52 protein-coding genes, 2 tRNA genes and 2 pseudogenes (1 of these 56 running past the window's edge) are annotated in these 57,671 nt (G+C 43.5%); 34 read left to right on the top strand and 22 right to left on the bottom strand.

Features of this window, described 5'->3' with window-relative positions; genetic code table 11:
• Window positions 1-81: 81 nt before the first annotated feature.
• Window positions 82-1,155: a fibronectin type III domain-containing protein gene (locus JWG44_RS20960; RefSeq protein ID WP_205276990.1), complete on the top strand. Its 1,074-nt coding sequence runs from the start codon at window positions 82-84 to the stop codon at window positions 1,153-1,155.
• Window positions 1,156-1,215: 60 nt separating this feature from the next.
• On the opposite strand, the gene JWG44_RS20955 is transcribed toward JWG44_RS20960, so the two are convergent.
• The 3 genes from JWG44_RS20955 to JWG44_RS20945 form a co-directional block, all read right to left on the bottom strand.
• Window positions 1,216-3,090 (bottom strand): putative Ig domain-containing protein, encoded by a 1,875-nt coding sequence (locus tag JWG44_RS20955; RefSeq protein ID WP_205276989.1) that lies wholly within the window; start codon window positions 3,088-3,090, stop codon window positions 1,216-1,218.
• Entirely contained in the window at window positions 3,074-4,720 is a 1,647-nt protein-coding gene (locus tag JWG44_RS20950) for an FG-GAP repeat protein (RefSeq protein WP_205276988.1), read from the bottom strand. Before JWG44_RS20950 ends, JWG44_RS20955 begins: the two co-directional genes overlap by 17 nt.
• A gap of 941 nt (window positions 4,721-5,661) precedes the next feature.
• Window positions 5,662-7,671, bottom strand: a complete 2,010-nt coding sequence (locus tag JWG44_RS20945) for a 1-acyl-sn-glycerol-3-phosphate acyltransferase (protein WP_205276987.1) — start codon at window positions 7,669-7,671, stop codon at window positions 5,662-5,664.
• Window positions 7,672-8,031: 360 nt separating this feature from the next.
• Between JWG44_RS20945 and JWG44_RS20940 the strand changes: the two genes are divergently transcribed.
• The 4 genes from JWG44_RS20940 to JWG44_RS20925 all read left to right on the top strand — a co-directional run bounded on the left by JWG44_RS20940 (window position 8,032) and on the right by JWG44_RS20925 (window position 10,621).
• The gene (locus JWG44_RS20940) at window positions 8,032-9,066 is read left to right on the top strand and encodes an ATP phosphoribosyltransferase regulatory subunit (RefSeq protein ID WP_205276986.1); all 1,035 of its coding nucleotides are present in this window, start codon (window positions 8,032-8,034) and stop codon (window positions 9,064-9,066) included.
• Window positions 9,067-9,103: 37 nt separating this feature from the next.
• The gene (locus JWG44_RS20935) at window positions 9,104-10,381 is read left to right on the top strand and encodes an adenylosuccinate synthase (RefSeq protein ID WP_205276985.1); all 1,278 of its coding nucleotides are present in this window, start codon (window positions 9,104-9,106) and stop codon (window positions 10,379-10,381) included.
• Window positions 10,382-10,456: 75 nt separating this feature from the next.
• Window positions 10,457-10,529 (top strand) — tRNA-Lys (locus tag JWG44_RS20930).
• Between the two features lie 17 nt (window positions 10,530-10,546).
• Window positions 10,547-10,621: transfer RNA gene (locus JWG44_RS20925), tRNA-Glu, on the top strand.
• Between the two features lie 267 nt (window positions 10,622-10,888).
• Here JWG44_RS20925 and JWG44_RS20920 read toward each other — a convergent pair.
• A complete protein-coding gene (locus JWG44_RS20920; protein ID WP_205276984.1) occupies window positions 10,889-11,749 on the bottom strand; it encodes an isocitrate lyase/PEP mutase family protein in 861 nt (286 codons plus the stop codon).
• Between the two features lie 535 nt (window positions 11,750-12,284).
• Between JWG44_RS20920 and JWG44_RS20915 the strand changes: the two genes are divergently transcribed.
• Window positions 12,285-12,677, top strand: a complete 393-nt coding sequence (locus JWG44_RS20915; RefSeq protein ID WP_205276983.1) for a hypothetical protein — start codon at window positions 12,285-12,287, stop codon at window positions 12,675-12,677.
• Between the two features lie 100 nt (window positions 12,678-12,777).
• On the opposite strand, the gene JWG44_RS20910 is transcribed toward JWG44_RS20915, so the two are convergent.
• The 3 genes from JWG44_RS20910 to JWG44_RS20900 all read right to left on the bottom strand — a co-directional run bounded on the left by JWG44_RS20910 (window position 12,778) and on the right by JWG44_RS20900 (window position 15,289).
• Window positions 12,778-13,716, bottom strand: a complete 939-nt coding sequence (locus tag JWG44_RS20910; RefSeq protein WP_205276982.1) for a TIGR02757 family protein — start codon at window positions 13,714-13,716, stop codon at window positions 12,778-12,780.
• Window positions 13,713-14,609, bottom strand: a complete 897-nt coding sequence (locus JWG44_RS20905) for a hydroxymethylglutaryl-CoA lyase (RefSeq protein ID WP_205276981.1) — start codon at window positions 14,607-14,609, stop codon at window positions 13,713-13,715. The genes JWG44_RS20910 and JWG44_RS20905 overlap by 4 nt, the downstream gene beginning before the upstream one ends.
• A 143-nt stretch (window positions 14,610-14,752) precedes the next feature.
• The gene (locus JWG44_RS20900) at window positions 14,753-15,289 is read right to left on the bottom strand and encodes a DUF1564 domain-containing protein (RefSeq protein ID WP_205276980.1); all 537 of its coding nucleotides are present in this window, start codon (window positions 15,287-15,289) and stop codon (window positions 14,753-14,755) included.
• Window positions 15,290-15,438: 149 nt separating this feature from the next.
• On the opposite strand from JWG44_RS20900, the gene JWG44_RS20895 reads away from it, so the two are divergent.
• On the top strand, window positions 15,439-16,203 hold the full coding sequence (locus JWG44_RS20895) for an ABC transporter ATP-binding protein (RefSeq protein WP_205276979.1): 765 nt from the start codon (window positions 15,439-15,441) through the stop codon (window positions 16,201-16,203).
• Here JWG44_RS20895 and JWG44_RS20890 read toward each other — a convergent pair.
• Window positions 16,204-16,858, bottom strand: a pseudogene (locus JWG44_RS20890) (hypothetical protein).
• A 33-nt stretch (window positions 16,859-16,891) separates the two neighbouring features.
• Window positions 16,892-17,884 (bottom strand): annotated as a pseudogene (locus JWG44_RS20885) (hypothetical protein); the annotation flags it as partial.
• A gap of 100 nt (window positions 17,885-17,984) precedes the next feature.
• On the opposite strand from JWG44_RS20885, the gene JWG44_RS20880 reads away from it, so the two are divergent.
• From JWG44_RS20880 to JWG44_RS20840, 9 genes are all read left to right on the top strand, one after another.
• On the top strand, window positions 17,985-18,632 hold the full coding sequence (locus JWG44_RS20880) for an ABC transporter ATP-binding protein (protein WP_205276978.1): 648 nt from the start codon (window positions 17,985-17,987) through the stop codon (window positions 18,630-18,632).
• Window positions 18,604-19,275 carry a heme exporter protein CcmB gene (locus JWG44_RS20875; protein WP_205276977.1) on the top strand — a complete coding sequence of 224 codons (672 nt, stop codon included), beginning with the start codon at window positions 18,604-18,606 and terminating at the stop codon, window positions 19,273-19,275. The genes JWG44_RS20880 and JWG44_RS20875 overlap by 29 nt, the downstream gene beginning before the upstream one ends.
• A 47-nt stretch (window positions 19,276-19,322) precedes the next feature.
• Entirely contained in the window at window positions 19,323-20,015 is a 693-nt protein-coding gene (ccsA, locus tag JWG44_RS20870; RefSeq protein ID WP_205276976.1) for a cytochrome c biogenesis protein CcsA, read from the top strand.
• A 7-nt stretch (window positions 20,016-20,022) separates the two neighbouring features.
• Entirely contained in the window at window positions 20,023-21,156 is a 1,134-nt protein-coding gene (locus JWG44_RS20865; protein WP_205276975.1) for a PP2C family protein-serine/threonine phosphatase, read from the top strand.
• Window positions 21,153-22,019, top strand: coding sequence for a phosphoribosylaminoimidazolesuccinocarboxamide synthase (locus JWG44_RS20860; RefSeq protein ID WP_205276974.1), 867 nt, complete (start codon window positions 21,153-21,155; stop codon window positions 22,017-22,019). Before JWG44_RS20865 ends, JWG44_RS20860 begins: the two co-directional genes overlap by 4 nt.
• On the top strand, window positions 21,995-22,243 hold the full coding sequence (gene purS / locus JWG44_RS20855; protein WP_004425658.1) for a phosphoribosylformylglycinamidine synthase subunit PurS: 249 nt from the start codon (window positions 21,995-21,997) through the stop codon (window positions 22,241-22,243). The genes JWG44_RS20860 and purS overlap by 25 nt, the downstream gene beginning before the upstream one ends.
• Entirely contained in the window at window positions 22,240-22,899 is a 660-nt protein-coding gene (purQ, locus tag JWG44_RS20850; protein WP_205276973.1) for a phosphoribosylformylglycinamidine synthase subunit PurQ, read from the top strand. The genes purS and purQ overlap by 4 nt, the downstream gene beginning before the upstream one ends.
• A gap of 431 nt (window positions 22,900-23,330) precedes the next feature.
• The gene (locus JWG44_RS20845; protein ID WP_205276972.1) at window positions 23,331-24,686 is read left to right on the top strand and encodes an ion transporter; all 1,356 of its coding nucleotides are present in this window, start codon (window positions 23,331-23,333) and stop codon (window positions 24,684-24,686) included.
• A 118-nt stretch (window positions 24,687-24,804) separates the two neighbouring features.
• Window positions 24,805-26,184, top strand: a complete 1,380-nt coding sequence (locus JWG44_RS20840) for a cyclic nucleotide-binding domain-containing protein (protein ID WP_205276971.1) — start codon at window positions 24,805-24,807, stop codon at window positions 26,182-26,184.
• Window positions 26,185-26,370: 186 nt separating this feature from the next.
• Here JWG44_RS20840 and JWG44_RS20835 read toward each other — a convergent pair whose 3' ends face one another.
• Window positions 26,371-27,333 carry a hypothetical protein gene (locus JWG44_RS20835; protein WP_205276970.1) on the bottom strand — a complete coding sequence of 321 codons (963 nt, stop codon included), beginning with the start codon at window positions 27,331-27,333 and terminating at the stop codon, window positions 26,371-26,373.
• A gap of 153 nt (window positions 27,334-27,486) precedes the next feature.
• Between JWG44_RS20835 and JWG44_RS20830 the strand changes: the two genes are divergently transcribed.
• The 9 genes from JWG44_RS20830 to JWG44_RS20790 all read left to right on the top strand — a co-directional run bounded on the left by JWG44_RS20830 (window position 27,487) and on the right by JWG44_RS20790 (window position 36,580).
• A complete protein-coding gene (locus JWG44_RS20830; RefSeq protein WP_205276969.1) occupies window positions 27,487-28,731 on the top strand; it encodes an EAL domain-containing protein in 1,245 nt (414 codons plus the stop codon).
• Between the two features lie 926 nt (window positions 28,732-29,657).
• A complete protein-coding gene (sufC, locus tag JWG44_RS20825; RefSeq protein ID WP_205276968.1) occupies window positions 29,658-30,425 on the top strand; it encodes a Fe-S cluster assembly ATPase SufC in 768 nt (255 codons plus the stop codon).
• Between the two features lie 6 nt (window positions 30,426-30,431).
• Window positions 30,432-31,628, top strand: coding sequence for a Fe-S cluster assembly protein SufD (sufD, locus tag JWG44_RS20820; RefSeq protein ID WP_205276967.1), 1,197 nt, complete (start codon window positions 30,432-30,434; stop codon window positions 31,626-31,628).
• Window positions 31,625-31,936 (top strand): non-heme iron oxygenase ferredoxin subunit, encoded by a 312-nt coding sequence (locus tag JWG44_RS20815; protein WP_205276966.1) that lies wholly within the window; start codon window positions 31,625-31,627, stop codon window positions 31,934-31,936. Before sufD ends, JWG44_RS20815 begins: the two co-directional genes overlap by 4 nt.
• A gap of 5 nt (window positions 31,937-31,941) precedes the next feature.
• Window positions 31,942-33,183: a cysteine desulfurase gene (locus tag JWG44_RS20810; protein ID WP_205276965.1), complete on the top strand. Its 1,242-nt coding sequence runs from the start codon at window positions 31,942-31,944 to the stop codon at window positions 33,181-33,183.
• Window positions 33,167-33,601: a Fe-S cluster assembly sulfur transfer protein SufU gene (gene sufU, locus JWG44_RS20805; RefSeq protein WP_205276964.1), complete on the top strand. Its 435-nt coding sequence runs from the start codon at window positions 33,167-33,169 to the stop codon at window positions 33,599-33,601. Before JWG44_RS20810 ends, sufU begins: the two co-directional genes overlap by 17 nt.
• A gap of 347 nt (window positions 33,602-33,948) precedes the next feature.
• Entirely contained in the window at window positions 33,949-34,272 is a 324-nt protein-coding gene (locus JWG44_RS20800; protein WP_205276963.1) for a metal-sulfur cluster assembly factor, read from the top strand.
• 157 nt (window positions 34,273-34,429) lie between these two features.
• Complete coding sequence (locus JWG44_RS22580; RefSeq protein WP_205276962.1) at window positions 34,430-35,323, top strand: DKNYY domain-containing protein; 894 nt, start codon at window positions 34,430-34,432, stop codon at window positions 35,321-35,323.
• 204 nt (window positions 35,324-35,527) lie between these two features.
• Window positions 35,528-36,580 carry a BPSS1187 family protein gene (locus tag JWG44_RS20790; protein WP_205276961.1) on the top strand — a complete coding sequence of 351 codons (1,053 nt, stop codon included), beginning with the start codon at window positions 35,528-35,530 and terminating at the stop codon, window positions 36,578-36,580.
• A 57-nt stretch (window positions 36,581-36,637) separates the two neighbouring features.
• Here the strand turns inward: JWG44_RS20790 and JWG44_RS20785 are convergent, their stop codons facing one another.
• The 3 genes from JWG44_RS20785 to JWG44_RS20775 form a co-directional block, all read right to left on the bottom strand.
• A complete protein-coding gene (locus JWG44_RS20785; protein WP_205276960.1) occupies window positions 36,638-37,447 on the bottom strand; it encodes a hypothetical protein in 810 nt (269 codons plus the stop codon).
• Between the two features lie 523 nt (window positions 37,448-37,970).
• Window positions 37,971-38,477 (bottom strand): hypothetical protein, encoded by a 507-nt coding sequence (locus JWG44_RS20780; protein WP_205276959.1) that lies wholly within the window; start codon window positions 38,475-38,477, stop codon window positions 37,971-37,973.
• The gene (locus JWG44_RS20775) at window positions 38,467-38,934 is read right to left on the bottom strand and encodes a RidA family protein (protein WP_205276958.1); all 468 of its coding nucleotides are present in this window, start codon (window positions 38,932-38,934) and stop codon (window positions 38,467-38,469) included. Before JWG44_RS20775 ends, JWG44_RS20780 begins: the two co-directional genes overlap by 11 nt.
• Window positions 38,935-39,058: 124 nt before the next feature.
• Between JWG44_RS20775 and JWG44_RS20770 the strand changes: the two genes are divergently transcribed.
• From JWG44_RS20770 to JWG44_RS20750, 5 genes are read left to right on the top strand one after another with little or no spacing between them, the layout of a single operon-like run.
• A complete protein-coding gene (locus JWG44_RS20770; RefSeq protein WP_205276957.1) occupies window positions 39,059-39,862 on the top strand; it encodes a class I SAM-dependent methyltransferase in 804 nt (267 codons plus the stop codon).
• Complete coding sequence (locus JWG44_RS20765) at window positions 39,859-41,499, top strand: DEAD/DEAH box helicase (RefSeq protein ID WP_205276956.1); 1,641 nt, start codon at window positions 39,859-39,861, stop codon at window positions 41,497-41,499. Before JWG44_RS20770 ends, JWG44_RS20765 begins: the two co-directional genes overlap by 4 nt.
• Window positions 41,466-42,557 (top strand): N-acetylmuramoyl-L-alanine amidase family protein, encoded by a 1,092-nt coding sequence (locus JWG44_RS20760; RefSeq protein WP_205276955.1) that lies wholly within the window; start codon window positions 41,466-41,468, stop codon window positions 42,555-42,557. The genes JWG44_RS20765 and JWG44_RS20760 overlap by 34 nt, the downstream gene beginning before the upstream one ends.
• Window positions 42,538-43,326, top strand: a complete 789-nt coding sequence (locus JWG44_RS20755; RefSeq protein WP_205276954.1) for an LIC_10740 family protein — start codon at window positions 42,538-42,540, stop codon at window positions 43,324-43,326. Before JWG44_RS20760 ends, JWG44_RS20755 begins: the two co-directional genes overlap by 20 nt.
• Before the next feature lie 43 nt (window positions 43,327-43,369).
• Complete coding sequence (locus tag JWG44_RS20750; RefSeq protein WP_205276953.1) at window positions 43,370-44,698, top strand: hypothetical protein; 1,329 nt, start codon at window positions 43,370-43,372, stop codon at window positions 44,696-44,698.
• A 160-nt stretch (window positions 44,699-44,858) separates the two neighbouring features.
• Here JWG44_RS20750 and JWG44_RS20745 read toward each other — a convergent pair whose 3' ends face one another.
• The 3 genes from JWG44_RS20745 to JWG44_RS20735 form a co-directional block, all read right to left on the bottom strand.
• The gene (locus JWG44_RS20745) at window positions 44,859-45,746 is read right to left on the bottom strand and encodes a DUF2167 domain-containing protein (RefSeq protein ID WP_205276952.1); all 888 of its coding nucleotides are present in this window, start codon (window positions 45,744-45,746) and stop codon (window positions 44,859-44,861) included.
• Window positions 45,747-45,810: 64 nt separating this feature from the next.
• Window positions 45,811-46,974 carry a hypothetical protein gene (locus JWG44_RS20740; RefSeq protein ID WP_205276951.1) on the bottom strand — a complete coding sequence of 388 codons (1,164 nt, stop codon included), beginning with the start codon at window positions 46,972-46,974 and terminating at the stop codon, window positions 45,811-45,813.
• Window positions 46,975-47,275: 301 nt separating this feature from the next.
• Window positions 47,276-48,124, bottom strand: coding sequence for a tetratricopeptide repeat protein (locus tag JWG44_RS20735; protein ID WP_205276950.1), 849 nt, complete (start codon window positions 48,122-48,124; stop codon window positions 47,276-47,278).
• A 114-nt stretch (window positions 48,125-48,238) separates the two neighbouring features.
• Between JWG44_RS20735 and JWG44_RS20730 the strand changes: the two genes are divergently transcribed.
• Window positions 48,239-48,418, top strand: a complete 180-nt coding sequence (locus JWG44_RS20730) for a hypothetical protein (RefSeq protein ID WP_100784945.1) — start codon at window positions 48,239-48,241, stop codon at window positions 48,416-48,418.
• Here the strand turns inward: JWG44_RS20730 and JWG44_RS20725 are convergent, their stop codons facing one another.
• A complete protein-coding gene (locus JWG44_RS20725) occupies window positions 48,419-49,246 on the bottom strand; it encodes a crotonase/enoyl-CoA hydratase family protein (RefSeq protein ID WP_205276949.1) in 828 nt (275 codons plus the stop codon).
• A gap of 113 nt (window positions 49,247-49,359) precedes the next feature.
• Between JWG44_RS20725 and JWG44_RS20720 the strand changes: the two genes are divergently transcribed.
• The gene (locus JWG44_RS20720) at window positions 49,360-49,587 is read left to right on the top strand and encodes an LIC12628 family protein (RefSeq protein ID WP_205277083.1); all 228 of its coding nucleotides are present in this window, start codon (window positions 49,360-49,362) and stop codon (window positions 49,585-49,587) included.
• A gap of 97 nt (window positions 49,588-49,684) precedes the next feature.
• On the opposite strand, the gene JWG44_RS20715 is transcribed toward JWG44_RS20720, so the two are convergent.
• Window positions 49,685-51,064, bottom strand: a complete 1,380-nt coding sequence (locus tag JWG44_RS20715; protein WP_205276948.1) for a histidine kinase dimerization/phosphoacceptor domain -containing protein — start codon at window positions 51,062-51,064, stop codon at window positions 49,685-49,687.
• Between the two features lie 553 nt (window positions 51,065-51,617).
• Here JWG44_RS20715 and JWG44_RS20710 point away from each other — a divergent pair.
• Together JWG44_RS20710 and JWG44_RS20705 are read left to right on the top strand one after the other, a co-directional pair.
• Window positions 51,618-52,070, top strand: a complete 453-nt coding sequence (locus JWG44_RS20710; protein ID WP_205276947.1) for a MarR family winged helix-turn-helix transcriptional regulator — start codon at window positions 51,618-51,620, stop codon at window positions 52,068-52,070.
• 34 nt (window positions 52,071-52,104) lie between these two features.
• A complete protein-coding gene (locus JWG44_RS20705; protein WP_205276946.1) occupies window positions 52,105-52,764 on the top strand; it encodes a hypothetical protein in 660 nt (219 codons plus the stop codon).
• Window positions 52,765-52,892: 128 nt separating this feature from the next.
• On the opposite strand, the gene JWG44_RS20700 is transcribed toward JWG44_RS20705, so the two are convergent.
• The 4 genes from JWG44_RS20700 to JWG44_RS20685 form a co-directional block, all read right to left on the bottom strand.
• Window positions 52,893-53,960: an alpha/beta hydrolase gene (locus JWG44_RS20700; RefSeq protein WP_205277081.1), complete on the bottom strand. Its 1,068-nt coding sequence runs from the start codon at window positions 53,958-53,960 to the stop codon at window positions 52,893-52,895.
• Between the two features lie 415 nt (window positions 53,961-54,375).
• Window positions 54,376-55,494, bottom strand: coding sequence for a M23 family metallopeptidase (locus JWG44_RS20695; RefSeq protein WP_205276945.1), 1,119 nt, complete (start codon window positions 55,492-55,494; stop codon window positions 54,376-54,378).
• 53 nt (window positions 55,495-55,547) lie between these two features.
• The gene (locus tag JWG44_RS20690) at window positions 55,548-55,958 is read right to left on the bottom strand and encodes a bactofilin family protein (RefSeq protein WP_100784954.1); all 411 of its coding nucleotides are present in this window, start codon (window positions 55,956-55,958) and stop codon (window positions 55,548-55,550) included.
• 70 nt (window positions 55,959-56,028) lie between these two features.
• Window positions 56,029-57,671: the 3' portion of a penicillin-binding protein 1A gene (locus tag JWG44_RS20685; protein ID WP_205276944.1), read on the bottom strand. It continues 847 nt past the right edge of the window; the window shows 1,643 of its 2,490 coding nt (coding positions 848-2,490); the start codon falls outside the window, past its right edge — the gene reads right to left on this strand; the stop codon is at window positions 56,029-56,031.

The following is a 57,671-nucleotide window of genomic DNA, read 5'->3' as shown; positions in this document are numbered from 1 at the left end:
GATTCGTCTTCAAAATTGTTTAAAATATTCTTCCATAGAAATTCTTTTCTCCTGAAATCTTCCTTGGGGATTCCTCTTTTTTTGCTCCAATTTTCGTGTATGGAAGCGGAGAAATTTAGTTTTGATTCCAGCAATCCTGCAGGACTTCTTTTGCAAGTCGCCGTTCCCAATGTTTTATCGGGGAGTGGTGGAAAGGTAGGCAATGTAAACCCTGACTTAACTTTTAGTGCGGCGGCCGATATTCATTCCGTTAAATTGAGCTGGGCCGCAAACACAGACGGATCTCGTTATAAAATTTATTCTTCTCCAACTTCGTCAGTAACGACAAATTCTCCAGAGATCACCGGAGGTGGCTCCACGGAGAATAGTTATTCCCATTCGGGTTTGAATGGCGGAGAAACCCGTTATTACCTTTTAGAGAAAATTCAAAACGACGGCACAAAGTCTTATTCGGAAATCGTTCAAACTAAGACGTATTACTTGCCTTCCGACGTTTCAAATTTGGTACTTTGGCTCGATGCGGAGTCAGGAATCGCCAAGGACGGCGCCAATAAAATAATGACTTGGACCGACCAGGCAAATGGGAATGTGTTCACAAGATACTACGCGAATCAGGAACCGTATTGGTTGCCGAATTACAAAAACCAAAGACCGTTCGTACAGATGAGTAACGCGGAAGGAAGATTTTTTTCCGGTTCGGGGGTGCCGATCTCCGGAAGCGAATACACGATTTTCTTTGTCTTGGAACAAAACGCAACTTCCTTTGCGAGCGAAGGGATTCTTCACTTATCCGGACCGGGTGTTACTCTGATATTGAAGTATTACGGTTCTCAACTCAACGTCAATAGCGGGGGCGGAGATTTTAGAAGCGATTCCTATGCGACCAATACGGCTCATATTTTAACGATGCAATTCAGCGCTTCGGGTACTTCGATGTATGTCAACGGAGTCTTACATAAGTCCACCACCAATGTCTATCCCGTTGTGGGAAATAATCTTTCTTACTTAGGCGTTTACGCGGGAGGCTCGGGTTTAGATGCGAAAGTCGCCGAAACTCTTATTTACGATCAGGGTGTGAGTTTGGGCGATCGAACGAAGGCGGAATGTTATCTCGGTTTTAAATACGGTATAACCGTATCCCATGTTTGTAATTGATTTTCTTTTTTTGGAAAACTCTTCTTCGTAGATTTTTTATAAAACGAATCCTTCGAGTTTTTATCGATTGAATACGTAGACGGCTCCGGAGTTCGGTTTACCTTCATTCCAATTTTCTAATGTCCCTTGCGCAATCGTGTTTTGTCCGCTATCTTCCTGGGGGGCTCCGGCAATCACCGTGTCTCCCGAGATTCCGACGCTCATTCCGAACCAATCGCCCGATTGTACATTTTTCGCTTTGATATACGATTCTTGTGTCCAAGTTGTTCCGGTTCTTTTATACACGTATGTCGCTCCTGATTCCGCTAAGGTGTTATCAGTGCTTGCGGTTGTTCCATTTACGATTCTATTTTCGTTTCCGTTTTCCCAATAGGTTCCTATAGCGACAGTTTCTCCCGAAAGTGCGACGGAATATCCGAACAAAATCACGGAAACTGGATTGGACGGAATGATGGAGCCTTGTTGAACCCAGCTAACTCCGGTTCTTAAGAATACGTAAACGATTCCTTCGGCGGCTCCGGGCGCTCCTGCGACAATCGTATTTCCTTCCAGCGCAACGCTATAACCGAGTTGATATCCTGTCGGAGCGCTGTCGGCTTTTAAGTAGGATTCTTGTGCCCAATTGGTCCCGGTTCGATTATAGACGTAGACCGCTCCCGCCGACCAGGCTGTGTTGTCGGCGCTGGAAGTATTTCCGTTTGTTATTGTAATTTGATTGCTGGCTTCTCCGATCGCGCCGACGGCGATGGTATCTCCGTTCACTGCCACGCCGAATCCGAACGAGTCTCCGGCTTCTGCGTTAGACGCCTTTAAGTAGGCCTCCTCCGCCCAGTTGGTTCCGGTTCTTTTATAGACATAGACCGCACCTGCGCCCACTGCGGAATTGTCCGCACTCGCCACAGCTCCGTTTGTTATCGTAATTTGATTGCTCGCTTCTCCGATCGCGCCGACGACGATCGTATCTCCGTTGATTGCCACACTGTAGCCGAATGAATCCCCAGCTTCCGCGTTAGACGCCTTTAGATATGCCTCTTCCGTCCAAGTTGTTCCGGTTCTATGATACACATAGGCTGCACCGGCGCCTCCGGCGGTATTGTCCGCACTTGCCGGCGCTCCGTTTGTTACCGAGGTTTGATTGCTACTTTCGAAATATGCTCCGACTACGATCGTATCTCCCGATATCGCCACGCTGTATCCAAACCAATCGCCCGTTTCCGCGTTAGACGCCTTTAGATAGGCTTCCTGTTCCCAAATGCCGTTTGTTCTTTTGTAAACATATACCGCTCCGGAGCTGTCCGCGCTATTATCGGAGCTTGACGTCGCTCCGTTTGTGATCGTAGTCTGGTTACTGCATTCAAGATAGGCGCCCACCACCATTGTATCTCCGTCAATAGCGACCGCATTTCCGTAATAATCCGCGATGTCCGAGTTTGAGGCTTTTGTAAACGCTGCGTTTCCCCATTGAGATACTGTGGGGGTTAAACTTAAGACGGTAGTTGTTTCGTTGCCGAAGTTGCTGGCGGTAATCGTGAATTCGGAGACACTCAGGACTTCAAGGGGAGTTCCCGAGATAAAACCAGTTTTTGGATTGATCGTGATACCTCGAGGAAGAGAAGGAGAAACTGAGTAATTTGTCGGGGTTCCCTGAATGCTCGGGCGTAACGTCGGGATCGGTACGAGCTTAGCGTATTGATAGGAAGGTATCGAATATTTGAGATTGGTAATCGGGGGATCCGTTGTGATAAAAAAGTTGAGTAGAAATTGCTGTTCTTCGCCGCCCTTGAGACAATTAAAAAAAGAAAAAATACAGAAGAATATTATAAATATAGAATGCAATTTTCTGTCGTTATAATTTTTCGAAGAGGTTTCCTTTTCCCATCGACTGAAATTTCGATTTCGGACAAGCGCGGTCTGAAAGCTATTTTTGAAACACATACGCGGCTCCTGCTCTAAACGCGGAATCATCGGCGCTTGCTGCGCTACCGTTAGTAATCGTGTTTTGATTACTACATTCTTGAGTTGCCCCGACTACTATCTTATTTGAGTGAACGCCCACACTCCAACCGAACAAGTCGGAACTTCCCGGGTTTGGGGCCTTTAGATACGATTCCGCGCTCCAACCCGCAGATTTACTAAAAACATATACGGATCCAGATTGAGGCATTTGTTCGTTCCAATGACTTAAACTTCCGTTTGTGATCGTGGATTGATTGGAGGATTCGTTGATTGCTCCCACAGCGATTAGATTCCCGTTGATTGAAACGCTGGAACCGAATTGATCTCCGCCCTGTACATTTTTAGCTTTTAAGAATGCGCTCTGAACCCAAGTTGTTCCCGTTCGTTCGAAGACATAGGCCGCCCCCGCGCTACCGACGGAATTATCGGAGCTTGCAACGGATCCGTTCGATACTTCGTTTTGGTTGCTGTCTTCGAACGGTGCGCCGATCGCAATTGTATCGCCGGAGATTGATATTTTTTTCCCGAATTGATCGTTACTATCCAAATTGGAAGCCTTGAGAAAGGCTTCCTGATTCCATAAGGCTCCGACTCTTCTGAATACATAAGCAGCTCCGGAGTTGAACTTGGTATTGTCCGCGCTCGCAGTGGTTCCGTTTATCAATCCGGAAAGGCTACCTTCTTGGGGAGCTCCTACTACGACAGTATCTCCCGAGATGGCGACGGTGGAGCCGAAGTAATCGTTGTTATCCGGATTCGGGGTTTTGAGATACGCTTCCTGCGTCCAGATAACACCCGTTCGTCGAAAAATGTATGCAGCGCCTGAATCGGTTCTAGAATTATTCGCACTCGCAGTCGTTCCGTTTGTGATAAAATTCTCATTGCTGTCCTCCCAATGAGCGCCCACTACGATGAGATCTCCGTCGATGGCTACGCCGGAGCCGAATTGATCGCCCGCGCCAAAGTTAGGCGCCTTTAGAAGAGCTTCTTGAGCCCACGTTGAAGTATTGCTGTCGAAAACAAAAACGTAAGCGGACCCAGAACCGCCGTTTCCGGTCGCTCCTACCACGATCGTATTTCCTGAAATCGCCACACTCCAGCCGAATCGATCGTTTGTGTTTGTGTTGGAAGCCTTTAGATACGCTTCCAACGTCCAGTTCCCGGAAGTTTTACGGTAAACATAAGCCGCACCCGAGTCCATTGCGGATGTATTCATACTTGCCGGGCTTGCGATCCCGCCGTTTGTGATTCCTATTTGATCGCTACTTTCTCGGTAGGCACCAATCACCATCGTATCTCCCGAAATCGCAAGGCTATGCCCGAAGAGAGCTCCTCCAAATCCTACGTTATTCGCCTTTATGTATGCTTCGTTTTGCCAACCCGCAATCGTAACGGGAGACGATGGATCCGCGAAATCCACTCCCCCCGTGGTTGTATCGGATGGTCCCGGTCCCTGGCCGGTAAGAAGCAATAAATCGAAATTGTTTTTGGGTTCGTATTGGCAATGGGAGAATAGAACCAAAAGATACAAAGAGCAGATCCAACGGAAAAGTTGAGTATGAAAACTCTTTCTTTGGATAGATTTTTTTTTGTTCTCTTGGTATTTCATAAAATTTGCCAATCAGAAATTCTCTTTGGCGCAAAGTCCGTGATAATCTACCTCAAAAGATAAAATACGTCCCCGCTTGTTATAAATTAGAAATCTTTAATTATTAATCGCGCCGCATGGAGATTGCGAGTGCTAACCTTCGCGTTTTTAGAGTAAAGTAAACCGTCACGGGATAGAGAGATCGTTTCGGTTCTATCGTACGGAAGTTGGTTCGGTTTGAGATGTTTTTCGGAATTGTAAAGAAAGACTTCCTCGATTTGTATTGGGAGTTCCTACTTTAGTTCGGTTCACTGAATTTCTTTTTTACAAAAGCCATTCAAAGCCGATTCTTGAGAAAAAACCGAGGGTTTTCAGAAATCATACCCTCTGATAACATTTTTCCGAACACTTTGAGAAGAATCCGAAGTTCTTGACCGGATCCTGGATCGGATTTTTTTCCAACATTCTTCGGAATCAAATTCGGAAAGTAACAGCGGTTTAGAAAAGCACATTCATCGACTCGATCCACGGTTTCAGTATCGTTTCTATGGATCCCTCCCTCTCAATGTAGGAACTCCTTTTAAAAAAAGGGTTTGAATCGACATAATTCTTTAGGGATTGGTCGAAAAACGTGGATCGTTTTTCAATTCTTTTGAATCAAGATAAGAAAGTGAAAGAGTAGAATCGGTATTTCCGAAAGGCAAAAGGTCTGACGGTTATGTTAGATCCTTCGAGATTCTTCTTAAAAATTTATCAGCGGCGGAATATTCAGAGATTATATTGCTTTCGAATCGGAAGATTAAATCCGAATCGGATAGGAGTTTGAGCCTTTGGAAAAAAATAGACCCAAGATCGTTTCGAGATAGCAAGTCGTTCTCAAGCGACCCGGTTTTATTCTTTTGATCGAGAGCCGATCAAAAGCCAAAGCCCCGTTAAGCCGGAACTTTGGTCTTTTGGGATTCTTAAACTCTCGCGAGTCTTCCTTCCATCATCTCAATGATTTCACTCATGTTCTTTTTGTTGATCACGATTTCATAAGCTGCGGCGAGGACCGGAGTTTCGGACGTGATCTTCATCAGATTCGGCATCACCTTGAGTCCGTAAAAACCGTTCGACATTCTTTCGGAAGGAGATCCGTAGGCGATATCGTATCCGGTCTTTCTGTCCTTTGCATCGGTTCCAAAACAAGAGAGCATAAAGTCGGTCAATCCGGAGAGGCCCTGGAACGTTTCCGGTTGTCCTCCCATTTTCGTTCCGATCTCGGTCATCTCCGAGAAAAAACGATTGGAAAGATGGAAGAGAGAGTTGTCTACGTTACCGCCTAGGGTCTGCGTAAAATATCCTTCCACGATTCCCATCGCAAGAGCGTAGATCGTTTTTAGAGCTCCGCCTAACTGAACTCCTTTGATATCCGTCGGAATTTTTGCAGGTCTTGGAAAGATATAACCGGTCGTGAAAAGTTTTTGCACTCTCGGAATCAGAGACGCGTTAGACGCTGCGATCTCAAACCCGGAGATTTTTCTTTCCATGATCTGATCCGGATAACAAGCGCCGGCGATAACACCCAAACGATCGTCTTCCAATCCGAAGGCGGTCTGAACCTCGTCCAAGATCAGACCCGTGCTCGTAAAACCTTTGATTACGTTGAAGAAAGGAGCCTTGTTTTTGCTGAGAAAAGGTTGGATCTCCGGATAGACGTTGATCAGTTCCCAAGGATTGGTTCCTTGGATAAAAAGGGTCGCGGTTCTAAGAACTTCCGGATCGGAAGTGAAGATCAAATTCGGAGGAAGTTTATAGAGAGGATAGTATTTTAATTCTCTTCTTTCCGTGTTACATTGTTCCGTATACGTTTGATCCGGATGATAGAGATAAACCAGAACGTCTTTGTTGGCGAGTAAGGTTGCCACAGCGATGGACATACTGCTCGCCCCGATGACGACGATCTTCTCTTCCGGTTCTTTCGGAATTTTGATGAGAATGTTTTTACCCGAAACGTCCCCTTTGTAGAGGTTTCTATAAGTCCCGTGCTGGTGTTTGTTTAAGTTCGAACCGACGAGAAGCGCGAGGTTGTCGATGAGAAATTGTTTTTTATCCCCGTGTTCCGGAAACTGAAGTTGTTCCACGTCTTTCGGAAACGTCTCCATGTGTTTTCTGGAAAGCTCTCCAACTAACACAGGTTTACCGATAACGATTTTTCCGTTTACCTGATTGAACAACAAACTTGTGGTTGGAAGAATCTTATCGGTTTTTTCCAAGGAGATCGGAATGATGACCTTGTTTGCAACGTAGTGATAGACGGTTTCGACAAAAGGCATCAGTCTTCCGTCTCTCGAACGAGTTCCTTCCGGGAAGATGGCGACGATTTTTCCGTCCGACTGAAGTTTTTGAGAATGTCGGAAAGCTCTCATGTTGATCTTAGTCATCACGTCCGAAAGACTCGGGTTGTCAGCCATGTCTCTTTTCGAACAAACCAAAAGAGTTCCGAACATATAAAGACCGAGGCGGGTAAAGTCCGGTTCGTAAGCGAGTCTTCCCGCGATAAAGACCAATTGTTCCGCGATCGATTTCCCTTCGGGAGAACAGTTATAGAGCTGATGAAAGATTGCGGGCGCGTCTAAGTGAGAAAGGTGATTCGAAATCAGTGTGATCGGATATTTTCCGAGAAGGGGTTTGACCAATTTGAGATTGTCCACACCTTCCACCGTAAATTGTTTCATGATCGGAGAAAGAAATTCCATCATAAATTCCCGGGATCTCTGTTCGGGAGAAGTGTAGACGCCGACGCTTTCGAGAAGATTCGGTTCTTTGAATACGTCCATTACCGGAGGCATGGGAGTTACGGAGGATAAGTATAAAAACTTCTGGAGAATCTTCTTGGCTTCTTCTTCCGTCATTCCGGAACGTTTGAACAAGTGAATGTTTTCGAAAAATTCTTTCTGCCATTTCCCAACGCTGGATTCTTTCTCAGCCATCAATCTTACTCCTGGTCTTTCGATAAAAATTCTTTTTCATCCGGTGGAAGCCGGGTTGTTCGCATTCCGATATGATCTTTGAAAGAGAATCGGGGTTTAAAGTCGTTTTCGGTTTACTCCGAACGGAAAGAAATTTCCGAGTCGGAATCGGATTCTTGCGAATCCCGGGCTATAACCGAGAAAGGCCTTTTAGAAGGACTTGCCCAAATCGTCGATATAAATCGGAAGATGGAGAGAATCCGCTGAATCGGATGATAATCATCTGTTTGGAATGGGAATTGTCATTCTATTTTTTTAAAAAGGTTTGAAATCTGACGTCTGGGTTTTGAACTGTATTTTGGAACTGAAGTCTTCCAAAACATGAATCAAAAACTCCCAGAACCCAGCCAGAAAAAATGGATCCCGGACGGGTTTCACTTCCTTGGTCCCGAAGACAGCAAAGACAGACGTATCTTACTCGAAACGGTCTCGGGAGTTCTTAAAAAAAAAGGATATTCCGAAGTATTCTTACCCGCATTTGATTACAGCTCGACCTTTTTGCAGACGGTTTCCACACCCGATTCTTCTTCCCTCTTTCGAATCCGAGATCTTTCCGGAAATGAAATCTCGCCAAGCATCGATTTAACGGTGCAAGCCGTAAAGGGGATGGCCGGTTTTTCGCATCAAAAGGAGAATCAGAATATCTTCTATGTGGGAAGAATTTTTAGGGAAACCGTGAAAGGGAGCGTGTCGCGAAAAGAAGTTTTGCAGATCGGAGCCGAATCCATCGGAGCTTCCGGAAAGGAAAACACACTTCGGATTTTGGAAGAATTGGATGAGATCATCTCTCTTCTTCCCTTGGAGAACGAACTCACCCTCGTACTCGGAAACGTAAATCTGTTTCATTCCATCGTTCAGGAGTATTCTCTTTCCCAGAGCGAGATCGAAATTCTATCCAAATTGTTATATCAGAAAAACGTAAACGAGATCGAAAGAATTTTCGGAGAAAAGAAGAATCACTCGAATCTCATTCGTTTGTTAAACGCACTCGTCCTCAATTTCAATCTGGATTCTTTGAAGAATTCTTTAAATCTGGATTCTCTTTCCGAAAATCTCAAAAAAAGTCTCGGGATCGTTTTGGAAGAAACTTCTTGGCTTTTGAAAGCCTGGGATTCTAAAAAAAGAAAGATCGATCTTTGTATCGATTTTTCGCTTTTAAGAGATTTGAATTATTATACCGGTTTTGTTTTTCAAGGTTATCTCCAAGGTTCTCCCGATCCGGTTCTTACCGGAGGAGCTTATGATCATCTCTATGAAATGTTTTCCGGAGTTCAGAAAAACGCAAGCGGCTACGCACTCGTAGTAAACACGTTAGAGGCGTCCTTGAAATCCCCTCTCTCCGATCTTCGATCATGAAACGTAATTTTACCAAGCAGCAATTTGAGGAAAAACTATGCCCGCATCGTTAGTAGTAGGAACCCAATGGGGTGATGAAGGAAAAGCGAAAGTTATCGACTTTCTCTCTAAGGACACGGACATCATCGTTCGTTATCAGGGCGGGGCGAACGCCGGTCATACCGTCGTTGTTCACGGAAAAAAATACGTCTTTCATTTGGTTCCTTCCGGGGTGATCTACGACCAGACGATCTGTGTGATCGGTAACGGAGTCGTTTTGGATCCTCTTTTCTTTATTGAAGAATGTGATCGTCTTCAGAAGGAAGGTTTTCCTGTTTATGACAAACTTTTGTTAAGCGACGCCTGCCATCTTTTGTTTCCGTATCATTCTCAGATCGATTCCGCAAGAGAGACCACTCTCAGCCAGGAACACAAGATCGGGACCACAAAAAAAGGAATCGGAGTCTGTTATGCGGATAAGATGATGAGGACCGGTTTGAGAGTGGGGGATCTTTTGGACGATTCCTATCAATCGCGTCTCAAACACCTCGTGGAAGAAAAAAACCGGGAGTTGGAGAAACTCTACGGAATGCCCCCCGTTTCCTACAACGAGATCAACGAAGGTCTGAAATTCTTCCTTTCCAAGGTTAAGAAGAATATTATAAATACTGCATACTATCTGGACAACGAACTGAAAAAGGGAAAAAGAATCCTTTTGGAAGGCGCACAAGGAACCGGTTTGGATGTGGATTTTGGAACGTATCCTTATGTTACGAGCTCCAATCCTACGACCGGAGGGGCTCTGATCGGAACCGGAATTTCTTTCCAACATCTCAAGCACGTGATCGGGATCACAAAGGCTTATACGACGAGAGTGGGGGAAGGTCCGTTCCCAACGGAATTGTTGGGAGAACCCGGAGAAGCGCTTCGTCAGAAGGGCGGAGAATTCGGAGCTACTACGGGACGTCCGAGACGTTGCGGTTGGTTTGACGCGGAGATGTTGAAACATTCGGTTCGGATCAACGGAATCACTTCGATTGCTTTGACTAAGATCGACATTCTTTCCGATTATGATTCGATTCCGGTTGCGGTCGGTTATAAACTCAACGGAAAAACTCTGGATTGTTTTCCATCACAATGTCTGGAAAAAGTGGAAGTCGTCTATGAAGAGTTCCCCGGTTGGAAGACCGACATTTCCGGAATCAGTGAATTCCAAAAACTTCCTGAAAAGTGTAAGGATTATATTTCCACTCTGGAAAAATTGATCGGGGTGAAGATCAATCTTGTATCAACGGGTCCGGATCGTAAGGACACGATTCACGGAGATTCTTTTTAAGGAATCGGAGTATTTTTTCAGCGTTTTTGATTGACCCAAGACACTCGAAAAATACCGTGTATTTCGTAACGCTTCGAGTCGTTAGCTCAGCTGGTAGAGCAATTCCCTTTTAAGGAATGGGTCCGGGGTTCGAATCCCCGACGACTCAAAAGAACGTTCTGATAAGCCGCCATCGTCTAGTGGTTAGGACACAAGATTTTCATTCTTGGAACAGGGGTTCAATTCCCCTTGGCGGTACCACTCTTTTTCGGTTCTAACCTGTTTTTCTCAATCACTCACGAGATACATTCCATTTTTTGAATATCCTGCAAAGCCGATTTGGTATGTGAATCCTCCCCGTTCTTTCATTCCGATAGTAGGCTCCTCTTTTATTCGATAGAAACCGGGGGGAGATACGAACCAACTTTAAGAGGGTTTTATAAGAATTATAGGATACTGGAAGAAAGTGCAATCGTTTGGCAAGTCTTACGTCCGTTTCTCTCATTGATTCTGCGGTGAGAATCGACACTAAATAATACTTTTGTTTCCTTTATTTTCACGAAGTGCATGATCGGTTCTGAAAAATTCATTGAGATTTTTAAATGGGATATTCGATTTCAACGTTTCGAATGATCCGGTTTTCAGGATTGTTTCCGAAACTTCCATAAAAGTGCTCCATGCCGCACGAACTAAGGCTGAACCTAAGGAGATTCTCCTGACTCCCATTGAGGCTAAATCTTCAACGGAAAGTCCTGTATAGGAACCCATCAACACATTTACGGGTACGTTATCCGCAACATCTAAGATGGATTGGATTTCTTCTCTTGTACTGATTCCGGGGGCGTATAAGACGTCGGCTCCCGCGTCCTTATACGCAGCCAATCTTCTTTGTGCGTCTTTGAGTGCGTTCGGAACGGATAATAATACACTTTCTGCACGTGCAGTTAAGAGAACATTTCTACCCGAACTTTCTATCGCTTTTTTTGCAATTCGAATTCTTGAAACAGCGGTTTCTAAATCGAACAAAGGTTCCTTGGGATTTCCGGTCGCGTCTTCTATGGACATTCCCGCAACACCCGTCTGCGCGCAGAGTCTTACATTCTCCTCTAAGGACTTAAGATCAGAAGCATAGCCTGATTCAAAATCCGCACTGACCGGAATGTCGGTCGCTTCGACTATCTCCGTAATATGAGCGAGCATTTGATCTCGAGCAATGGCCCAGTCAGTGTCAGGTAGTCCTTTAGAAAACGCGAGGCCGGCAGAAGTGGTTGCGAGAGCTCGAAAACCAAGTGACTGGAGGTAGCGCGCAGTTCCGACGTCCCAAGGATTTGGGATCACAAAACAACCGGCTTGATGGAGCTTTTTAAAATCTTTCCGCGAATTTTGCATCTATTTTCGTAGATTTGCTTTCACAATCCGATTGGATGTGAACACCCTGGTAGTATTTATAATTTTAAGATAATGTCTTTGCGAAATGAATTCACGTTTATATAGGGATTCTTCAATCTCCAAAGATTCAAGTAAAATTTTGAATTCGATCGTTTCCGGGATGAAACGCTTTCTCATAAATAGAAGTAAGATATTTTCCTGAATGGATCTATAATTTTAGCTTCGCATAACAATGTCATTATGGATGATCTTATCTTTTCAGTTTAGAGCTTGTTCCAAAACTTTAAAAGAAATCGCCTTTAACATTCGTTAAGTTTGTAATAAAAACGCGGGTGTTCCCACAGATTACTTTCCCTAAGCAGCTTATGAACTTCCTAACAAACTTATTATTGTTAAATTTTTATTGGAGTTCCTACATTTCTTAGTTTTGGGATAAGCCATTATATAACATGAGCTAATTTTCCTGGAGATTCAATTTGACATTTTCTTTTGTGGATTCGACTTATCAGAATATTTTTCAAATGAGAGGAATTCTATGAATTCAGGAAGAATGTTTTTTAGGTTCTTGGTTATCTTTACGATTATAACCTCAACTCAATTCTTTTGCTCCACATACTATCAGTTTCAAGGGAAGGATACTGTAACGATAGAGGAAGCAAAATTAGAAATTGACACGGCTGCTTTTTTCGCAGTCCTGGCGGTTCCGAATTCGCTAATGCGTCCGAGTTCGATTCTTACCTTGCCTTCGCTTACGATTGCGGCAGGTTTACCTGCGCCCAAAGTTGATGATGTAATTTCCTCTTCCTTGTATGATGAGGCAGAAGTTAAAAGGTGCGCCGCTTCTATTTCTTCTTCGATTATCCTGTCCGAGAGTTTAGATTCCGGGTTTATTGCGGCGAGCGCTTGTAAATTAAAAAAGCTTCGATGATTCTAAGCTTTTCAGGCTATAATTTTTTTTCCCTTTATAAAACACAATTTGTGGGAACTCCTTTTTAAAAGGGATTTTGCAAGAACCGACTTTCGGATTCTTACTTACTAATTGATTTTTTGAGAGAATTTTTGCCATAAACCGAGCAAATCGTTTTGATCTGGCAGGTCTCACAGAGTTCAATCACGTACTTTGATTTGCATTGTCTTAGGATCCCTAATCGACTCAGGGCAAAATCTCCGCGGACCGGGTCTTCCGGAAAAATTTTTCGAAAAAAGGCCGTGATTTCTTCCGCCTTCCTCCAGTCGGCTGTTTTTCTCGAACTGATTTTCAGAACACTTGCGATTCTTTGAATATGAATATCGAGGGGAAATATGAGCTCTTTTTCCGATATGCTATTGTAAATTCCTAAATCCGGGAATCTCTTTCTAACCATCCAACGAAGATACATGGAATACCTCTTGAGGGAGGAAGTATTGAGTCCTTGTCCGATAAGAAATTTGTATCCGTAGGAACTCATATTTTTTGGGCTTATCTTTTGTGAGATCGCTCTAAATCGCATTTGGAAGGAAAGAATTCTTTGACGAAGGCTTCCTCCTTTTTGTAGGATCTCCTGCTCTTTGACATTGAGTTCGAATTCTCCATCTTGTGGCATGGAAAAGAGGGATTCCAAACTTTTGCATGGGTCGGCTTTGAGATGTTCTTGGAGGGTTTGGAGAAAGAGAAGCGTGTCTTTTGGTTTCTGGAAACGATAGGGTTTGAGTTCTTTTCGGATCAGAGAGAGGTCTTGCTTTAGGAGGAAGTCGTGAGGGGAGTTCCCACAAATTGAGAAGAGGTTCCTAAGGTGGTTCTTGATTGCGGTGACGTTTCCATAAGAAAAAAGGGCAGAAATCAATCCGGAAACCTCCTGATCTCCGGAGTTTGTATAAGAATGTGGGAACTCTATCGGATCACTGGAAAGAAATTCAGGAGATTCGTATTTCTTGAATATTTTTTCTAATGTCTTTTTAAGTTTTTCTTCAGAGACGTTAAGATTCAAGCTTCTCTTTTTTTCTTCGCCGCTATGTAGGTTCTAGATTGAAGATCCCTAGAAATCGCTTTTTCCATAAAAGCGGAGGCTTCCCAGAGAAGACTTGGATTAATCCCTGTGGGAACTCCTGACTTTTCGAGAAAGTAGACCAGATCTTCGGTTGCTAAATTTCCGGCCGCACCTTTCGCATAAGGACATCCCCCGAGTCCTCCTGAAGAAGAATCGAAAGATCGGATTCCCATAGAAAACGCTTTCTCCACATTCGCAATTGCCATTCCGTAAGTATCGTGAAAATGCCCCGCCAAATAATGGGAGGGGATTTCTTTTAAAAGCACCTCAAGCAATCTTTCTACCTCTGTGGGAACTCCTGTGCCTATTGTTTCCCCAAGAGAAATTTCATAGGCTCCGAGTTCGAAGAGGATTTTAGATACTTCTAATACTTTTTTTGGATCTACTTGTCCTTCGTAAGGGCAATCAATTACTGTCGAGACATATCCTCGAACTTTGATTCCATCCTTTCTTGCCTCTTCAAAAATTTCTTTAAATCCGTTGATAGATTCGGTTATCGTGCGATTGATATTTTTTTTAGTAAAGGATTCCGAAGCTGCAGTAAAGACAGCTACCTCTTTATAACCTGCAATCATTGCTGCTTCATATCCCTTTAAGTTTGGAGTGAGGGCAGAATAATGTATTTTATCTTTGAAGTCTAAGAGAGAGGAGAGTTCGGTGGCATCTGCTAACTGAGGGATGGATTCCTTTTTTACGAAAGAGGTGACCTCAATGTTTTTTAGACCTGCTTTAATTAGAAGTTGAATATATTCGAATTTATCCGATGTGGAAACCGGAATTTTCTCATTTTGCAACCCGTCTCTTGGACCTACTTCTGTGATTTTTACTTCCATTCTCCTCTAAACTTTTCTTTTTCATTTGGATTGGGCAAGTACTAATAGAATTATTTTTTATTCTAAAAAATAATTAGGAGTTCTTACAATTTATTCTCAGCCAGTCTAAAAAGCACAAAATTTCGAATTCTCACGGGTCAAATTCAAGTTGGCGGCTTCTTTTTTGATCGATAAGAATCGATAAAAATTTTTGCTGGTTCTACTTGAAGGGATCGAATGAGTCTATTGGTTTCGAAGTGAATATCCCACTTAAACTGGTAGATTCCTTTTGAGGTGGGAACTCCCTGGTAAACCTTTTCAAAGAGAGATTCTCCTACTCCTATTTCGTCAAGCCAGAGAAGATAATTTACTAGAAAGCACCTTGAGACTCCGTGCGTTGCAGCGAGGACGCTTAGAAGATTCCAATCCGAATTCTTCATTCTGAGATTCAATTTTTTAAGAGGTCCCTGATCTCGATTGTAAAGAATCTTTCCGGCTTTGGAATGAAGTCGTTTTGAGGAGACTAAGTATTTTTGATACTTTCGAATGAGAGGGGCGAGTTTCTTCGGAAATTCCTTCCTCTCTTCTTTTGACATGGAGAGAATTCGAGCTTCTGGAATGAGGAGAGTCACGATTTCAGATTTCCTGTCTTCGAAAACGGATCGGATTTGCCTTTCTGAGTTTAAGATGAATATTCCCATACTTTTTTACGGTTCTTGAAATCGATTCGAAAAAGGGGAAAAGTAAGATTTTGGTTAAAAAAATTGTGAAGAATTAAGAAAAAAAACGCTGGGAGTTCCTACTTTTTAGAATTCTTGTCCTTGTTATATGACTCGCATATTTTGGAAAAATGTCGGATTCTGAGAAAGCCATAGAAATTAGGGGACTCAATTTACAATTTGAAGAAAGAATCATATTGGATTCTATTTCTATTGAAGTGGCCCCGGGGAAAATCCTTGGAATTCTGGGGCGTTCTGGTTCCGGAAAGACTTCCCTTTTTCGTTCTCTTTTGGGAGTTCCCACATTTAAGAATGTAGAGCTGCGAGGTTCTATTTTTTTCTTTGGGAAATCCCGAGGCGAGATCCCAATTCATCTTCTCCAGCCCGTTTTTCAAGATTCAGTCAGCAGTTTTAATCCTTCCTGGTCTTTAGAAAGAGCTCTTAAGGAACCTCTTCGTATTCTCGGTGGAGAAGTTGCGAAGCGAGGAGAAGAATCCTTTTATGAGTTCCTACATTCTTTCCAACTTTCGGGAAAAGATCTCAATCGAAATGTTCTCTCCTTCTCCGGAGGGGAACTTCAGAGGGCATCGATCCTTCGAGCGCTTCTCACGGAGCCGAAGGTTCTTTTCTTGGACGAGGCGCTCGGTGCCTTGGATCCGATTCTTCTGAATGAGGTCCTACTTTTTCTTAAGAAAATCACTCGAGAAAAAAAACTAACGATTCTTCTCATAACTCATAACCTAAGGACGGCGAGAAAATTCTGCGATCAAATAGGAATTTTGGAAAAAGGAAAACTTTTGGATTTTGGGAAAACGGAGGAGGTTTTTACGAATTATAAGAGCGCTTTTACGGGGGAACTCATTCGTGCGACCGATCTGAGCTCCCTCCGCGTTTGATCAGATATCGATCTGATAGAGATTCTTTCTATCTTTCTTGTCTTTATACAAAGCGATCATGATATCGATCCGGTAAATCGAAGATCTTAGGCTGGACTCTAAGAGCCTCAGAGCCTTGATCTGATTTTCCAGAGAGATATCTCCCACTTTCGTATTCTCTATTTTGTCGAATCTTTCGAGTTTGACCTGAGATGCCAATACGTCCGGAGGAGAGAAAATCAGTCTCTTGTTTTCAAAAGCAAATTCATACTGAATTCTTTTTTTCTCAGAGGCGAGTTCAACTTCCTTGATTTTGCCGCCCTCAAATTTGAAACGAACGTACTTGAGCAAGTTGCTCTCATATCCTTCGTCAAAAGTAAAAGGGATGTCTTCCGTGACGATTGTTTGCACCTTTTCGAGTTCCGGTCTCAGAATTACGAGAAGAGAATGTTTCTTCTCTAAATCCGTGAGTCTCTCATTGATCGTGGTTTCCAGATCTCTTACGATTTTCTGAAGGGATTTAGTGTAGGAACTCCCATGTTCAGAAAATACGTCGGAACGACTCAGGTCGTCCTGCCCTTTCTCTTTGGACTGCGCGAACGCAGAAACGTTAAGGAGGAAAAGCAGGATTGTGAGCCAGGTGATTTTTTTCATAAATTCCTCCAAGGTTCAAGATAACAGAAGAAAATTGAAAAAAGCAAACCCTTTTTCAGTCGTTTTTGTTTTCCTCTTCCAGGGACTTGATCTCGGCAAAACGTTTCGCAAGGTCTCTTCTCCTTTCTATAACCTTGTAGGAGAATTCGGAAAAGAAAGGATCGTTCGGATATTTGAGAAGTTGTTCGTATTGGTCTGCGGCGGTGACATAATCGCCGACCTTACTCGCGGTTTCCGCGAAGAAAAAGTGAAACTTCTTATTGTATTGTTTTTTTTGTCCTAGGTCGTCGACGAGTTCCGTATTCTTAAAAATTCTATAAGCGTAGAGGTCCTTGGAAGATAAGAGTTCGATTCTTGCTTTTCCCATTCTTGCGTCGGGACTTTGTTCGTCGATTCGGGAGGCTTCCTTAATATAGAGAAGGGCCCTGTTTTTGAGATCGGTTCGTATGTAGTGATCCGCTAAAAGAAGAAGCGCCTCCGTATGAAAGGGATTTAGGGAGACGGCTTTTCTCCAGAGAATCGTCGCGTTGATCGGTTCCCTCGTGGTTTCATACAACGTTCCTAAATGAATGTAGGTCCTGTAATATTCCGGAATTTCGGAACTTGCATATTCGAACTGAATGATCGCCTTCTGGTATTTTTTTTCCAAGTGGAAGGCTCTTCCCAAATTGTATCGAAAAGGAAAGAATTTCGGATCAAAGCGGATTCCTTCTTCCAACATGGAGATTGCCTTCGTCCGTTCTTCCGTTTTCCCTTTTTCTAAAAGAAGAACCGCCTCGTTGTTGAAACGTCCGGAATTGAGAATTTCCTTTCCCTCAAAGATAAAACTTCCCTTGGAAGGAGGCGGATCTCCCTTCCAATTTCTTCCCGCGCTGAGAATGAAATCCTGTTCCGATCTTAAAAAAGAACCGTCGTTGTAGTATTCCGGGGAAAGAATTTCGTTTTCTCCCCAGAGAAGTCCGGAATAGTATTGCCCTCCGATATTCAGTTGTCCCTGAACGGGGGCATTGAAGAAGAGAAAGAAAAAAAGGAAGGGAATGAGAATCCGGAGCTTTCTTAAGAAAGTAGGAACTCCTCCGTGGAGAACGGAAAAAACGCATTGTAAATTCTGTTTCTGAGGAGAGTCTGACATCATAAGAGGAATCGGTTTGCCATCTCAAGAACACGCGCTTCTCGTCTGCAAAGATCTATCTTATTCTATCGGAAAAAAACAGATTCTCAAACAGATCTCCTTCTCTCTTTTCCGGGGAGAATTGATTCTTCTCCGAGGCGACAACGGCGCCGGAAAAACAACCCTTCTTCGAAGTATTCTCAACCATCTCCATCATAAAGAATCCTTTTCTTTTTCGGATTCGAATTCTAAAAAGCCGCAGATCTCCTACTTGGGTCACGAACTCGGGCTTTATACTTCTCTAAGTTTGGAGGAGAATCTTCGTTATTTTCTCTCGATTGCAGGAATGGAGTTTGCCGGGGAAAAGGTGGAGTTCCTACTTCGGTCTTTCAAACTCTGGACGCGGAGAGAGGATCCGATCTTTACATTCTCCAGAGGAATGAAACAAAAGGCCGCTCTGATTCGCGCGCTCCTCACGGGCGGAGATTTGATTCTTCTGGATGAACCTTTTACGGCCCTCGATCGAACGGGTTTGGAAATTGCAGTTCGTCTCTTGGAAGAATATTCTAAAAATTCTGCGGTCCTCATGGTGACTCACGATCCTGGAATTCCTTTTTCCCAAAAGACTACAACCTGGAACCTCAAGGAGGGAAAAATTGAAACTTCTGCTTTCTCTTCTTTATAAGGAGTTCCTACTTTTAGGAAAGGCTCTCAACGGAATCCTCTCCGTCGTAGTTTTGATTACGTCGATCGTATTCATCTTTAATTATGCCCTCGAACAGACGGGAAAACTGGACCGACAAACCTTGATCGGAATCAAATGGTCGGTCCTCTTTCTCACTTCTTATGTTTTTATCGGTCAGTCGGCTTGGGAAGAGAGGGAAAGTGGGGGAGGGAGAATCAGCTCTCTCTTTCTTCCGATCTGGATGCGATTTCTTTCAAAATCTCTCGCGGTCTTTTTCGGCCTTTCGATCGCGGCATTCTACTTAATGATTTTATTATCCGTTTTTTTTCAGGCCTTCCCTTTGGGAATCCGGGATCTGACCGTGAATTTGATTTTTCTCCTTCCCGGAGTTCTTTGTATTTCCTTTCTCGGAGTTTCCCTGAGTCATATCAGTGATTCTTCCCGATTAAAGGAGATCCTACTTCCGCTCCTCATGATTCCTTTTACGATTCCGATTCTTCTCTTTGGAATGGAAGCCGAAAGAAAACTCGAAAGACTTCCCGTTTTTGATCCGATCCCGGGACTCGCCATCTTACTTTCGTTCTGCGCTTTTTATGCGGGAATCGGAATTCTACTTTTAGAACTTTCGGGCGACGAACCCTGAAGAATCTTCTTGATTCTGCCGGCATTCTCTCGAATACTCTCTTTCGTATGAAGATCCGAATTGCACATCCCGTTTTCGACTGGATTTTATCAGCAATCTTTCTTGTCGGTTTTCCGACGGCTGTTTTGATTTCTCTCAATTATCCGAACGTGATTCTCCAGCAAGGAATCGCTCATAGAATTTTTTACTTTCACGTTCCGGTCGCGTGGGTAGCCCTCTATGGTCCGATCTTCTCCCTCTTTTTCGCCGTCCTTTATCTTTTGAAGAAGGAACCAAAGTGGGATCTCCTATCGCTCACTGCCAATCAGATCTCACTCCTCTTTGCGACGGGGGTCATTTTCTCCGGAAGAATCTGGGCCTACAGCGCTTGGGGAGTTGCTTGGGACAAAACCGACGCAAGACTTCAATCCTTCACCGTACTCTTTATCAGTTTGATCGCCTATTTTGTCTTTAGAATCCTCATCACGGATTCTTCTAAGAAAAAAATATTTTCTTCTTTCTTGAGTATCCTCTGCGCGGTCAATGCGGTCATCACTTGGGGAGCGATCCGTTGGATGGACAATCCCGGAAATCATCCCGAATCCGTTCTTGGAAAAGGGGGAATGGATTCCGACATTCGTCAGAGTTTTTGGTTGGGAGTTCTCGCGTATCACATTCTCTTTTTAGTCTTATTCCGTTTTGCATATCGTCTTGCAAAGATCGGCGATCTCCGCGAAAACCTCCCGGAAAGAGAAGAGTAAAAAAACATTGTCCTCAGCTCCGGATTACAGTCAACATACGGTTCTAGCGGTCGATGATTCCGAAATCAATCTAAAGCTAATCGTACATACTCTCAAACCTCTCGGTTTTCAAATTTTTACCGCTGAATCCGCAGCCGAAGCGAGAAATATTCTTATAACGAATCGAATCGATATTCTTCTCTTGGATGTGAGCATGCCCGGCCAGGACGGATTCTCCTTTTGTAGAGAATTGAGAGAGATCGAAAGATTCAAACTTCTCCCTATTCTTTTTATCACCGCGATCAGCAGAGAATTGGGTTTTGACGAAGCGATCTCTCACGGAGGGGACGACTTTATTCACAAACCCTTTCAACCCCGGGAATTGATCGCAAAGATCCGCGCCTTTATAAGAATCAAAATTCTCCAAGACGAACTTTTCGAACAAAAGAGAAACTATGAAAGAGAATTGATCATGGCCCGCAAGGTTCAACAGGAACTCCTTCCCGAAAAGGATCTTATCTGGAACGGAGTGAGTTTGAGCACGATCTTTCAACCTCTCATGCAGATCGGCGGAGATTACACGGACGCCTGGATCGAAAACAATTCTCTTCATATTTTTATCGCGGATTGTTCCGGGCACGGTCCTTCCGCGGCGCTCCTCGCGGCGATGTTGAAGATGCAAGTCTCTAGTCTTTCTCCGGATCAAAATTTGAGGGAGAAGGTGAAGACACTTCGTCACAATTTGGAAAAAATTCTTCCCGAAGAATTTTCGATCACTTTTTTTTACGGGATTCTTCACAAAGATCTTATATTCGAATATTCGAATGGAGGTCATCCCGCTCCCATGCTCTATCAAAACGGAAAGGTCACTACTCTTCCCGGAATGGGACCTCTGATTATTCCGATCGAACTCAACGTAAGCGAAGAATTCAAAACGATTCAATTTGAGAAGGGCGCTTACCTTCTTCTCTACACGGACGGCGCGACCGAAATCGCCGATAAAAGTATGAACATTCTCGGAGAAGAACGTCTTAAAAAAATCTTTGAAGAAGAAGTTGTAAAGAGCGGAGACATTCTCGGTTCTATGATGGATTCCATTCTTGCACATTCCGAAAGACGCACAAATGACGACGATATCGCTATGATGGTTTTGAAATTATGAATTTACCGAATCCTTCTTATAAGGGAAAAGTCCGAGACATCTACGACCTCGGTGACAAATTAATCCTGAGTTCTTCCGATCGAATTTCCGCATTCGACGTAGTTTTTCCCCAACCCGTTCCGGACAAAGGAAAGGTTCTCAATCGGATCTCCACTTCCTGGTTTGAATATTTTAAAGACATTCCCAATCATATCCTCGAAACCGATGTGAAGAATTTTCCTCCTCCGTTTCAAAATCATCCTGATTTGGAAGGAAGGTCTGTTCTCGTAAAAAAATGCAAACGAATCGACTACGAATGTGTGGTTCGCGGTTATATTTCCGGTTCGGGTTGGAAAGAATATAAGGACGCGGGAACTCTTGCTGGAATTGCTCTTCCAAAAGGTTTGAAAGAATCTCAGAAATTACCCGAACCCGTTTTTACTCCTGCGGTGAAAAACGACGAAGGTCACGACGAGAACATCTCGGAGAAAGAGATGGAAAATCGAATCGGAAAAGAACTCTTCGGAATTCTCAGAGAAAAATCGATTTCCATTTTCTTGCGCGCCTCTGAAGTGGTAGATAGGGCGGGAATCATTCTCTGTGATACCAAGTTTGAGTTTGGGATCTTGGACGGACAGGTCATCCTGATCGACGAGCTTCTCACTCCGGATTCTTCCCGGTATTGGTCTGCGGAAACCTATTCTTTAGGAATTTCTCCACCGAGTTTGGACAAGCAGATCCTCCGGAATTATCTCGAAACTACGAACTGGAACAAGATGCCTCCGGCTCCCGATCTCCCGGAAAAACTCATTTCCGAGTTGAGAGAAAAATACCAGAAGATAGAGGATCTCATACTTTCATGTACATCGCAAAAATCCAGGTAGTCCTCAAAGAATCCGTTCTGGACCCGCAAGGGAGCACGGTGAAAAAAGTTCTCTCCGAAGTCGGAGAAAAATCGGTTCAAGACGTGAGAGTCGGGAAATACATCGAACTCAAGATCGACGCTCCGAACGAAGAAGCCGCGAGAAAAGACGTAGAAAGACTCTGCGACAAAATTCTTGTAAATCACGTAATCGAAACATATTCCGCTAATATTCAAAAAATATGAAAGTTGCCGTTATCACGTTTCCCGGTTCCAATTGCGACGCCGATATTTATAGAGTTCTAAGAGATCAGTATAAGGCTGAAGTCGATCGTATTTGGCACAGAGATCAGTTGGAAAAAAAATATGAACTCGTGATTCTTCCGGGCGGTTTTTCCTATGGAGATTATCTTCGTTCCGGTGCGATGGCCGGTTTTTCTCCAGTGATGAAATCCGTAAAAGAACACGTTGATAAGGGCGGAAAACTTTTCGGAATCTGCAACGGTTTTCAGATTCTTACCGAAGCTGAGTTTTTACCGGGCGCTCTTACAAGAAACAAAACTCTGAAATACATCTGTAAAACCGTGACCTTGAAAAAAGGTTCCGCCGGTAATCCGGTGACTTCTTCTCTGGATCCTCAGAAAGAATTGAGAATTCCGATCGCACACGCGGACGGTTGCTACTTTGCAACCTCCGATGTCCTCAAACAACTCGAAGACGAGGGGAGAGTTCTCTTTCGTTATTTTGGGGAGAATCCAAACGGTTCTCTGGATGCGATTGCGGGAATTACCTCGAAGAATTTCAAGATCGCGGGAATGATGCCTCATCCGGAAAGAGCGATGAACTCCGTTACGGGAGAAGAAGACGGAAAGGTCGTCTTGGATCTGATTCTCGGAGCCTGAGGATCTTTAGAATTGGGAGTTCCTACTTTTGTGGGGGGTTCCAAGGAATTGAAACGTGAAAAACGCGTTTCCCCCGCGAAGAAAAAGAGGGAGATCCTACTTTCATTGGATTCACAAATCGATTTTTAACTTCTTTCTCGGCCTTTCCCAGAGGAAGCTCGTTGGACATAAGTCCTTCTCGAAACCAAAATGTGGGAACTCCCAGTTTTTCTCTCTAAGAATTCACCCGCAGGCTTCAAAAGTAGGAACTCCCAGTTTTCAACCCCAAAAAACATTGATAAATGTTAACTTTGAGAACCGGAGGGACGAATTATAAATTATTTCATTCTCAAGTCTATTCCCTAGGATAGGGAAACGCCCGACTTTCCCCCGGAAAGAAAACGAATTCCGAGGAGAAAAAAAAATAAAAAAAAGGAGCGGAGAAAAACCGGATGAGCATGTTTCATGTGGACAACAAACGCAGAATCTTCTGGGACATCTTGATCTTTGTCTGCATTCTATACGCATCCGTCGAGTCTCCTCTTAGAGTAGTCCTCTCATACAAACAAGGATTTGTCGTAACCGCTCTCTATCTCTTTGTGGATCTCCTCTTCTTTGGAGACATTCTTTTGAACATCTTTTCGCCCGAAGACGTTCAGGGAAAATGGATTCACATACAAAAAAAGACGATTCTAAAGTATTTCAAAACTTGGTTTGCCTTTGATTTCCTTGCCGCTTTTCCATTTGAGATCGTTGTGGAAGGGATTTTCGAAGTGGATCTTACCACACATCCTTTTTTATATCTTCTTTTTGGAATCACTCGTATTCTAAAAATCGTCCGTATCCCGGGAATTCTCTATAGACTGAATCTTGCATTCAAACCGGCGCCCGGAATTCTAAGATTGGTGCTCCTTCTTTTTTGGATCAGCGTAGTCGCGCATTGGTGCGCAATTGGATGGTTGTATATTGACGATCTGGATTCCGTCGAAACCGGTATCGATCAATATGTGAAAGCTCTCTACTGGACCATCACAACCCTAACAACGGTAGGATATGGGGATATCGTTCCAACGACAACGCATCAAAGGATATATACGATCTTTGTAATGCTTACGGGAGCTCTTTTTTACGCGACCGTGATCGGTAACGTCGCAAGTATCCTCGCCAATCTGGATCTCGTCCGAGCGACAAAACTTCAGAGAATGGCTCAAGTAGATTCGTTCTTAAGAGCGAGAAAACTTCCCTTTTGGCTTCGGAGAAAAATTCGAGATTATTATATGTATATCATAGAAAGGGGATGGGGGGAAAACGAAAAAGAATTGTTAAGCGACCTTCCGATATCCCTTCAAAGGGATGTAAGAATACATCTTCACAGAGAATTTTTGGAAAAGGTGCCTTTTCTAAAAGGGGCAGATTCTTCGCTTGTAACAAGTCTCATCTTCTCATTAAAACATCACGTTTTTCTTCCGGGAGATATCATCTTTCATAGGGGAGATATCGGTCATAATCTTTATGTCCTCAGTGAAGGTCATGTCGACGTCTTGTCTCCGGACGATTCCAAAGTGATCGTAACGCTCGGAGACGGCCAATTTTTTGGAGAATTAGCCTTGGTCACCGCAGAACCGCGTTCCGCGACGATCCGTTGTACTTCTATCTGCGAGATCTATACTCTCAGCAAAGAGGATTTTTTGGAAGCTCTGAGTTTATATCCGGGATTTCGAGACGCGATGCAGGAAAGTCTTCGGAAACTCAACGTCAAAATGGATCTCAGTAGAACGTTTCAGAAAAACAAAGATTCCCATTCTTAAATAAATTCTTTTTAAAAAAACCTTTTTGAGCTACTATAACGCTCTCCAAAGACGTCGGATTCGGAAAGAAAAAATTTCGGTCTTTCTTCTTTGGTTCTCTCAAATGGAGAAAAAAGAAATGAGCATGTTCCGCGTCGATAGTAGAATCAGAATTTTTTGGGATCTTTTGATCTTTATATGTATTCTTTACGCATCCGTCGAGTCTCCTCTTAGAGTTGTTCTCTCTTACGAGCAAGGACTAACAGTAAACGGTCTCTACATTGTAGTCGATCTTTTGTATTTTGGAGATATTCTTTTCAACATCTTTTCTCCGGAATACGTAAAAGGCGAATGGATCTATGTGAGACGCGAAACCATCGTCAAGTATTTCAAAACTTGGTTCATCTTTGATTTTGTAGCCGCGTTTCCATTCGAAATCGCGGCGCAGAGGATTTTTGGAATCGATTTTTCCTTACATCCATTTCTTTTTTTACTCTTAGGAATCACAAGAATCGTAAAGGTGGTTCGGATTCCCGGGATTCTTCATAGACTCAATCTTGCGTTTAAACCGGCTCCCGGAGTTTTGAGATTGGTCCTTCTTGGATTTTGGATTACGATCGTAGCCCACTGGTGTGCGATCGGTTGGTTATACATGGATGATTTGGATTCTCTTCGAACGGGTTGGGACGAGTATGTAAAGGCCTTCTATTGGACCGTAACAACTCTTGCCACCGTCGGTTACGGAGATATCGTTCCCGTAAATACAAACCAGAGAATCTACGCGACTCTCGTTATGATGCTCGGCGCGGGTGTTTATGCGACTGTCATTGGAAACATCGCGAGCATTCTCGGGAATTTGGATTTAGTAAGAGCGGCGCAGATCAAAAGGATGTCTCAAGTGGACTCTTTTTTAAGAGCGAGGAATCTTCCGTTCGGAATTCGAAGAAAAATCCGAGATTATTATATGTATATCATGGAAAGGGGATGGGGTGAGAACGAGAGGGAACTTTTGAGCGATCTTCCGGTTTCCCTTCAGAGGGACGTAAAGATTCATCTTCATAGAGGGCTTCTCGAAAAAGTTCCTTTTTTACAGGGAGCGGAACCTGCGTTGGTAACGAACCTAGTCTTTTCCCTGAAACATCATATTTTTCTTCCCGGAGATATTATATTCCATAAAGGTGATATAGGTCATAACCTTTATATCCTGAGCGAAGGAACCGTAGAAATTCTCGCGCTAAACGAACACGACGTAATTGCGACCTTAACGGAAGGCCAATTTTTTGGAGAACTTGCTCTCGTAACGGAGGAGCCTAGATCGGCGACGGTGAGATCCGTTTCTATTTGTGAAATTTACACTTTGAGCAAAGAGGATTTTTTCCACGCCTTGAATTTATATCCCAGGTTTAGGGACGCAATGACCGTAAATTTGAAGAAGAGAAGAAAAAAAAACCAACCATTGAAAACTAAGAAGGAAGAAAAAAAAACAAAAGGAAAGAAATATTCAAAAAGTAGAATATGAAAAAGGAATCGAATCGAAGGGAAGAAAGGTTCTTAAGAATTGAAAATGATTCCTTGTCTCTAAAATCGAGGTCGAAATTCTAAAAATAAAATAGAATTCTATTTTATCCGACAAACAAAACGGCGTTGAAAAAAAACACTTGAAAACGGGCTTCAGTCCGTTCGGGATACGATCGAGGAAAAATCTCTAAACTTCCAAGATTGCAAAACCCTTCTTGATCGTTTCCTTCTTGTTTCCGAATCGAATCTTTCCCGAGATTTTCCCTTCCACTCTTTCCATGGGAATTTTTTTTCCTAAAAAACCGGAAATGATCCGAGGAACGGTTCGAATCGGGGTCACCGTCAGTTCGATTTGATCGGAAGGATCGTGAAGAACATAGGACAGGGATTCTTTTTTAAAAGTCGCGGATTCTAAAAATGTGGGAACTCCATTTCTCCAGAGAAGAATTCCCGTATTCTCGTTGAGGTTGAGACGAAAAGAATTCTTCGCGTTTGCGTTTCCGTAAATCCGGGATTCCGGGATAAAAGACTGATTGCTAAAACCGGAAGTCACGCTGTAAGAAAGTTTTTCGGAAGAATCCAAACTCCAAGTCTCTTCGTCCAGAGCGAGTTGACCTCTCACGGAAAGATCGGGAGAGATTAGACGGAAGAGCCAGTCTTTCCCGGATGTTTCGAGAGAAGAGACCGGTTTGTGCACCTTTTCCGTCGTGCTCACAAGAGCGTCCAATTGAAGATTCAGATCGGTTGCGAGGATGGAAGAATGAGTATATCCCTGTTGGATCGTGTCATCCAAACGAAAATTGAATCTCTGATTTCCCTGGGTAAAACTCCAGTATCCGTTTCGAAACGTTCCTCTGGATAAGAACTCTTTGCCGGAACTTCCTTCCCATTCAAAATCTCTAAACTTGCCCGACTCGGTGAACCAGAGGTTTAGAAAAGCGCGGCAGGCGCCCGGACCCCGAAAAATACGGAGCGTTAAAAGAAAATCATCTGTAATCAAATCGACTAAAACGGAGTCTATTTTTTTCCAGGAAGAGATGAAAGAAGACTTATACTCTCTGGAATTATCGATTCCAAGAGTTCCTAGATAGAGACCAAGATTGGGTTCTAGTGTTGAAGGGTTGAGAAGATGGCCGATCGCCTCTTTCATGCAAGAATACCTTTAGAATTGTCAGTTTTTTCGAACGTTCATAAAAAAAAAGAAGAATGTGGTCTTTCCTTCCTCTTAATTTGAATCTTTTTGTACGGAATTTTGCTTGCCGGACGCGAGTTTGCGGATTCCATAAAGAGAATCTAAACGATCATGTTATACAGCCAGGATACAAGCAACATTCTCTCTTATGGGGAGAATTACTACCAGCCCCACTATCAACCGATCCTGGAAGTCACCAATTGTAATATAGTCGGATACGAAGTTTTAGGAAGATTCTATTCTCCCGAAAAAAACGAATATCGTTCCTTAGGATATCAATTTCACAATCCCGAGTTGGATACGGTTCGTTTGATTCAGATCGATCGTCTGATCCGAGAAAAGGCGATTCGACATCTGAAGGATACGGGAATGAGAACCAAACTTTTCCTGAACATGATGCCGAACTTTCTTTCTATGATTCATACCGGAGACGTTCTGGATCTTAAGAGACTACACGTTCTCAATCTGATAGAAAAATATGAAATTTCACCTTCCGACGTAGTCCTTGAGATTACGGAGGATAAGTTTGACGGAAGTATAGAAAAACTTCTCTCGATCGTAAACGTTTTTAAGGACTACGGATTTAAGATCGCCGTCGACGACCTCGGAGTCGGATTCTCCAATTTGGAAAGAATCGGTTATATTCATCCTGATATCATGAAGGTGGATATCAAGATCATGAGAGAAAGTTTAAACCGAAGATCTTTTAAGAACGTTCTCAGCGCGATCGCCGATATGTCGCAGAAACTCGGCTCCGATCTTCTTTTTGAAGGAATCGAAACCGAAGAAGAATTGCATCTCGCTCTTTCGATGGGAGCGAACCTTTTGCAAGGTTTTTATTTTTCAAGACCTCAGGTAGAGTTCCAAGATAAGAAACAATTCAATCGAACTCTGAGAGACACTCTCGAAAAATTCTCCGGCTTAAGATTTATGGAACTCTTGGAAGAATTTCAGAAAGGCCAAGCCGTGATCGACGCTTTGGGAGAAAAGTTGGAAGCGCTGAGACACAACGGTAAAGAAGATCTTCCCGTTGTGTTGCATCTGATGCTTCCTAATCTTCCTTCCGAAATTCTTTCCGTCTTTGCCTGCGACATCTTCGGTTATCAGATTACTCCCACTTATTTTCGTTCTCATCCCGGAGAGGATTGGGATTCGGATCTGACCGAGATCGGGAACAATTACGCGTGGAGACCTTTTTTTATACGCCACAAAGCAAAGGTCGTTCAGAATCACGCAAAGTGGACCGTAACGGAACCGGTCTATGACATGGATCTTCATAAGCAGGTTGTAATCTTTACCTACACTCTGAGGGATAATTATATTCTTATCATTAAGATGGATTGGGAAAGGGTTTGAGAAAAAAGCGATTCTTGGACCTTCCAAAAATTCCATTCTAATTTGTTTTTTTCCTGATGCGGAGACGTTTAGGGAGAATCGGTAAATTTTGATTTCTGGACAATTCTTAAAACGTGGGAACTCTCACACTCGAGTTTCTTAAACAAAGTAGGAACTCCTGAAGCGAAAGTTAGAATAAGAAGAGGCTCTCCTCAGATAGAATTTGACCTCAAATGTAGGATCTCCTAAAAACTCGGGACATGTTGTTTTGTGTGAAAGACGTCTTTAAAAGGATCGTAAAAATACTTTAAAATTGATTTCGATGTGGGAACTCCCCTAAATAGTCGGAATCCTCCTTTAGAAGATTAAAGTAGGAACTCCCAAGTTCAAAGATGGACAATAAAAGAAGGAGTGAGATTCTTCTCTTGAACTGAACTCGGTCCTTAATGTAGGATCTCCTAAATAAAATAGGTGATCGACCCCTCTAAGGTAAGAATTGTTTTAAAAAACATCTTTCGCGGGAACTCCCCAAAAATCTAACAAAGGTCCTCAGTGGGAAAAAGAAGAAATCCTAATTCCACGGTCAATTGGGAGGATTTTCATTTATGTTCCAAAAAAAATCCCAAATCGATCCCAACTTCCCGAGAAAAGGGAATCTCCTCAAAAGTAGGAACTCCCATGCAAAAAAACGATCCATTCTAAAGAGGTGTTTTTCTCTGTAGAAGGAAAACAAAAAAGTAGGAACTCCCAAGACACTCCTCAAGACCTATTTTCTCTTTCCTATTGATCTCTCCCTACGGAAAAAAACACTGGTAGAATAGGGATCAGAGGAAAGAGACGGAAGCGACTTTCTCAACGAGAGCTATCGGGAGAACCATTCCCTCCCGCAAACGATCGCAACGAAGAAAAACTCGCAATCCCGCTATCCACTGAAAAAAGGTGCTTTTGTGACCGAGATTTTAAAGATCCAGGACCTCAGGGCAGGAATTCATACCGGAGATTCCGGAGAAATCAAAGAAATCGTAAAGGGTGTCAATCTCACGATTCGATCCGGAGAAGTTCACGCCATCATGGGTCCGAACGGATCCGGAAAGAGTACGCTCTCGAACGTCATCATGGGACATCCGAAATACCAAGTCCTTTCGGGTGATATTCTCTTTGAAGGAAAATCCATACTCGGACTTCCGACCGACGAAAGAGCGCGGCTCGGAATCTTTCTCTGCTTTCAATATCCTACGAGTATTCCCGGCGTAACGATCGGAAACTTTTTAAAGACGATCGTAAAATCCGTTCGAGGAAAAGATCTTCCCGTAAAGGAATTCAGAAAAGAACTCAAACAAGGAATGGCCGATCTCGACATTCCCGAATCGTTTAGCTCCCGTTACGTGAACGACGGATTCTCCGGAGGAGAAAAAAAGAGAAACGAAATTCTTCAAATGAGTCTCCTCAAACCGAAACTATCGGTTCTCGACGAGACGGATTCCGGACTCGATATCGACGCGCTTCGAATCGTAAGCGAAGGAATCAACAGAAACAAAACGGCGGAACGTTCGATTCTTCTCATCACACATTATCAGAGAATGTTAAACTACATCACTCCGGACTTCGTTCACGTCTTTGCAAAGGGAAGAATTTTGAAAACCGGAACCAGGGAACTCGCATTGGAACTCGAAGAGAAAGGATATGATTGGATCCTTGCAGAATCCGGGGACTAAAAGCAAGTGTCCTTAGAAACACAGTTTACAACTTTTCTCTCAAAAAGTAAGGAACCTCAGTCGCTCCAAGATTTTCGGAAAAAAGTATTTTCCAAATTTTCCACACTCTCGATTCCGAGAACCGAAAACGAATCCTGGCGCAAGGTTCCTCTTTCCAATTTTCATCCTGAAGAATTTTCGGATTCTCCCGATGAAAACGCGGTTTCGATCCGCGCACAAAAAGAAGTAAAAATCATCAGATCGGAAAAACTTTCCGGAAAAGAACTCGAATTCTTTCTAAACTCTCTCGAAAACACATTCCAAAAACAGAATATGGAATGGTTTACCCTCCTCAGTCTTTTTTCTTTCACTCACGGGATTTATCTCGAAGTAGGCGAGGACCAAATTCTTACCGAAGAAATCGAAATCAAGTTTCGGTTGGAAAAGGAATCGAAAATTCTTCCTTTGGTCGTCGCCAAATTCGGCAATCATAGCAAGGCGTTTTTAGCGGAGCGTTACGAATGTTCCGAAGAGGAAAACTTCAAACTCTTCCAAGGGCTTACGATCCTTCAGAGCGGAACCGGAACAAAACTTTCTTATGCCGGAATCGAATCCTTCGGTTCCAGCGTATTCCATTTTCAGAATCTATTCTCCGATCAAAAAGAGGATTCGGACGTAAAGATCTCGAAGGTCACACCCGGCGGATACAAAGGAAAAAATATTCTTCAAGTGGAATTATCCGGGAAAGGCGCGAGGGCTCGGGTTCTCGGGTTGGCTCCGATGGCCGGAAGGGAATTCCAAGATTCCGAAGTGAAGATCATTCACAGGGAAAGTCATACGGAAAGTTCAATCCTCTATCGAGGCGCGTATTTAGAAAAAGCCCATCATATCTTTACGGGGAATCTCCAGATCCCGAACACGTGCAAGGACGTGAACGCGATCCAGATCAACAACAACCTTCTTCTCGATCGAACCGCGAGAGCGGAATCGATTCCAAAATTGGAGGTTTATGCGGAGAACGTAAAGTGTGAACACGGAGCGACCGTAGGAGAGATCGACGAAGATCAATTGTTTTATCTCGCTTCCCGGGGAATCGACGAGGACGAGGCGAGAAGAATGATCGTGGACGGCTTTCTGGGACAAGTGATCGGCGAAATCGAATCCGAAACGATCAGAGAAGAATTGTTCGTACTCATCGCGAAAAAGGTCGAGGGAGAATTATGAGCTTTCGAAAACTCGCAAAACTTTCCGAAATCGAAAACGGGAAAGTCAAAGTAGTGGAAACAAGATATAATAGAATCGGGATCACGAGTTTGGAAGGAAATCTTTACGCATTCGAGGACGTCTGTACACACGACGGAGAAGCCATCTCCGAGGGAGAACTCTGTGGAGACGTAATCACATGTCCAAGACACGAGGCTCAATTCTCCATCAAAACCGGAAAGGCGCTTTGTATGCCTGCGGTGGAGGATCTCCCCGTATATCCGGTGAGAATCGTAGGTGACTCAATCGAAGTGGATCTGGAGAATTGACATATATGAGCTTCTCTTCTGAAAGAATAAGGACCGATTTTCCGATCTTAGGAACGATGATGAACGGCAAACCGCTCGTCTTTTTGGACAGTGCGGCGAGTTCGCAAAAACCTTTTACGGTCATCGATCGGATTGAAAAATACTACAGAGAAGAAAACGCAAACATCCACAGAGGAATCTATTATCTTTCGCAAAAAGCCACGGAAAAATACGAACTCAGCAGAATTCATCTTTCTCGATTTATCGGAGCTCAGTGCGCTAAGGTTTGTATCTTTACGAGAAATGCGACCGAATCCATCAACTTAGTCGCTCAGACTTGGGGAAGAACCCAGATCAAAGAAGGGGACGAGATCGTTCTCAACGAACTCGAACACCATTCCAATATCGTACCTTGGCAGATGTTGGCCCAGGAAAAGAAGGCGATTCTAAAATTCATACCTCTGAACGAAGACGCGACGCTGGATCTTTCCACCCTAAACGAAATCATAACCGCCAAAACAAAGTTAGTCGCCGTTTCCCAGATGTCGAATGTGACGGGAACGATACACGATATCGCGACGATTCAAAAAAGAGCGAAGGAAGTGGGAGCGAAGGTTCTTGTGGATGGAGCGCAGGGAGTCTGTCATCTTCCCGTGAATATGAAAGAGATGGACTTTGACTTCTACGTATTCTCCGCTCACAAGATGCTCGGGCCGACCGGAGTCGGAGTTCTTTATGCAAAAGAAGAAATTTTAGAAGAAATGCCTCCTTGGATGGGAGGGGGGGATATGATCTCTCAGGTGTTCAAAGAGAGATCGACGTATGCGGAACTTCCATCTCGTTTGGAAGCGGGAACTCCGAACATAGCGGGAGTGATCGGATTCGGATCGGCGATCGAATATCTCGAAACGATCGGGATGAAAGAAATCCGAAATCATGAACTGGAACTTTTGTCTTATGCACTCGATCGATTGGATGATTTCGGAGGACTGGAACTCTACGGACCGACGGATCTTTCCAAAAGAGGAGGAGTAATCTCCTTTAATTTTCCGGGTGTACATCCACACGACGTGGGAACGATTTTGGACGAAGAAGGAATTGCGATCCGAGTCGGACATCACTGTGCGCAGCCTTTTATGGCGTTCAAAAATATTCCGGGGACCTGTCGCGCGAGTCTTTACCTTTACAATACAAAAGACGATATCGATCGGCTGATCGAGGGTCTAATTAAGGTAAAGGAGATATTCTCCCGTGTCCTTAAGCGATAGTCTTTACAAAGAAGTCATTTTAGATCACTATCAAAATCCCAGATTTCGAGGGAAACTCGAACCTGCGGACTTGTATGAACACGGGGTCAATCCTCTTTGCGGAGACGAACTTGAACTTACGATCAATCTGGAAGGAGAAAAAATCTCCGAGGTCCGGGTAAACGGGAAAGGGTGTTCCATATCGCAGGCTTCCGGATCCATGATGGCGGAATCGATCCGGGGGAAGACCGTCTCCGAAGCGGAAAGGATTCTTTCTCGATTTAAGGAAATGATATTGGAGAACAAGGATCCCAAGTTTGAAGAAGAATTGGAGGAACTGGAATCCATGGAATCCGTGAAAAAGATTCCGGCGAGGATCAAATGTGCGGTTCTCCCTTGGAATACTCTGGAGAGGGCGCTTTCCAAGATTCCAAAGTGAAATCGAATTCTTCCGTGAAAGATTTTAAATTTTTGGGAGTTCCTACTTTAGTTTTAAAAGAGAACCGATTACGAACGTAAGAAACATCGGGTATGAGGGCGGTTCCGCGTTGCGGACCGGGCTCGCGGCTCCAGTCAATCCATTGACTCTTCTTCTCCGTAGAGAAAACCGCGCCGAATTCCAATGGATTGACTCCGCCTTGATCCCTACCGCATTGAAGATCGGGATTTCGTTTTTGAGAAATCGGCTTTTACATCGAAAAGTGAAAATCTTGGGAGTTCCCACAACGGTTCTTTTGGGAAACAAAGTGAGTCCTTAAAAAAAACAAAAAAGGAGGGGCCAAAAAAATGTTAGAAGCTCCTACAAACTCGTTAGAAGAACAAATCTACGAAGAAGTCAAAAAGGTAGAAGATCCCGAGATCGGAATCTCGATCGCGGAGCTCGGACTTATCTATAGAATCAAGGTCGAAGGAACCAAAGCAAAGATCGATATGACATATACTTCGATGGCCTGTCCCGCAGGACCACAGATGAAACAGGACGTCATCAATCACACCCTTCGCGTGGATGGAATCACCGAAGCCGAAGTGGAAGTTGTCTGGATTCCGAAATGGGATCCGAGAGAAATGGCAACCGAAGACGCGAAAATGGACCTAGGAATTTTCGATTAAAAAATCCTTTTATAGAAAACCGCAAAAACTCCAAAGAAGAATCCGGCTTTTTACCTCCGCAACAAAACAGGCGGTTAGAACGTTAGTTTTTCTTGAAACGTTTTGAAACTCTCGAATCCGCATTCTAAATTTTAATAAAATAGAATATATCAATTATATGAAATACAGATCGTTTTTAGTTGTTCTCTTTTTAGTCTCCTGTTCGAAAGGATATCATCATAAATACTGGATTTTCCCCTATTACGAAGACCACAAAATCGATACGAGTGAAAGAAAAAATTTTGAGATTATCGACAGAGAATATGCAAAAGACGAACGGACCGTTTATTACAAAGAGACGAAACTGCCCGAGGTCGATCCTGAAAGTTTTCGAATTCTGGGAAACGGATATTCTTCGGATCGGAAGAACGTTTATTACGTAACGACGAACTTGAATCTCAGAACGAATTCACCCAAAGCCTGGTTGATAGTGATTCCTCTTGATTTAAAGATTTGGACCGAGAAGGAGATCGTATTTTTCATTTTGGAAAAGGCAAAGCCGGAAAGTTTTCGAGTTCTGAGCCGCGAAGGAAGTAGGACCGACTATGGGATGGACGGAAAACGCCTTTATTATACGGGAACGAGCATCGATGAGGAGGCGGAATCACCTTTGTTTCTCGATTCTTTTTATTACGAAGTTCTAAAAACTAAAACCGCAATCTACTATAAGGGAAAACGGATTCCCGAATCGGAACCAAAGACGTTTATCCTTTTTGATCACTATGCAAAAGATCGGAAACGATGTTATTACATAGATCCATCGGATCTATCGCCTTTTTCCTGTTCGACGGAAAGTTTTGAGGTGCTGAAATATCCGAACCCATTGGATACGAATCTTTCCATGGATTCCGATTACGCAAAGGACTCGCGAAATGTCTATTGGCAGGGGAAAATCATTTCCGGAGCGGATTCCAAAACGTTTCATTTGGTTTCCGGGAGGTCGGAGTGCGCGGATTCCGGAGTTTGTGCAAAGGATCGAAATCGAGAATACAAAAACGGAGAAACGTTTTAAAAAAAATCTTAGACGAACGATTCTTAATTCTTTCGTATTGATAAAATTTATTTCTACGAATATCGAAAAAAAGGATTTAACTTTTGTGAACCGAAATTCTCAAAATAAAAAGAAGAATGAAATTCAGCCGAGGAACGACTGTTTTGCAAGATAAGGATAAAAGCCATTCTTCATAGATTCAAAACTTGAAACGGCGCAGGTTAGATGAAAAAAAACACTTTAGAATTCTCTTTTATACTTTTCTTGATCTTTCTTTTGTTTTCGGGCTGTACGAAATGGTTCGATGACAAGGATGAACAAGATCGGGATCTTCAGGAAATGGTCGTAGGTTTGGCGGTTGTCGACTTTATCCGATGCGGTCAGACCTCGCTTCCTCCGCGTGTTGATACCTCCAACGGGCTTACGAGAATTTTTGTTCTTCCGAGTTATGGAGCGAGTTGTATTCTAAGATATAACGATCCACATTTGATGTATCTTCCTTCCGGGACGCCCAAAAATCTGCTTTCGGTTTTTTTGCCAGGTTCCGGTTCCAATCCGATCGGGGTTTCTAAGATCATAGAAGAAGGAGCCGTAAGAGGTTATCACAGTATCGGTCTTATGTATCCGAACTCGGAGCCGATCAACGTTATCTGCAACACAGCGCCGAATAATTCCGCTTCTTGTTTTGGAAATACAAGAGAAGAAATTCTTACGGGAGTGGATAAAACGACTGCGGTTTCCGTGGACTTTATCAATTCTATAGACGGAAGGCTTTTGAAATTACTCCAGTATCTTGCGGCCAAAAGGCCCAACGACGGATGGGACCAATTCTTGAGCGGAGACGAGGTGAATTGGAGTAAGGTCTATTTAGGAGGACATTCGCAAGGAAGCGGACATGCGGCCTATCAAGGAAAGATAAAGTCTTTGGGAAGAATTTCCATTTATAGCGGAGTTTCCGATTATCACGTCGCCTCGGCGAGCAATGCTCCTTGGTTGAACTCGACCGGTTTGACCTCGGCGAATTCTTACTATGGATTGATTCACGTCGGAGATTCGGTGGCGAACTTTTCCGGAAATACGAATCAAGTCACCGATGTCTGGCTGAATTCATTCGGGATGGCGGGCGCCCTCACGGATGCGGATTCCGGAGCGGCCCCTTTTGGAAACACACATCGTCTGACCACCAATCTCTGCGCAAGCGGGGACGAGAATACAAAACACAACTGTACGATGTTGCCGAGTCAGCAGGCGGCGTGGGACTATATTAGTTATCCTTAATGTTTTACAAGTCGATTTTTCGAACGTTTAACGGATTGGTCTTTTGGATGTCCCTTTTTATTTTCCGACAGAAATACTGATGACAATTCCAAACGCATTGTAAATTCCATTTACCGCCTCCGTGGGAACGGAAAAACCGGCGTATTGATAGGATGCTTTAGCTTCCGGCCCGAGTAAATAGCTCGGATAGGGCTGACTCAAGTGAAGATAGGAGGGAAGTTTACGAACGGAAGGATCGAAGATTTGACCGTAAAAAACTCCGAAGTGAACGTTACCGGACAAAACGACTCCTAACGTAAACCCGTAAGCAAGCGAATAACCCAAACCTGAGTTTTTTCCTTCGTTCAGTCCGACTGTGACTCCAAGAAAGAACGGACTTACCCTTTCCGGAGACCAGTAGCCGGTCACTGTTGGAAACAAACGAGTGATATTTCGAAGCTTTTCGTTTGCGACAATAAATCCGAAAGAATCTACGCTTGCGCCTGAAATGTATTCTCCTCTGCCTTGGCCGGAAAGATACATGATTCCGGGGGAAATTCCGAACCGCGGCTTGAAGTTATATTCTTCGGATGCGATTTGTTCTCTTTTTCGAATGTATTCCGCTTTGATTTGTTGCAGTTTTGTTTTTACCTTTTCAACTTCTTTGAATGCGCTTTTGTCGGAGTTCGCTTCCTTTAAGAATGTTTCCGAATCCTTTTTTAGATCTTCGAATGTTTTTCCAATGTCGCCATCCGGCTTAAGATCTCGTTCGCGCATCGGGTAGGAAAGTTGTTCGATGAATTGGTTGGAGCGTTCTATAATCTCCGCCCCCGTTTGTGAATTTTTGGAAGATTGTGCTATTAGAATATTGAAAATTAGAAAGTACAAATATTATCCTTTTCATGTTTATTTCTCCATGGCATTCGGATGATGGATCTGATTTTGAATTTGTAAATAATTAATTGAAGAAGAATTGTTAAATTTGAATCCGCTTTTTGCGGCGTTATCTTGCAGCAGGCTATGTCTCTTCTGGTTTTTTGTGGGAACTCTCACGATCGGAGGATTCGTCTGAAACCTGCCTTTCGAAAAAAGGTGAGCCTGGGTTAGGAGATTTTGGTTTTGGAGGAAGGATAAAAAAGAGAGTTGTTTGCTCGTAAATGGAGATAAAGACGTAGGAACTCCTTTTTTAGAGGAGATCCTACTTTTTAGTTCTCAAAGAGGCAACGGATACGGCGTTTCTACCTATGGAAGACGAGTCGTAAGATGAAAATTCAAAATTTTGGGAGTTCCTACTTTTACTTTGTCTCGAAGAAACAAAGGGGCAATTCCGAAGATCCGGCTTTCCCTTTCTCCCCGCGATTCTTACTCGAAAATCCAAGAAAAATAGGAGATCCTACTTTCCTTTGAGACTTCAATCTTTCTGAAAAAACTGATTCAAGGCAAGAAGCGAAGTAAAACCCCAAGCCCCCAAAAAACCGTAGAACTTCCAACTAAAAACGTAATCTTCTTCCCTCAAAAAACTCACGAAGAAAGTTTCGGGAAAAAAGATTCCCGCAAGAGTTCCTAAGCCGAGAAGAAATTGAACGCTCAAAAGAAGAGAACCCAACCAATGCGATCTCCAGAAGGAACCAAAAAAGAAAACACCCGCAGAAAGGATGATAAAGTAAAAGTTAGACGAAACACGAAGTCCTTCCGTTTCTTCTCCACCGAGATTGATCGTGTATTCGATCCAAGTCGAAAGACTGAAAAAAAGTTGAAACGTCACCGCGACAAAAAGGACTTTTTCGGTTCCGGACTTCTCCTTCCAAAAATCGGTAAATCTACCGGTAAAGGAAAGATAGAACGTCAACCATTCTCTCGCGAGAAGAGGAATCGACCTCACACTCCATTGAATGTCTCTCAAAAGATTACGGAGCATCTGCTACCTGGAAGGTGACCTCGATCTCGACGGGTGCATTCAAAGGAAGAGAAGGGACTCCTACGGCAAAGCGCGCGTGACGTCCTTCTTCTCCGAAAACTGAAAGAAGAAAATTGCTTCCGTGGTTTGCGACGAGATGATGTTCGGTGAAACTCGGACCGCAAGCTACAAAAACTCCGATCTTCACGATCCTTACGATTTTGTCAGGACCTCCGCAGATCGCAGAAGCCGCGGCGATTGCGTTTAGGCTGGCTTGGATCGTAGCTTCTTTTACGTCTTCGATGGAAAGACCTTCTCCCAATTTTCCAGTGAGCATCAATTGTCCGTCTTTTAAGGGAAGTTGACCGGAAGTAAACACGAGGTTTCCGCTCTGATTTGCGGGAATGTAGGCCGCGATTGCCTGCGGAGGAGGGGGAAGTTTGTAACCCAGAGATTCGATTTTATTTTGGATGCTCATACGTTTTGATTCTTAAGAATTTTGGAAAGATCCTTCCAAGAAGATTCTCTTCCTCGATTTTTCAAGCAGTTTCGAAAAAAGGAATTTTCTTTCTTCTCCCTTCCCGTTTCATTAGGTCCAGAGAATGTTTCCCAAACTCGAGCTCATTCCCCATCCGCGCTTTCCGGAACAGTATCAGATCTGCAAACGCACCGGGGTTTGTTTTTATAAACCCGCCCGAACTCGGGAATACAAAGATTCTTACTTTCTGGACGAGTACAAAAATCAGTATCAAAAGACCTATTACGAAGACGAAGAATCCCTTCGCGCGCTCGCGAAAAAACGTCTCGAGATGATCGGTCGATTTCAGGATCCGAAACATTCTTCCCTTTTTGAATTGGGTTCCGCCGCCGGATTTTTCTTGGACGAAGCGAAGAAAAACGGATATGAGGTCTCCGGTCTTGAGATCTCCCCCGCAGAAGTCGAATATTCACGGAAAACTCTGGGCCTCGAAGTCCTCTGTGCCTCTTTTTTGGAGGAGAATGTTCTCAAAAAGGCTTCCTTTGACGTTGTGGCGGCTTTCTTTGTGATCGAACATTTTCCCGATGCGGACTTCGTCTTTGAAAAGTTAACCGGTCTTGTCAAACCCGGAGGCTTTTTGTTCCTCGGACTTCCGTCTCTCAACGGTCCCACCTTTCAGACCAATCCGGAAGAATGGTTTCGTACACACCCCAAGGACCATTTTTGGGATTACAGCCCAGCATCCCTGAAAAAAATGTTGAAAGGATACGGTTTTACAACTGAGTATAAAAAGCCGATGTCCTACCACCCGTCCCGAGATAGGGGTTGGCGAGGAAGAATCCTGAGTCACAGACTTTTTGCACGTCTCTCGGACCTCACCTGCTACGGGGATACATTCCACTTAATCGCTCAGAAGCAGCACACATGAAATTCGAAGAACTTTCCATACATCCCAAATTACTTTCCGCCATTCAAGACATCGGTTATACCGAACTGACTCCGATCCAAGAGAAATCGATTCCTCATGGATTGGAAGGAAAGGACATCACGGGTCTCGCACAAACCGGAACTGGAAAAACCGTGGCCTTTTTGGTCCCCGTCATTCACACGATTCTTACCAAAGAAATTCAGGGAGTTTCCGCACTCGTCTTAGCTCCCACAAGAGAATTGACGATGCAGATTTCCGACGAAGCCAAAAAACTTCTCAAACACGCGGAAGGGGTTCGTGCGGTTCCGATCATCGGAGGAACCGACTACAAGTCTCAGAACAAGGACTTGGAAGGATTGAAGGGAATCATCGTCGCGACTCCGGGAAGGCTGATCGACATGATCAAGTCCGGTTCCATCGATATTACAAATGTTGAATTCTTTGTCCTCGACGAAGCGGATAGAATGCTCGACATGGGATTTATCCAGGACATCCGTTGGCTTCTTCATAAATGTAAGAATCGGAAGCAGACCTTGCTTTTTTCCGCGACCCTTTCCGTCGAAGTGATGCGTCTCGCCTATCGATTCTTAAACGAACCCGTAGAGATCCAGATCAATCCGGAAAAGATCATCACCGAAAGAATCGATCAAAAGATCGTTCACTTGGGAAGAGAGGAAAAAATTCCTTATATGACCAACTTGATTCTCAACTCGACGGACGAGGGTCAGGGAATCATATTCACAAACTATAAAGCGAATATTCCAAAAATCGTACATACCCTTCGAAGATTCGGAGTTCCCGTCACCGGAATTTCCTCCGAACTGGATCAGAAAAAAAGACTCAGACTTTTGAGAGATTTTAAATCGGGTAAATACCGTTATATGGTCGCGACCGACGTCGCTTCCCGAGGAATCGACGTCGAGAATATCGACATCGTCTACAACTACGACCTTCCCCAAGACACGGAAAACTACGTTCATAGAATCGGAAGAACCGCGAGAGCGGGAAGAAAGGGAAAGGCGATCGGCTTTTGTTCCGAATCCGATTATGTGGAATTGGAAAAGATCGAAAAGTATCTCAAACAAAAGATCGAAGTCCTCGAAGTCAACGAAGAATACATCCAATTTCCTAAGGGAGAATTTCAGGCTTTTGTGGGCGGAGATTCTTACGATAAAGAAAAAGAAACTCATTTCAAACAAAATGGGAGACGTCCTCACGAAAGAGAACGAGGCGGAGCTCATTCTCACGGCGGTCGCGACAAACGCGGAGACAAACGTCCTACACACGCGGGTCACGCACATCCTCGAGACGGACAAAAGAAAAAACCGGCGGCTGCGATCCAAGAAGCCGAAGTCTTTTTGCAAAAGGCCGATTCGGTTTTGTCCGCGGAGCCGAAACAAAACAGACAAGGCAATAAGCAGAACAAGTTCCAAGGAAACAAAGACAAACAACGTCAGCCGCAACAGGGACAACGGAATCAAAGCCAGGGACAGAATCGAAATCAGCAGCAGCAGTCCAACAAACAATACGACAAGAGCAAACGGAACCTGTTCGATATCAACGATACAAAAAGAGAAGGTTCTCAAAAGAAAAAAGGTTCGATTTGGCAAAAAATCAAATCTATCTTTGGGGGCTGATTCTATTCTCCCTAAGTGTGTGGGAATTGGAGGCGAAGGTCGCCATTCCCACACAATCCGGCGAACGTTATGTGCGCTTTGAAGACGTTCAAAAGGAATTTCCTTCGCTTAAATCCTATTTTAATCCCGCGACCTTTGTAGGTTCGATTCGACATCCTTCCGGTGAAATCCGATTTCGAGTGGGTTCCTCGTTTTATACATTCAACCAGACGATAGAAAAAATTTCCTCTCCCGTTCTTTACAAGGAAAGGGATTTTCTCATTCCTCCCGAAATCATCGAAGCGCTTTTTGTTCAATTGATGTCCGAAGACGTCCGCTATGAATATAAGGAAAACGTGTTGGAGTTGGAAGTCCTTCCGAGCGCCGAAAAACTCGGGATCAAAACGATTCTGATCGACGCGGGTCACGGAGGAAAAGATCCCGGAACCGCTTCCGATTCGGGAACCCACGAAAAGGATATCTCTCTTCAGGTCGCCAAAATTCTTAAAAAATTCTTCGAAAAGGTTTATCCCGAGATCCATGTCGTCCTCACGAGACCGGACGACACGTTTGTGGAATTGGAACGTCGTTCCGAAATCGCAAACCGGGAACTCAAAAAAACGGGAAGTTCTCTCTTTATCAGTCTTCATTGTAATTCTTCCATCAACGAGGACGTGAACGGTTTCGAGATCTATTATCTTTCTCAAACTCCTTCCACGGAATCTGCGCGGGAAACCGCCCTTCTGGAAAACAGGATTCTCAAACCCCGAGGGACTTCCGCGGTCAAAAAAGTGCAGGCGGGAATGATGTCTTCTTTGATCCAACGAAGGAGCAGAATCTTAGCAAGATCATTGGAATCGGAGATGAAAAAAAAGCTCCAACCTCAAATCCTGTCCAGGGGAGTGAAAAAGGCCGACTTTTCAGTCCTGAGAGGAAGCCTCATGCCAGCGGTTCTTGTGGAAATGGGTTATCTCTCGCATGAGAAAGAATCGAAACTTTTGCAGAGCAAAGGTTTACAAGTCAAGTTAGCGAAAAGTATCGTAGAGGGAATCCGGGGATATGAATTGGCAAAGAATTAAAGAATCTGCAATCGCGCTCAGAGACGCGGCATGGGAAGCGATCAAGACCGCGGGAGTAAAAATCAATCTCGGTTATCTCTGGTTGTTCCGTACGGCGACCGAAGACGGGGTTTCTCGTAGAACCTTGTTTCTCACTTACGCTTGGATCGGAGTCATTTTATTTTTCACTTCCTTTATTCTCGCGGGTCACAATCCGTTTATCACGCTCGTTCCATTTTCCCTTTATGAAGTCGGAAACAGGGACCCGAGAACCGAGATCACCATCTACGGATCGGACGGGGAAAGACAGGTTTTTCCGGTTCGAAGAAAAGTCCTTTTGGAAGAGGACGAGTTCCGTCATAAGACGATGACTCTCATCGGAGAAATCAGCGAGTCTTCCTATTTCGACAAGGCTTTCGCTTCCGGTAAGGGAGAACATTATAAAAATCTAAAACGTTTACCCGAGATTCAATACGCGGTGAAGGCGATCTGGAAAAACGGAAATACTCTGATTCTTGATTTTAGAAAGTCGACTCTTCAGGAGATTCTTTCCGGAATGAAGTTTAGAATCGATTACACCTATGTGCAACAACAGATGAAAGAAGAAGAAAAACAAAAGGAAATCGCTCGGAAGAAGATGGCGCTTTTGGATTCCACTTTTATCGCTTTGGAAAAAACCGTTTTCGAAAACTTTTCGGACATTCAAACCGTGGAATATAGGCTGGACGGTCTTTCCGAGACGATTCCGGGGATGGAATATTCTCTTCATTTAGCCCACAAAAGAAACTGATTTCTCTCATTCCAAAGCTTTAAAAGCCGATACTAAAAACAAGATGAAATCCAATTTTATGGATCGCTTGTTTCCGGTCGTACGAAAGAAACCCGTTTTCCTCCTTCTATTTGTACTTTTCGTTTTGGGAGGGACTCTTTGGTCCTCTTCCGATCTACAAATCTCCCCAGATATTCAAAACATCACGGAATTCCGAACCGATCGTCTTGCGTTTCACTTTGTTCAGTTGGTCGATAAGGAAGGGAAGGCTCTTCCGGACCGGAATCCGAATCGGGATTCTTCCGAAGCCACTTTGATGATCATCTATAAAGGACAATTGACTCTTTTAAAAGACGGATACGACGATCCAAACGGCGTAAGAGAAAAAGAAAAAGACTATCTCGTAAAAATTTCCAATTACGCAAGACTCAGAGAATTGGAGTCGGACTATTACAGACTTCCTGAGTCGGAAAGAAGTGTGACCGGAGCCAAAACTTCGGAAAATACACCCGCTCCGACGAACACAAACGTTTCAAAAGAATCGAATAAAACCGAAACTTCACCTAACAAAAGTGAGGTGAGCCAGACTTCGGCGGAACCGGTAAAACGCTCCAAAGAATTGGACCTTCTCATGAAATACGACGAAGAACTTCTGAAGAATTATTCTTCCGAAAGAACCGTGAGCGCCGAACTCGAACGTTCCGAAAGATTTTACGGAAAAGATTCTCCGAAGACGAGTTCTCTTCGTTTTCGAGCCGAAGAACTCAGAAAAAAAGTAAACGAGAGAAGAGATCAACTCCTTGCATTTCTTAAAAATCCGGGTCCCGAAACCAACCCGTATCCGGGAGAGAGAAAAGATCAGTCCTTTTATATCAATACGGTCAATGGGATTCCGGATTATTATCTTCATTCTACGACGCCGAGGGAACTCGACGGTCAGATGAAAGGAGAAGAAGAAGTCGGGAAAAAATACGGAGAATTGTATAAGACCGCAAGAGATCGTCTGATCGATTCTCAAATTAGAAAATTATACTATTATCTTTGGAATCGAGAAATGACCAACACTCGAGTGAAAACCGATAAGATCAAAAAAGGAAAAAAAGCCGTTGTGGTCACGGGTGATTCGACCGTTTTTACGATGATCGATAAGGAAGGGGACGGAATCACAGAATCTTTTTTTGTGGAAAGCCCGGGGATTCGATTTTCCTGGGGAAGGGATCTTCCGAATATCATCTCGATTTCTAACTGTAGCGATGAAACTATATTAGCAAAAATTAAAAATCTCACGGAAGACGTTCTCGCGGGAAGAATTCCGGAAAAGGTCGACAAGATCGATCTCACCGTTCCGGAAGAACAGCTGATCAACGAACTTGGTCCGAAGATTCCGCAGTGAAACGAGGATCTGTTAGTTTTTTAAGAATCGGTCAAGCGTGTATAGAAGACAAAATCTAAGAGCTTATCCAAAAATCTGAAAAGAAATCGGAGTTTTGTTTTATCGAATCCGTGTTCGCCGACTCAAACTCCGACCTTTTGTACAATATATGCTGTTTTTATTATGTATTTGTCGTGTCGTCAGTCGGAGGAGGGGTCGTTTTCTCCCTAAAGACGAATTTTTTGAGAACGCTAAAACCGCCGATCGCGGCTATCGCGATCACCTTCCAAAATTTTAGAAGAAGAGCGAATAAACCAGCTTTTGCCAAAACTTTTCCGGCGATCAAACCGCCGATCCCATAAGCCGCGACCGTGTCCAATCCCGGATTAAAATCGGAGTATCGGCTTCCATCGTTAAACTCGGTAGAATTTACGATCGCATCCAATTCTTGATTCACTTGAGGAAGTTTATCGATGTCCGCGATGACGTTTAGGATCAAAACTCCCTTTCTGCCCAACATTCGAATATTGTAATTGAGCGTGTCCACTTCGCTTCCTTCGAACTTGAGAGTTTTCGCCCAGTGTAATTTTTTTGTCTTCTCATCGTAAAACGGAGGAGAGGCCCAGCCGACGAGTTCTACAGTCTGATAACCTTCTTTTTTTCTCTCTTCGTTGGATTCTTTAGTATCCTCCTTCATTTCATCCAAGAGGTCTTCGTAGTCCATATCCTTTGCGTCGTCGTCTTTGATATAACCTTCTTCCGAAAATCCTATGCTGATTGCGAACGTAAAGTTTTGGCTGAGCGGGGTTTCATTTTTTAGGAATAACATCCCGAGGGGTTCGGAACCGGGCGGATTTCCCCAAACTTTTTCCAAAACGAGTTTGCTCTGTTTTCCGTCAATGTATCGAAAGTGAGGAGGGACGGTTAAGGTGGCAAGGTTATCGCCTAAGACGATTTTACCGGTTTGGTATTTTAAATTTTTTACGATTTGATTCGCCTCTTCGCTCTGTTGTGAATACAGACCGAAGGAGAGGAGTATCAAGAACGCAACGGTGATTCTATTTTTCATACTATTGGTCTCCTGTGGTTTGGTTGATCGGTATTTTATTCTAAAAAAAAACTTATCCGAATGGCTACTCTATCTGTTTGAGTTTATCGAGCGTATTCTGCAAATATCTATATTTTTGTATATTATCGCCGAATCGTTTTTCTAGAATGAGTAACCTTTCGTATAATTCCGCGTGTTGTTTTTGTAGATCATATTTCGACTGATCCACAATCCGATCGTGAACCGTGTCCACGTTTCGAATCGCCTGCGGGGCGAATTGAAGAAAAGAATAGATCGGAACCACTTGCTGATATTGATCCCAAGAATCCGATTTGTTATCCAAGGGAGTTGAGAGCAGTTGATCGAGGGTTTTCTCTATCAGCCTTATTTTCTCTTCATAAGTCAGCTTAAAACCGGATACATTGTAGAGATAAGCCGCAAGAGACATGTCGTGACCGAGCGCGGCGTATGAGAAATAGTTTAAGTTGTCTTTTTCAAAACTTGTTGAAAGAAGAATTTCAAAGGGTGTGAGTTTGTATTTCGGATTCTTCTTTAAGTATCTAAGAATAAACTGAGATTCCCGATTGTAAGAATCCAGTTCGTAAAGATATTTTTCGAGAGCGCTCGTCGAACCTAAATCCACAAAACGTTCGGGATCGTCAAAATAACTTTTTGAATGCTGACATTCGTGAACGAATGCCGATAGGACGATGGAAGGATGAGTTGAGTAGAGCTCTAAAAGATAGGGACTGAGATAAATGCTCGGATCCGGTTCTTCTTTGGAACGGATGGAAAAAGCGGCCGAACCGAAAATATCACGATCCATATCCTCTCGGATTCCCACTCTCAAAACTCCGCTTCTGAGCTTTGTGATGGATTCCTTTACAAGCAGATAAACGTCGTCGCTTTCGCTTTTTTGTTTTTTAAGAACTAAGTCGTCCAAATCGTCAATGATCGAATGAACCACACCTACGAGTTTTAGCTGTTCTTTAGAAAGAGATTCCGCGAAAAGAGGAAAAACGCCGAATATAAGAAGCGCTATTAAAAGCTGAGTGGAGAATCTCTTCCTTGAAAGGTTTGTGATCATCGTGTTCCGATCAACGAACTTTCGCATTTTGTCAAAACGACTTTTTTCGACGATGAAATCGATTCTAAATAAATTTCCGATTTTTTCCTTTCTAAAAATCCTCTTTGAAACTTTGATTCCGAACAAGAATCGAATCAAACGGTAAAAGGTAAAGGTTCTCATTTCCGATCCTATGTTTAGAATTAAAAGAATTCTTGAGAGAGAGCCTTTAAAAGAATCGGAAAAAATAAAACAGTCAAGAATTTCTTTCTGCCCATCGACGGCCGTTCCTACGGACGACGAAAATTTATTTTTTGTAAATTATTAGGAGGTCTCGATTTCGAAATCGTCTTCTATTATACCCCGAAGTTTCTTCATTTCAGCCTCCCTCTGGGGAAATTACGCGGATTTTATAGGCTTTTTCACGGATCGGATTTTTTTCTTTCGGAATGGAATTTATGGGAACGGAAGAGAGTTCTCCCCTTTAAGGTTCTTCTATTTCAACATTTTCTAATGTATCAAAGAAGCCGGTCTGTAGTAAGGGAGCGAAATCCACCATATCTTCCGCGTTTAGTTTGAGTCCGTTTTCCATCGAATACGCTTGAAGGAGAGACGCGCAGGCCAGATGACTTTCTCCGAGTTGTGCGTGTGCTCTTGCCTTGATGATTAAAATATCGGAATCCGATTCTCCGAAGTATTGAATGTAAAGATCGATGAACTTCAACGCGTTTTTATGATCGGCGACTTTCAGGTAACACTGGGCGATCATGTCGTAGTGAAGAAAGTTCTCATCGTTGTCCATTCTCATGGAAGTTTTGAGGGAAACTAAGGCGGAGTTATAATCCCCCCTTTGGTAATAAAGATGTCCAAGCTCGGCCCAGATGTCTTTCCGAAGAATTCCTCTTCCTCGAGAAAGTTTTTCCTGCGCAAGAGCTTGTTTTAAAACTGCGATCGCTTCGTTGGACCGATCCGTATCTTTGAGAAGAGACGCGAGAGTCAGATAGAGTTCCAGCTGGTCCGGATAAAGATCGATTCCCTTTGTCAGAATTTTCTTAGCTTGTTTGAAGTTACTTACTTTGATGAGATAATTCGAATAGTAGAGATAACTTCCGGGTTCGTCCGGATATTGTGTGATGATTTCCTGAAAGAGATTTAATGTTTCTCTGGTGTTTCCAATGTGATACTGGCACCAAGCCTGACGATTTCTAATTTTTAGAATTGTCTTTGGGCTTTTTGTAAAAGAAAGGGCCTCTTTGTAGAGGTTGAAGGCTTTTGTGAATTCTCTTTGATTCTCCCTCTGAATCGCAGATCTGATCAGTGTGGGGAAACTCACAGTTTGGACAGGGTAAAAATTTTCAAAAAATAATCAAGTTTTCTATTTATCAACCGAGAATAGAATTGGGGGAAAAAGAGAGAAAAACCCCAAATTCTCATAAAGAGGGAATTTATGAATATCAACGGAAATGCCAACCAGAGTTTACTTTTGGAGAGGGTAGCCAATCTGCCCCGAGAAATATTTCAGGCACAGAGCGACCTGAATCGGAAAATGCTCAATCTCGCAGTCGAGGCGGGAGTCCAAAATTCGAAAGAAGAAGGACAGAGACGAATTTTGGACCTTTACGCTTAATCAGTTTTGATTGTAGAGGGGGCGTTTGCGTTCCTTGAAAGATTGCAGCGCTCCTCTGAAATCTGCGGAATCTAAAAAGCTCGAATTCCAAAGAGCCACGTAGTTCAATCCCGCGTCCAAAGATTTCCCCTCCGAATAACGCATAACGTCTTTTATTCCGGAAACCACCAACTTCGGATTCTCAGCGATTTCCTTTGCCGTCGCTAATGCGACATTCATCATCTCTTCTTCCGTTTGAAAAACCTTTGTAACGAGGCCGATTCTTTCAGCTTCGGGTCCGTCGATGTCTTTTCCCGTAAGAGCCAGCTCCCTTGTATGTCCTTGACCGATGATCGCCGGAAGACGGTTGATCGAACCCATATCCGCGACGATTGCTACTTTGGCTTCCCGAAGCGAGATCGAAGCGTCCACGGTTGCGTAACGAATATCGCAGGCGGAGATCAGATCCAATCCCCCGCCGATACAGTGTTTTTGGACGGCGGCGATCGAAGGTTTGGAGGAATTATAGACGGCATTGATTCCCTTTTGCATCTTTAAGATGAGGTCGAAGAATTTTCTGCGATCGTCTCCCAGGGGAGCTTGGATCGAACTTCCAAACTGTTGAAAGAACGAATCCAGATCCAATCCTGTGGAGAAAGATTTTCCTCGAGCTGCGATAATGAAGGCGTGGATATGAGGATTGGAATCGATTTCTTCTATTACTTCAGGAAGGTCTCTCCAAAAAGGCCAGTTCATCGCGTTCCTTTTTTCAGGACGGTTCAAATAGAGAATTGCGGTTTTATCTTCCGGTCTTTCGACGATTTCAAAAAATTCGAATTTGGTTTTCATCTCGGTCAGTCTGGGAGCGAAAAAAATTCTTACAAGTCATTCCTGGATTCAAGAAATACTGGACAATTTTTAAAATATGAGAATGATTCTCAATATCGAATGGAGCATTGGAAATGATCATAAGTTGGGATAAAATTCGACACCAGCATCCGAAGGAAGAATGGAAAGAACTTCTGGGGCAGGTGGATTCTTTTGTGGAAGAGGGGAGTCGCGGGAGTTCCCGCATTTTTTTCGAAAGGACTTTGAGAAAGAATAAGGGAGTTCCTACTTTTACGGATATTAGAAGCTGTTGTGGGAATGAGCCGCTTCGATCGATTTGTTTGACTTTAAAACGAGAATAGGAACTCCCTTTTTCATTTCAGGGAAAAGCATTTGAGAACGAACGAGCGGTCCCCGGATTCGAAGGAGCTGATAAAAACGTGAGAGTTCCTACTTTTTTTAGTGGGAAGCGGGAAAACGGAGTTTCACGCAAGCCCCTTCCTGATTGAGAAGATCGACTTTTCCGCCGATTTGTTTCGCAAGAGAATCGACCAAAGAAAGGCCCAAAGAGCTTGGGTTTCTGTTCCGAAGGGATTCTTCGGGAAGTCCGTTTCCGTTATCGGAAACTTCGAGGAGAAGCGTATCATTCTCTCTCGTGAACTGAATTCGAATCGCACCGGATTTGGAATCCGCAAGACCGTGCTTCAAAGAATTGGTAATGAGCTCGTTGATAATCAGAGCGAGGTTCATTCCTGTTTCGGCCTTTACCTTGGATTCTTGAATATTCAATTCAAGACGAACTCTTTCTCTGTCCACTTGATAGATTTCGAAAAGTGCGTCCGTGAGTTTTTTAACGTAGAGTTCAAAGCTGATGGAAGAAAGGTCTTTGCTTTCGTAAAGAATTTCATGGAGAAGGGCGACCGCTCTTAGACGATTCTGACTTTCCCGAAGGACGTCGTTCGATTCTCCGTTGGTCTGTCCGGATCTAAGACTAAAAATCGAAGAAATGATCGTGAGATTGTTTTTGATTCTGTGATGAATTTCTTTGAGATATGTGTCTTTTTCTCCGGCCGTGCTATTCTGTTCTTTGGTCCTCAGAATGTTAAAAGTTCCCGTGAGTTTTTCTTCGATCCCTAAAATCGGAGAACTCTGAAGAAGAACTTCCTGAAGATTTCCGTTCTTGGAGATTAAGATCAGATTTCCATTCTCTTTTGGAAGGCGGGAATGAATCACTTCATCCACTAAATTCTCCGCAATTTCCCCCTGGCCGTTCTTAAAATTCAAAACTTCTTGCACCGGTTTTCCGAGATGATCTTCGTATTTACAACCTGTGAGTTTTTCAGCAGCGGGATTCATAAAAAGGAGAAGTCCGTTTTCGTCAGTTGTGACGATTCCCGCTCCCAGTTGATCGAGGGCGCCTTTGAGTTTTTCTTCCGTCTGTTTGGATCTCTGTTCGATTTCATTTTTATAAAGCGCGACTTCGATAGAGGAGCGAAGTTGGTCCGACTCGAAGGGTTTTACGATATAACCCAGAGGTTGAGTTTTTTTTGCCCGGTCCAACGTGTTCTCGTCGGCGTAAGCGGTAAGATAGATAACTGGTGTGTGAAAACGATTTCGAAGGACTTCCGCCGTTTCGATCCCGTCGAGATTCCCTTCGATGTTTATGTCCATGAGGACGAGGTCGGGGTGATTTTCTTCTGCCTTTTGGATGGCCTCTTCCCCGGAGGAAGTGATTCCCACGAGTTCATAACCCAATTTTTTTAGCTTTTGGCCTAGGTTGACAGCAACGATGATTTCGTCCTCAACTACCAAAATTTTGGGTTTCTGAAGCATATTCATTAGTTACTAAGAATAACCCCGAATTCAACAAGATATTTTGTCAAAATACGGAAAAAGTTATGGTAAAATTGTGTTTTCGCATTTGAGGAATTCCTCATACCTTTCCCACTCTTTCCAGGGCGCTTTTCGGGAAAACAAAAAAAGGACGGTCAAAAATCGCGCTCCGTTTTATTTTTAGACGCGTTTTACGAGGGAATTTCACATCGAAAATTCTTCTCCCAACCGAATTCGCGTTTTTCGTGAACTCTGTAGAATTGGGAGTTCCCACATTTCTCCGGGGGCTGAAAGAAGAGAAACTGACTTTTCGAAATTCTTACCAGTTGAATTCTTCCCTTCTTTTTCGGAGAAAGGGATTTTAGAATTTTTCGTCCTCTTTTGAAAAAAGGAGGGGCGTTAAAGTTCCAAAGCACATTCATCACTTTTCTAGCCGAATTCTTTATTTCAAATAGAACCTCTCGGTTTCTTTTAAAGTGAGTGTTACTTTTGTTTTTTCCGATTTTTAGAATTTATTTTGCTTGCACCGCTCTCTAATCGTTGTATTATACAACCAATAATGAACGACTTCCAAATCGAAAAAACTTTAGGCTATCGTATCAACCGATGCGCCATTGTGATGAAACAGGAACTGCAGGAGCGTTTTTCTCAAGCTGGTTTTACGATAACTCCGGAAGAATGGATTATCCTAAATCGTCTTTGGGAGAACGACGGCATGACTCAAAACGAATTGTCTCAAAAGACGCTGAAAGACAAAACGACCGTCACCCGCTTTCTCAACGCAATGGAAAAAGACGGACTGATTCGCCGCGTTCCGTCGACCACCGATCGAAGAAACAATCACGTCAATCTAACTTCGAGAGGAAAAAAGTTGAAGGAAGAGTTGATTCCTATCGCAAAATCGTTGTTAAACGATGCGGCAAAAAATTTGGATCCGAAGGCTTTTGAAATCACTTTGGATTCTTTGATGAAGATCGAAAAGAATCTTTCGATTTTTAAAACAACTCTTTGAGGAATATTTTAATGAATAAAAAAAGGAATAGGATATGGAATCTAAAACTTGGGTAAAAAATCTCAACGCGATTTTCGCATTAACGTTCGTCGTTTTTGCTTCTACAATCGGTTATATCAAAATCGGCTTGCAGCCGGTTATTATCGTGGGTGGCGCCGGTACGATCGGGTTCGTATTTTGGTATTTCACGTATTTGCGATCTCCAGTCGAGCCAAAGGTGATACTTCCGCTCTTTACACTAACCGTAGCAGGTTTAGAGATTCATATGATTGAAGAATATTTGACTGGCTTTGGACCTGCTATGAGCCGGCTATTCGGTATTCCGTGGAGTGAACCCGGATTTATTATAGTATTTATGTCGATCGGACCTATCATTTATACTCTCACTACCTTAGGGTTGTTCTACAAGATTCCGATCGCAGGATTTGTAGCTTGGTTTATTTTTATCGGCCCCGGTTTTGCAGAGTTTACGCATTTCATTTTTCCTTTGATCGAACCTAAACTGCAACCTTCCGACCCTGCGCCTCTCACTCAAATAATTCAGGGTGTTCTGATAAAAGATATGCCGAATTACTATTACAAGACTATCGGTCACTATTACTTTTCCGGGCTATATACTGCCGTGCTTCCAATGATACCCGGCGGTTACGCGATCATTCGATTGATAAAATACGCCCGAGAACAAAAAGCCTAAAAATAAAAAGTACATTGGTAGTGAGTCCCAAAAGACGTTATCTGCTCTTCTTCTAAATTGGGGAAGGAAGAACTGACTGCGTTCAAAAAAAAGGTTCGAGAAAGGAATTTATTTTTCTCGAACCTTCGCTAATTTCTCAGAACAAAGTTTTCGTTTCCGGAAGACTTTCGTATAAAGAGTCTTTTTTCCGCTCTGACTCCCAAGAGGAGTTGATAGAGATCGGTGAGAATTGGTTTGGAAGAATAGTATCCGTGTCCCATCGAAACTACGGAAGAATCGACCGGATTCACGTTGATGACGTCGACTCCGGGAACCAGGTGGCAGGATCCTAAACGGCCTCCCTGGTTTACGGTGGCGGAGGCTTGTAAAGCGCTGTCTCCGGGTGAACAATAGAGTGTGATTCTTTTTGCGGTTTTGGAAATTTGATCGGCCATAAGCCTGAATTCTCCGGAATCAAAATCGGGGGCGTTGAGAATCAGTTCTTTCAAGATCGGTTCTTTTGTTTCCTTTCCGATTTCGGCTAACGCAGGTAAAACGACCTGATGTCCCATCGAGTGAACGATTAGGTGCACCTTTTTACCGAGAGATTGGAGGGACTTTAGAAAATTCTTAAATTCTTCCCTGGAACTTCTCGCCGATTGAAGATTTTTTTCGTAGGTTCCTTTGAGGAGAACTTGATTGAGAAGTCCTCCTTCGTTTCCCGCAGGCCAGGTAAAGATCACCACCTTTCCCGGAAATTTAAGATCGTATCGGATTTGTCCTCCTCTCAGAATCGCTTCTTCAAAACGAACGTTGAATCCGTGGACAAAAACAAGAACTTCGTCGAAAGGATCTTTTTTGAGATCCTCCAGAAAGTTCTCTTGTTTTTCAAAAGGTTTGTGTCCGAGAAATTGGAATAGGGTTTCTCGGCTTCCGAGCCCGCTTGGAAGCGCTCCTACTTCGTGATTGGCGGGTACGTTTACGATACAATATCCGGTCTTGAGTTCCCTATTTCCATTGGTGAGAAAATAGGAATCATTACATCCGATCTGTGCGTTTGGATTCTGAGTTCTCAACGTAGCGTAGTATAAGTTTAGGGTTTCGGTCTGATCGTAGGATTTGATCAGTCTTCGATCGATGAGCTCTTCGATCGTCGGGGTTTTGCAATTTTCAAGAAGAAGGACGAGAAATACGAATAACGTGACTGCGGTTTTCATTTTGGAAACCATCTAGTTTTTCTTTTGCGTTGAAAATCAAAATCTTTGTTTTCTCGGGAAGAATTCGGATTTTTTCCCAAAAGGGAATTTCGCCGAACTCGGAATTCCGCCCAATGCGATTTTCACAAAAGGATCAAAGGAATTTCGAAAACGAGTCTATTTTTTTCGAAACTTTCCACCTTTGAGCGAGATCGGTTTTTAAGTGGAAATTTATCTCGATCGATTGTCGGAGTTACGACAATCGATTCTTCCGAGAAAAATACTTGCAATCGGACTTTAAGTCCGGAGCGGATTACTGTACGGAGAATATTTTTCTTTTTCAGGAAGGAGAAGAGAAGGTCGTATTCGGTCTTTATCGTTTGAAGAGAAGACTAAAGTAGGATCACCCACTTTTTCGGGATTTTTCGGTCCGATCTCAGTGTGTCGGGCCGCCCTTTCGGAACGTGAGGCCTTTGAGATATTTGGAAGGATTGACGGGTTGTCCGTTTTTGATGACTTCAAAGTGAAGGTGAGGACCAAAGGAGTAACCGGTCGAACCGGATCTTGCGATCTTCTTCCCCGCCAAAACGTAGTCTCCTCTCTGAACGAAGAGTTTGGAATTGTGAGCGTAGAGAGTTTTGAAATCGTCGGTGTGTTCGATCACCACCACGTTTCCGTAACCACCCATCCATCCCGCATAGATTACTTTTCCGTTTCTTGCCGCTGCAATCGGTTCGTAAAACGCTTTTAGGTCTAGGCCTTCGTGAAACTTTCTTCTCGGGAAGGTTCTAAATCCGAAGTTGGAAGTTACGATTCTCGAAGCGACCGGAATCACCCATTTCGGAGTCGGATCGGGAATGACGGCTCCGGGTAAAAATATCTTCTGGCCCGGTCTTAGAATATCAAGATCGTCTAATTTGTTTTCCAATAGGATCTCGTCTAAGTTGACCTTATAAAGACTTGCGACTTTCGCCATCGTCTCTCCGGTCTTCATCTTATAGAGAAGACCTTGTTTGTTGGGAATGCTTAATATTTGTCCCGGATACAACGTGTCGTCGATTCTGATATTCGAGGAACCAGCGATCGATTCCATAGAAACCTTAAAACGAGTTGCTATTTCGGCTAACGTTTCGTTTCTTTTGACTCGATAGGTAGTGACCTTGAGTTGTTTCTTTTTTTCGGAAGGGTTTTTGAGTTCCTTCGCCATTAGAATCGTAAGTTTTGCCTTTTCGGATTCTTCTAAGAATTTTTCGTCTCCGGATTTTGCCTTCAAATCTTCGGAATCATTCTCCGTAATTTCGTGACCGGAAGAATCCATCATAGCGTTGCTCGGATTCATCCCGAATCCTAAGAAGGCGACAAAAAGTGCGATGGAAGCAACGATGGGAATCAGTCTGAATTTTTTTCTTCTAAAATCCAAATTCCCGTGATAGAGGTTTCCTCTAAAATAGAATGAATAGTGAAAGTGAAAAGCGCCCAGATAGATCAGGGTGAAATTGTCTGTCCGAAGGAGTTCTTTTCCTGCGGTCAGTTGTCTGGGCTTTTTAAAGATCATACAGGAAGATTATCGGCCGGAGTCCGGCCTTTCCTATAGTAAAAGAAAAGGACTTATTCGTCCTTTCCGTTGTCCAGGGTGCGAGTTCCACCAAAAGATTCTTCGACGATTTTTTTCACGTCTTTCTTTTGTCCGCCGGTGATCGTGATGTTTCCTTTTGCAACCACACCTTTTGCGAGATGAAGAGCAGGAGCGGTGATATCGCCTAAAAGTCTTCCGGTTTCTTCGAGACGAACTTCATTCTCCGCTTTGATGTTTCCGATCATAGTTCCGGAAACGGTCACTTCGCGGGCCGCAATATTCGTTCTTACTTTACCGGTTTCTCCGATATAGAGAGTGTCATCGGTTTTGATCTCTCCTTCGAATTTTCCGTCAATGCGGAGAGAACCTGCGATATAAAATTTCCCTTCAAAAATGGACCCGGGACCGATTACGCTGTTATTATTTTCCTTGCCGATGGCCATCTAAAACTCCTGATAACGATATTTCTATTTGTGTAAGCAATCCCAAAACGACAAGTATTTTTGTTAAGAATTACCGAATCATATCATCGTCGCCCTGGAAAATATTGGTTTTCTGCTTCTTTTTTACTTTTGTCTGACTGGAAGGCGGCGTAGGATCCGGCTCGGGAGTATTACCCGCTCCTCGGTGGTCGTCACAGACTTCTTTGGGAACCGTATCTTTCGTAAAGTATTCTTCTTCGGTTTGATTGCAATGAGAACCCGGAAGTTTCCCGGAGATCGAACAAATTTGTTTTCGAACTACTCCCGTTTCCCCAAAATGTAATCCCTTGGATTTTTCTTTCGAGAGTGCGTTGGACATAAATCTTCCCCAGATCGGAGCCGCGACGACCCCGCCGGACATTCCTTTGCCCATCGAAAGAGTTCCGGTATCGTATCCGATCCAAACTACGCTCACGAGTTCACCCGTGTAACCCGCAAACCATGCGTCCCGAAAGTTATTCGTCGTTCCCGTTTTTCCCGCCGCAGGACGAGAAAGTCCGTAAGAAGAAGCTCCGGTTCCCGTTCCTTTTTTGATCACGTCTTCCATCATCGATGTGAGGATAAAACAAACCTCGGGAGAAAGAATCTGTTTTCTTTCGACCTTACTCGCTTCTTCTCTAAAATCTCGGATGATCGTTCCCGATCCGTCTTCCACATACAGAACGCTCAAAGGAAATACTTGTTTTCCTCCGGAAGCGAGGACCGCGTAAGACTTCGCCAACTCATAAGGAGAAACTTCGAACGTTCCTAAAGAGATCGAATAGTTTCTCGGTATGGATCTGTTTTCGATCTGAAGAATTTTTTCCAAAAACGGCATCAGATTGCTGATACCCGTGTGTTCCAAAACCCGAACAGCTACGCTGTTTCGGGAAAGTTCCAATGCTTCTCGGAGTCTTATAAATCCTGAATATTCTCCCGTGTAATTGGAAGGATTCCATTCATCACCGTCTTCTAATACGTATTGGAGCGGAGAATCGGAAAAGAGAGAAGCCGCCGTCACATTCTTCTTTGGATCCGGATGTTGGTTGTAGTATTCCATCGCCGCTGCGTAGACAAGCGGTTTGAACGCGGAGCCGGGTTGTCTGTATGCTTGAAACGCGCGGATTTGTTGGTTGTCGGATCGAAAACCGGAACCTCCGACCATCGCGGTGATATAACCCGTATCGGGTCGCATCGAAATCAAAGCTCCTTCGACAGGAAGAAGAAAGTCTTCCGTCTGTTGACTTCGATAACTCCATTCGATCGCTTCTCCTAAGGTTTCGGTTCCGCTCAAAAGATTGAGAGTGCCGAGTTCATCTCTTAAATCTTCCTGCCAAGCTCGGTTAAAGGTTCGGATCGATCTTGAAATCTTAAACTTAAATTCGGGAACGTCGTGGATCATCGCAAGGACGTCGTAAATTTCTCCGTAAGCGTCGTCGAACGCATCGATCTTTGTAAACGTTCTCTGATTGGATTGCGCCGTCTGATTTTTCAACCCCGCGTACAATGCCTTCTCCGCCTGGGTCTGGTGTTGAATGTTCAGAGTGGAATAAATCTTGAGACCGCCGCTGTAGAGCGTCGTTTTCGGAATGTATCGCGTTAGATTCTTACGAACGTATTCCGTAAAATAGGGGAAACGGTTGAGACGATCTCCAAAGGCGGAGTCGTTCGGTGATCGGTTTAGAGTTATGTAAT

This window comes from Leptospira ainazelensis, assembly GCF_016918785.1.
Lineage (GTDB): Bacteria > Spirochaetota > Leptospiria > Leptospirales > Leptospiraceae > Leptospira > Leptospira ainazelensis.
The sequence above is the reverse complement of the archived record's forward strand: the minus strand, read 5'-3'. Positions and strand labels throughout refer to the sequence as shown.

Coding starts and splice junctions, on each gene's coding strand:
- JWG44_RS20955 (WP_205276989.1), bottom strand. CDS start 3,090: ATGTGTTTCAAAAATAGCTTTCAGACCGCGCTTGTCCGAAATCGAAAT.
- JWG44_RS20950 (WP_205276988.1), bottom strand. CDS start 4,720: ATGAAATACCAAGAGAACAAAAAAAAATCTATCCAAAGAAAGAGTTTT.
- JWG44_RS20945 (WP_205276987.1), bottom strand. CDS start 7,671: ATGGCTGAGAAAGAATCCAGCGTTGGGAAATGGCAGAAAGAATTTTTC.
- JWG44_RS20940 (WP_205276986.1), top strand. CDS start 8,032: ATGAATCAAAAACTCCCAGAACCCAGCCAGAAAAAATGGATCCCGGAC.
- JWG44_RS20935 (WP_205276985.1), top strand. CDS start 9,104: ATGCCCGCATCGTTAGTAGTAGGAACCCAATGGGGTGATGAAGGAAAA.
- JWG44_RS20920 (WP_205276984.1), bottom strand. CDS start 11,749: ATGCAAAATTCGCGGAAAGATTTTAAAAAGCTCCATCAAGCCGGTTGT.
- JWG44_RS20915 (WP_205276983.1), top strand. CDS start 12,285: ATGAATTCAGGAAGAATGTTTTTTAGGTTCTTGGTTATCTTTACGATT.
- JWG44_RS20905 (WP_205276981.1), bottom strand. CDS start 14,609: ATGGAAGTAAAAATCACAGAAGTAGGTCCAAGAGACGGGTTGCAAAAT.
- JWG44_RS20900 (WP_205276980.1), bottom strand. CDS start 15,289: ATGGGAATATTCATCTTAAACTCAGAAAGGCAAATCCGATCCGTTTTC.
- JWG44_RS20895 (WP_205276979.1), top strand. CDS start 15,439: ATGTCGGATTCTGAGAAAGCCATAGAAATTAGGGGACTCAATTTACAA.
- ccsA (WP_205276976.1), top strand. CDS start 19,323: ATGAAGATCCGAATTGCACATCCCGTTTTCGACTGGATTTTATCAGCA.
- JWG44_RS20860 (WP_205276974.1), top strand. CDS start 21,153: ATGAATTTACCGAATCCTTCTTATAAGGGAAAAGTCCGAGACATCTAC.
- purS (WP_004425658.1), top strand. CDS start 21,995: ATGTACATCGCAAAAATCCAGGTAGTCCTCAAAGAATCCGTTCTGGAC.
- purQ (WP_205276973.1), top strand. CDS start 22,240: ATGAAAGTTGCCGTTATCACGTTTCCCGGTTCCAATTGCGACGCCGAT.
- JWG44_RS20845 (WP_205276972.1), top strand. CDS start 23,331: ATGAGCATGTTTCATGTGGACAACAAACGCAGAATCTTCTGGGACATC.
- JWG44_RS20840 (WP_205276971.1), top strand. CDS start 24,805: ATGAGCATGTTCCGCGTCGATAGTAGAATCAGAATTTTTTGGGATCTT.
- JWG44_RS20835 (WP_205276970.1), bottom strand. CDS start 27,333: ATGAAAGAGGCGATCGGCCATCTTCTCAACCCTTCAACACTAGAACCC.
- JWG44_RS20830 (WP_205276969.1), top strand. CDS start 27,487: ATGTTATACAGCCAGGATACAAGCAACATTCTCTCTTATGGGGAGAAT.
- JWG44_RS20815 (WP_205276966.1), top strand. CDS start 31,625: ATGAGCTTTCGAAAACTCGCAAAACTTTCCGAAATCGAAAACGGGAAA.
- JWG44_RS20810 (WP_205276965.1), top strand. CDS start 31,942: ATGAGCTTCTCTTCTGAAAGAATAAGGACCGATTTTCCGATCTTAGGA.
- JWG44_RS20800 (WP_205276963.1), top strand. CDS start 33,949: ATGTTAGAAGCTCCTACAAACTCGTTAGAAGAACAAATCTACGAAGAA.
- JWG44_RS22580 (WP_205276962.1), top strand. CDS start 34,430: ATGAAATACAGATCGTTTTTAGTTGTTCTCTTTTTAGTCTCCTGTTCG.
- JWG44_RS20790 (WP_205276961.1), top strand. CDS start 35,528: ATGAAAAAAAACACTTTAGAATTCTCTTTTATACTTTTCTTGATCTTT.
- JWG44_RS20780 (WP_205276959.1), bottom strand. CDS start 38,477: ATGCTCCGTAATCTTTTGAGAGACATTCAATGGAGTGTGAGGTCGATT.
- JWG44_RS20775 (WP_205276958.1), bottom strand. CDS start 38,934: ATGAGCATCCAAAATAAAATCGAATCTCTGGGTTACAAACTTCCCCCT.
- JWG44_RS20770 (WP_205276957.1), top strand. CDS start 39,059: ATGTTTCCCAAACTCGAGCTCATTCCCCATCCGCGCTTTCCGGAACAG.
- JWG44_RS20765 (WP_205276956.1), top strand. CDS start 39,859: ATGAAATTCGAAGAACTTTCCATACATCCCAAATTACTTTCCGCCATT.
- JWG44_RS20755 (WP_205276954.1), top strand. CDS start 42,538: ATGAATTGGCAAAGAATTAAAGAATCTGCAATCGCGCTCAGAGACGCG.
- JWG44_RS20750 (WP_205276953.1), top strand. CDS start 43,370: ATGAAATCCAATTTTATGGATCGCTTGTTTCCGGTCGTACGAAAGAAA.
- JWG44_RS20745 (WP_205276952.1), bottom strand. CDS start 45,746: ATGAAAAATAGAATCACCGTTGCGTTCTTGATACTCCTCTCCTTCGGT.
- JWG44_RS20740 (WP_205276951.1), bottom strand. CDS start 46,974: ATGAGAACCTTTACCTTTTACCGTTTGATTCGATTCTTGTTCGGAATC.
- JWG44_RS20730 (WP_100784945.1), top strand. CDS start 48,239: ATGAATATCAACGGAAATGCCAACCAGAGTTTACTTTTGGAGAGGGTA.
- JWG44_RS20725 (WP_205276949.1), bottom strand. CDS start 49,246: ATGAAAACCAAATTCGAATTTTTTGAAATCGTCGAAAGACCGGAAGAT.
- JWG44_RS20720 (WP_205277083.1), top strand. CDS start 49,360: ATGATCATAAGTTGGGATAAAATTCGACACCAGCATCCGAAGGAAGAA.
- JWG44_RS20715 (WP_205276948.1), bottom strand. CDS start 51,064: ATGAATATGCTTCAGAAACCCAAAATTTTGGTAGTTGAGGACGAAATC.
- JWG44_RS20710 (WP_205276947.1), top strand. CDS start 51,618: ATGAACGACTTCCAAATCGAAAAAACTTTAGGCTATCGTATCAACCGA.
- JWG44_RS20705 (WP_205276946.1), top strand. CDS start 52,105: ATGGAATCTAAAACTTGGGTAAAAAATCTCAACGCGATTTTCGCATTA.
- JWG44_RS20700 (WP_205277081.1), bottom strand. CDS start 53,960: ATGAAAACCGCAGTCACGTTATTCGTATTTCTCGTCCTTCTTCTTGAA.
- JWG44_RS20695 (WP_205276945.1), bottom strand. CDS start 55,494: ATGATCTTTAAAAAGCCCAGACAACTGACCGCAGGAAAAGAACTCCTT.
- JWG44_RS20690 (WP_100784954.1), bottom strand. CDS start 55,958: ATGGCCATCGGCAAGGAAAATAATAACAGCGTAATCGGTCCCGGGTCC.